57 protein-coding genes and 3 tRNA genes (1 of these 60 cut by a window edge) are annotated in these 55,660 nt (G+C 72.5%); 43 read left to right on the top strand and 17 right to left on the bottom strand.

The annotated features are described in order from the left end of the window. Nucleotides 1-35: the 5' end (the start) of a response regulator gene (locus VNF07_07375; protein HVB06044.1), read on the bottom strand. The gene continues 331 nt to the left of window position 1, outside the view; only the first 35 of its 366 coding nucleotides appear in the window; the start codon lies at nt 33-35; its stop codon lies off the left edge, out of view. Between the two features lie 58 nt (nt 36-93). Continuing rightward, nucleotides 94-1,224 (bottom strand): amidase, encoded by a 1,131-nt coding sequence (locus VNF07_07370; GenBank protein HVB06043.1) that lies wholly within the window; start codon nt 1,222-1,224, stop codon nt 94-96. A 130-nt stretch (nt 1,225-1,354) separates the two neighbouring features. On the opposite strand from VNF07_07370, the gene VNF07_07365 reads away from it, so the two are divergent. The 5 genes from VNF07_07365 to VNF07_07345 are packed head-to-tail and all read left to right on the top strand — an operon-like array spanning nt 1,355 to nt 3,940. After that, on the top strand, nt 1,355-2,104 hold the full coding sequence (locus tag VNF07_07365; GenBank protein HVB06042.1) for an SDR family oxidoreductase: 750 nt from the start codon (nt 1,355-1,357) through the stop codon (nt 2,102-2,104). 54 nt (nt 2,105-2,158) lie between these two features. Then, nucleotides 2,159-2,401: a hypothetical protein gene (locus tag VNF07_07360; protein ID HVB06041.1), complete on the top strand. Its 243-nt coding sequence runs from the start codon at nt 2,159-2,161 to the stop codon at nt 2,399-2,401. 13 nt (nt 2,402-2,414) lie between these two features. Next, nucleotides 2,415-2,711, top strand: a complete 297-nt coding sequence (locus tag VNF07_07355) for a DUF1330 domain-containing protein (protein ID HVB06040.1) — start codon at nt 2,415-2,417, stop codon at nt 2,709-2,711. Between the two features lie 19 nt (nt 2,712-2,730). Continuing rightward, on the top strand, nt 2,731-3,114 hold the full coding sequence (locus VNF07_07350; GenBank protein ID HVB06039.1) for a VOC family protein: 384 nt from the start codon (nt 2,731-2,733) through the stop codon (nt 3,112-3,114). 7 nt (nt 3,115-3,121) lie between these two features. Beyond that, complete coding sequence (locus VNF07_07345) at nt 3,122-3,940, top strand: PhzF family phenazine biosynthesis protein (GenBank protein ID HVB06038.1); 819 nt, start codon at nt 3,122-3,124, stop codon at nt 3,938-3,940. On the opposite strand, the gene VNF07_07340 is transcribed toward VNF07_07345, so the two are convergent. From VNF07_07340 to VNF07_07330, 3 genes are read right to left on the bottom strand one after another with little or no spacing between them, the layout of a single operon-like run. Next, nucleotides 3,912-7,517 (bottom strand): IPT/TIG domain-containing protein, encoded by a 3,606-nt coding sequence (locus tag VNF07_07340; GenBank protein HVB06037.1) that lies wholly within the window; start codon nt 7,515-7,517, stop codon nt 3,912-3,914. The genes VNF07_07345 and VNF07_07340 overlap by 29 nt on opposite strands. A gap of 46 nt (nt 7,518-7,563) precedes the next feature. Continuing rightward, nucleotides 7,564-9,039, bottom strand: a complete 1,476-nt coding sequence (locus tag VNF07_07335; GenBank protein ID HVB06036.1) for an MFS transporter — start codon at nt 9,037-9,039, stop codon at nt 7,564-7,566. 11 nt (nt 9,040-9,050) lie between these two features. Continuing rightward, nucleotides 9,051-9,716, bottom strand: coding sequence for a class I SAM-dependent methyltransferase (locus VNF07_07330; GenBank protein ID HVB06035.1), 666 nt, complete (start codon nt 9,714-9,716; stop codon nt 9,051-9,053). A gap of 61 nt (nt 9,717-9,777) precedes the next feature. Here VNF07_07330 and VNF07_07325 point away from each other — a divergent pair, with 61 nt between their 5' ends. Continuing rightward, nucleotides 9,778-10,146, top strand: a complete 369-nt coding sequence (locus VNF07_07325; protein HVB06034.1) for a hypothetical protein — start codon at nt 9,778-9,780, stop codon at nt 10,144-10,146. A gap of 19 nt (nt 10,147-10,165) precedes the next feature. Here VNF07_07325 and VNF07_07320 read toward each other — a convergent pair whose 3' ends face one another. Further along, nucleotides 10,166-10,540, bottom strand: a complete 375-nt coding sequence (locus VNF07_07320) for a hypothetical protein (GenBank protein ID HVB06033.1) — start codon at nt 10,538-10,540, stop codon at nt 10,166-10,168. Nucleotides 10,541-10,598: 58 nt separating this feature from the next. Here VNF07_07320 and VNF07_07315 point away from each other — a divergent pair, with 58 nt between their 5' ends. After that, nucleotides 10,599-11,087 carry a transcriptional repressor gene (locus VNF07_07315; GenBank protein HVB06032.1) on the top strand — a complete coding sequence of 163 codons (489 nt, stop codon included), beginning with the start codon at nt 10,599-10,601 and terminating at the stop codon, nt 11,085-11,087. Between the two features lie 4 nt (nt 11,088-11,091). Here VNF07_07315 and VNF07_07310 read toward each other — a convergent pair whose 3' ends face one another. Genes VNF07_07310 through VNF07_07300 form a run of 3 tightly spaced genes read right to left on the bottom strand, consistent with a single transcriptional unit; the run spans nt 11,092 to nt 13,918 of the window. Next, complete coding sequence (locus VNF07_07310; GenBank protein HVB06031.1) at nt 11,092-12,474, bottom strand: NAD(P)(+) transhydrogenase (Re/Si-specific) subunit beta; 1,383 nt, start codon at nt 12,472-12,474, stop codon at nt 11,092-11,094. Beyond that, the gene (locus tag VNF07_07305; GenBank protein ID HVB06030.1) at nt 12,471-12,797 is read right to left on the bottom strand and encodes an NAD(P) transhydrogenase subunit alpha; all 327 of its coding nucleotides are present in this window, start codon (nt 12,795-12,797) and stop codon (nt 12,471-12,473) included. The genes VNF07_07310 and VNF07_07305 overlap by 4 nt, the downstream gene beginning before the upstream one ends. Continuing rightward, nucleotides 12,794-13,918: a Re/Si-specific NAD(P)(+) transhydrogenase subunit alpha gene (locus tag VNF07_07300; protein HVB06029.1), complete on the bottom strand. Its 1,125-nt coding sequence runs from the start codon at nt 13,916-13,918 to the stop codon at nt 12,794-12,796. The genes VNF07_07305 and VNF07_07300 overlap by 4 nt, the downstream gene beginning before the upstream one ends. A 77-nt stretch (nt 13,919-13,995) precedes the next feature. Here VNF07_07300 and VNF07_07295 point away from each other — a divergent pair, with 77 nt between their 5' ends. After that, nucleotides 13,996-14,280 (top strand): TraR/DksA C4-type zinc finger protein, encoded by a 285-nt coding sequence (locus VNF07_07295; protein ID HVB06028.1) that lies wholly within the window; start codon nt 13,996-13,998, stop codon nt 14,278-14,280. A gap of 81 nt (nt 14,281-14,361) precedes the next feature. Here VNF07_07295 and sodN read toward each other — a convergent pair whose 3' ends face one another. Beyond that, nucleotides 14,362-14,781, bottom strand: a complete 420-nt coding sequence (gene sodN / locus VNF07_07290) for a superoxide dismutase, Ni (protein ID HVB06027.1) — start codon at nt 14,779-14,781, stop codon at nt 14,362-14,364. Between sodN and sodX the strand changes: the two genes are divergently transcribed. From sodX to cobA, 7 genes are all read left to right on the top strand, one after another. Then, complete coding sequence (sodX, locus tag VNF07_07285; GenBank protein ID HVB06026.1) at nt 14,693-15,277, top strand: nickel-type superoxide dismutase maturation protease; 585 nt, start codon at nt 14,693-14,695, stop codon at nt 15,275-15,277. The two genes, sodN and sodX, sit on opposite strands and share 89 nt — an antisense overlap. 40 nt (nt 15,278-15,317) lie before the next feature. Beyond that, on the top strand, nt 15,318-16,565 hold the full coding sequence (locus VNF07_07280; GenBank protein ID HVB06025.1) for a glycosyltransferase: 1,248 nt from the start codon (nt 15,318-15,320) through the stop codon (nt 16,563-16,565). Nucleotides 16,566-16,587: 22 nt separating this feature from the next. Continuing rightward, complete coding sequence (proC, locus tag VNF07_07275; protein HVB06024.1) at nt 16,588-17,382, top strand: pyrroline-5-carboxylate reductase; 795 nt, start codon at nt 16,588-16,590, stop codon at nt 17,380-17,382. A gap of 125 nt (nt 17,383-17,507) precedes the next feature. Then, a complete protein-coding gene (locus tag VNF07_07270) occupies nt 17,508-17,711 on the top strand; it encodes a helix-turn-helix domain-containing protein (protein HVB06023.1) in 204 nt (67 codons plus the stop codon). 224 nt (nt 17,712-17,935) lie between these two features. Then, a complete protein-coding gene (gene hemA / locus VNF07_07265; GenBank protein ID HVB06022.1) occupies nt 17,936-19,198 on the top strand; it encodes a glutamyl-tRNA reductase in 1,263 nt (420 codons plus the stop codon). 5 nt (nt 19,199-19,203) lie between these two features. Continuing rightward, complete coding sequence (hemC, locus tag VNF07_07260; GenBank protein ID HVB06021.1) at nt 19,204-20,109, top strand: hydroxymethylbilane synthase; 906 nt, start codon at nt 19,204-19,206, stop codon at nt 20,107-20,109. After that, the gene (gene cobA / locus VNF07_07255) at nt 20,106-21,599 is read left to right on the top strand and encodes a uroporphyrinogen-III C-methyltransferase (protein ID HVB06020.1); all 1,494 of its coding nucleotides are present in this window, start codon (nt 20,106-20,108) and stop codon (nt 21,597-21,599) included. The genes hemC and cobA overlap by 4 nt, the downstream gene beginning before the upstream one ends. On the opposite strand, the gene VNF07_07250 is transcribed toward cobA, so the two are convergent. Together VNF07_07250 and VNF07_07245 are read right to left on the bottom strand one after the other, a co-directional pair. After that, a complete protein-coding gene (locus tag VNF07_07250; protein HVB06019.1) occupies nt 21,562-22,887 on the bottom strand; it encodes a bifunctional diguanylate cyclase/phosphodiesterase in 1,326 nt (441 codons plus the stop codon). The two genes, cobA and VNF07_07250, sit on opposite strands and share 38 nt — an antisense overlap. 169 nt (nt 22,888-23,056) lie before the next feature. Next, on the bottom strand, nt 23,057-23,641 hold the full coding sequence (locus tag VNF07_07245; protein ID HVB06018.1) for a DUF5317 family protein: 585 nt from the start codon (nt 23,639-23,641) through the stop codon (nt 23,057-23,059). Between the two features lie 364 nt (nt 23,642-24,005). Here VNF07_07245 and VNF07_07240 point away from each other — a divergent pair, with 364 nt between their 5' ends. The 5 genes from VNF07_07240 (at nt 24,006) to VNF07_07220 (ending at nt 30,179) form a co-directional block, all read left to right on the top strand. Beyond that, nucleotides 24,006-24,602, top strand: coding sequence for a sigma-70 family RNA polymerase sigma factor (locus VNF07_07240; protein ID HVB06017.1), 597 nt, complete (start codon nt 24,006-24,008; stop codon nt 24,600-24,602). Between the two features lie 2 nt (nt 24,603-24,604). After that, on the top strand, nt 24,605-25,072 hold the full coding sequence (locus VNF07_07235; protein ID HVB06016.1) for a hypothetical protein: 468 nt from the start codon (nt 24,605-24,607) through the stop codon (nt 25,070-25,072). Further along, nucleotides 25,057-27,681 carry a CHAT domain-containing tetratricopeptide repeat protein gene (locus tag VNF07_07230; protein HVB06015.1) on the top strand — a complete coding sequence of 875 codons (2,625 nt, stop codon included), beginning with the start codon at nt 25,057-25,059 and terminating at the stop codon, nt 27,679-27,681. The genes VNF07_07235 and VNF07_07230 overlap by 16 nt, the downstream gene beginning before the upstream one ends. Nucleotides 27,682-27,874: 193 nt before the next feature. Beyond that, complete coding sequence (gene hemB, locus VNF07_07225) at nt 27,875-28,894, top strand: porphobilinogen synthase (protein HVB06014.1); 1,020 nt, start codon at nt 27,875-27,877, stop codon at nt 28,892-28,894. Between the two features lie 7 nt (nt 28,895-28,901). Beyond that, complete coding sequence (locus VNF07_07220; GenBank protein ID HVB06013.1) at nt 28,902-30,179, top strand: glutamate-1-semialdehyde 2,1-aminomutase; 1,278 nt, start codon at nt 28,902-28,904, stop codon at nt 30,177-30,179. Here VNF07_07220 and VNF07_07215 read toward each other — a convergent pair. Next, nucleotides 30,176-31,504 carry an NAD(P)/FAD-dependent oxidoreductase gene (locus tag VNF07_07215; protein ID HVB06012.1) on the bottom strand — a complete coding sequence of 443 codons (1,329 nt, stop codon included), beginning with the start codon at nt 31,502-31,504 and terminating at the stop codon, nt 30,176-30,178. The two genes, VNF07_07220 and VNF07_07215, sit on opposite strands and share 4 nt — an antisense overlap. A gap of 154 nt (nt 31,505-31,658) precedes the next feature. Between VNF07_07215 and VNF07_07210 the strand changes: the two genes are divergently transcribed. Genes VNF07_07210 through VNF07_07145 form a run of 14 tightly spaced genes read left to right on the top strand, consistent with a single transcriptional unit; the run spans nt 31,659 to nt 47,018 of the window. Continuing rightward, nucleotides 31,659-32,105: an NADH-quinone oxidoreductase subunit A gene (locus VNF07_07210; GenBank protein HVB06011.1), complete on the top strand. Its 447-nt coding sequence runs from the start codon at nt 31,659-31,661 to the stop codon at nt 32,103-32,105. Beyond that, complete coding sequence (locus VNF07_07205; protein HVB06010.1) at nt 32,105-32,704, top strand: NADH-quinone oxidoreductase subunit B family protein; 600 nt, start codon at nt 32,105-32,107, stop codon at nt 32,702-32,704. Before VNF07_07210 ends, VNF07_07205 begins: the two co-directional genes overlap by 1 nt. Then, nucleotides 32,704-33,243, top strand: a complete 540-nt coding sequence (locus VNF07_07200) for an NADH-quinone oxidoreductase subunit C (GenBank protein HVB06009.1) — start codon at nt 32,704-32,706, stop codon at nt 33,241-33,243. The genes VNF07_07205 and VNF07_07200 overlap by 1 nt, the downstream gene beginning before the upstream one ends. Continuing rightward, the gene (locus VNF07_07195) at nt 33,240-34,628 is read left to right on the top strand and encodes an NADH-quinone oxidoreductase subunit D (GenBank protein ID HVB06008.1); all 1,389 of its coding nucleotides are present in this window, start codon (nt 33,240-33,242) and stop codon (nt 34,626-34,628) included. The genes VNF07_07200 and VNF07_07195 overlap by 4 nt, the downstream gene beginning before the upstream one ends. Continuing rightward, nucleotides 34,628-35,191: an NAD(P)H-dependent oxidoreductase subunit E gene (locus VNF07_07190; protein ID HVB06007.1), complete on the top strand. Its 564-nt coding sequence runs from the start codon at nt 34,628-34,630 to the stop codon at nt 35,189-35,191. Before VNF07_07195 ends, VNF07_07190 begins: the two co-directional genes overlap by 1 nt. Continuing rightward, nucleotides 35,188-36,498, top strand: coding sequence for an NADH-quinone oxidoreductase subunit NuoF (nuoF, locus tag VNF07_07185; protein HVB06006.1), 1,311 nt, complete (start codon nt 35,188-35,190; stop codon nt 36,496-36,498). The genes VNF07_07190 and nuoF overlap by 4 nt, the downstream gene beginning before the upstream one ends. After that, nucleotides 36,495-39,146 carry an NADH-quinone oxidoreductase subunit NuoG gene (gene nuoG / locus VNF07_07180; protein ID HVB06005.1) on the top strand — a complete coding sequence of 884 codons (2,652 nt, stop codon included), beginning with the start codon at nt 36,495-36,497 and terminating at the stop codon, nt 39,144-39,146. Before nuoF ends, nuoG begins: the two co-directional genes overlap by 4 nt. Continuing rightward, nucleotides 39,146-40,333: an NADH-quinone oxidoreductase subunit NuoH gene (nuoH, locus tag VNF07_07175; protein ID HVB06004.1), complete on the top strand. Its 1,188-nt coding sequence runs from the start codon at nt 39,146-39,148 to the stop codon at nt 40,331-40,333. The genes nuoG and nuoH overlap by 1 nt, the downstream gene beginning before the upstream one ends. 1 nt (nt 40,334) lies before the next feature. Continuing rightward, nucleotides 40,335-41,036, top strand: a complete 702-nt coding sequence (gene nuoI, locus VNF07_07170; protein HVB06003.1) for an NADH-quinone oxidoreductase subunit NuoI — start codon at nt 40,335-40,337, stop codon at nt 41,034-41,036. Then, nucleotides 41,036-41,698, top strand: coding sequence for an NADH-quinone oxidoreductase subunit J (locus VNF07_07165; GenBank protein HVB06002.1), 663 nt, complete (start codon nt 41,036-41,038; stop codon nt 41,696-41,698). Before nuoI ends, VNF07_07165 begins: the two co-directional genes overlap by 1 nt. Continuing rightward, nucleotides 41,695-42,000, top strand: coding sequence for an NADH-quinone oxidoreductase subunit NuoK (gene nuoK, locus VNF07_07160; GenBank protein HVB06001.1), 306 nt, complete (start codon nt 41,695-41,697; stop codon nt 41,998-42,000). The genes VNF07_07165 and nuoK overlap by 4 nt, the downstream gene beginning before the upstream one ends. Before the next feature lie 4 nt (nt 42,001-42,004). Then, nucleotides 42,005-43,891, top strand: a complete 1,887-nt coding sequence (nuoL, locus tag VNF07_07155) for an NADH-quinone oxidoreductase subunit L (protein HVB06000.1) — start codon at nt 42,005-42,007, stop codon at nt 43,889-43,891. Then, nucleotides 43,891-45,456 (top strand): NADH-quinone oxidoreductase subunit M, encoded by a 1,566-nt coding sequence (locus VNF07_07150; protein ID HVB05999.1) that lies wholly within the window; start codon nt 43,891-43,893, stop codon nt 45,454-45,456. Before nuoL ends, VNF07_07150 begins: the two co-directional genes overlap by 1 nt. Next, a complete protein-coding gene (locus VNF07_07145; protein HVB05998.1) occupies nt 45,453-47,018 on the top strand; it encodes an NADH-quinone oxidoreductase subunit N in 1,566 nt (521 codons plus the stop codon). The genes VNF07_07150 and VNF07_07145 overlap by 4 nt, the downstream gene beginning before the upstream one ends. A gap of 59 nt (nt 47,019-47,077) precedes the next feature. Here the strand turns inward: VNF07_07145 and VNF07_07140 are convergent, their stop codons facing one another. Beyond that, on the bottom strand, nt 47,078-47,566 hold the full coding sequence (locus VNF07_07140; protein HVB05997.1) for a YajQ family cyclic di-GMP-binding protein: 489 nt from the start codon (nt 47,564-47,566) through the stop codon (nt 47,078-47,080). Between the two features lie 131 nt (nt 47,567-47,697). Between VNF07_07140 and VNF07_07135 the strand changes: the two genes are divergently transcribed. Next, nucleotides 47,698-47,779 (top strand) — tRNA-Tyr (locus tag VNF07_07135). Between the two features lie 109 nt (nt 47,780-47,888). Here VNF07_07135 and VNF07_07130 read toward each other — a convergent pair. Then, nucleotides 47,889-49,364, bottom strand: a complete 1,476-nt coding sequence (locus VNF07_07130) for a CYTH and CHAD domain-containing protein (protein HVB05996.1) — start codon at nt 49,362-49,364, stop codon at nt 47,889-47,891. Between the two features lie 125 nt (nt 49,365-49,489). On the opposite strand from VNF07_07130, the gene ppk2 reads away from it, so the two are divergent. Both ppk2 and mptB read left to right on the top strand, forming a co-directional pair. Then, a complete protein-coding gene (gene ppk2, locus VNF07_07125; GenBank protein ID HVB05995.1) occupies nt 49,490-50,437 on the top strand; it encodes a polyphosphate kinase 2 in 948 nt (315 codons plus the stop codon). Between the two features lie 146 nt (nt 50,438-50,583). Continuing rightward, nucleotides 50,584-52,314 carry a polyprenol phosphomannose-dependent alpha 1,6 mannosyltransferase MptB gene (mptB, locus tag VNF07_07120; protein ID HVB05994.1) on the top strand — a complete coding sequence of 577 codons (1,731 nt, stop codon included), beginning with the start codon at nt 50,584-50,586 and terminating at the stop codon, nt 52,312-52,314. Here mptB and VNF07_07115 read toward each other — a convergent pair. After that, nucleotides 52,294-52,788, bottom strand: coding sequence for a GNAT family N-acetyltransferase (locus VNF07_07115; GenBank protein HVB05993.1), 495 nt, complete (start codon nt 52,786-52,788; stop codon nt 52,294-52,296). The two genes, mptB and VNF07_07115, sit on opposite strands and share 21 nt — an antisense overlap. Before the next feature lie 62 nt (nt 52,789-52,850). On the opposite strand from VNF07_07115, the gene VNF07_07110 reads away from it, so the two are divergent. The 5 genes from VNF07_07110 to VNF07_07090 all read left to right on the top strand — a co-directional run bounded on the left by VNF07_07110 (nt 52,851) and on the right by VNF07_07090 (nt 54,263). After that, nucleotides 52,851-52,925, top strand: a tRNA-Thr gene (locus tag VNF07_07110). A 4-nt stretch (nt 52,926-52,929) separates the two neighbouring features. Continuing rightward, a tRNA-Met gene (locus VNF07_07105) sits at nt 52,930-53,003 on the top strand. A gap of 77 nt (nt 53,004-53,080) precedes the next feature. Then, nucleotides 53,081-53,245, top strand: coding sequence for a 50S ribosomal protein L33 (rpmG, locus tag VNF07_07100; protein HVB05992.1), 165 nt, complete (start codon nt 53,081-53,083; stop codon nt 53,243-53,245). Next, the gene (locus VNF07_07095; GenBank protein ID HVB05991.1) at nt 53,200-53,889 is read left to right on the top strand and encodes a sigma-70 family RNA polymerase sigma factor; all 690 of its coding nucleotides are present in this window, start codon (nt 53,200-53,202) and stop codon (nt 53,887-53,889) included. The genes rpmG and VNF07_07095 overlap by 46 nt, the downstream gene beginning before the upstream one ends. Continuing rightward, nucleotides 53,886-54,263 carry a hypothetical protein gene (locus tag VNF07_07090; GenBank protein HVB05990.1) on the top strand — a complete coding sequence of 126 codons (378 nt, stop codon included), beginning with the start codon at nt 53,886-53,888 and terminating at the stop codon, nt 54,261-54,263. Before VNF07_07095 ends, VNF07_07090 begins: the two co-directional genes overlap by 4 nt. Here VNF07_07090 and VNF07_07085 read toward each other — a convergent pair. Further along, a complete protein-coding gene (locus VNF07_07085) occupies nt 54,260-55,087 on the bottom strand; it encodes a class I SAM-dependent methyltransferase (GenBank protein HVB05989.1) in 828 nt (275 codons plus the stop codon). The two genes, VNF07_07090 and VNF07_07085, sit on opposite strands and share 4 nt — an antisense overlap. A 390-nt stretch (nt 55,088-55,477) precedes the next feature. On the opposite strand from VNF07_07085, the gene VNF07_07080 reads away from it, so the two are divergent. Further along, on the top strand, nt 55,478-55,660 hold a 183-nt coding region (locus VNF07_07080), incomplete at its 3' end, for a L,D-transpeptidase (protein HVB05988.1).

Here is a 55,660-nt window from a genome sequence, read left to right as displayed (position 1 = left end):
TCGCCGTCGTCCTCGACGACGAGTGCGGTGGCCACCCGCGCAGCATAGGTGAGCGGCCCTTTTGCCCTTGCGCACCGTCCGCGCGCCCGCCGGTCAGCGCGCTGCGGCCGCTTCGATCTGGAGGCCGGTGGCGACGAGCAGCTCCTCGCCGCCCGCCGGGCCGACGAGCTGCAGGCTCGCCGGGAAGGGCCCCGGCGTCGCGACGGGGAGCGAGAGCGCCGGGAGGCCGGCCAGGTTCACCGGCATCGTGAGCAACGTGTAGTTGTGCTGGTAGGCCTCGTCGAGGGGCGGGGGGAAGAATCCCACCGAGGGGAGGGCGAGCAGCTCCACCTCCGCGAAGAGGGGCGCGAGCTCGGCGAGGAAGCGCTCGCGGCCGACCCTCGCCGCTTGTCGGCGGCCCTCGTCGACGCGCGCCGCCGAAGCGAGGCGGTCGCGCACGGCGGCCGAGAGCTTGGCGGCCCGCTCGGGGTCCTCGAGGAGGGCGGCATTGGCCACCACCGCCTCGGTCACGAGCAGGTCCACCCCCGCGCGGTAGGCGTCGGACCAGGTCGGGATGGCGATCTCCACCACCTCGAGGCCGCAGCGGGCGAGGAGCTCGTCGAGCGCGCCGTCGATCAGCGGGTCGACGGGTACGCCGTCGGGGCGGACCCTGCCGAGGCGGCGCGCCGGGTGGGGCGCGGGGCGGAAGGAGGGCTCGAGGAGGGTCATCCCCTCGCTCACCGCGCCCACGTCGGCTGCCATCGGGCCGACGGTGTCGAGGCTCGGCGCGAGCGGCCAGACGCCCGTCAGCGGCACCCTCCCCCAGGTCGTCTTCAGCCCGGCGATCCCACAAAAGGCGGCGGGGACGCGGATCGAGCCGCCGGTGTCCGAACCGAGGGCGATCCTCGCCTCGCCGCTCGTCACGGCGACCGCCGAACCGGAGGAGGAGCCGCCCGGGACGCGTGTCGCGTCGAAGGGGTTCACCGGCGTCCCGTAGTGCTCATTCACCCCGGCGGCGCCGAAGGCGAGCTCGTGGAGGTTGGCCTTGCCGACGATGCGGGCCCCCGCGGCGCGCGCCCCGGCCAACAGGGGCGCGTCGCTCTCGGCGGGACGCGCCCGCTCGGCCACGGCGTACGAGCCCGCCGTCGTGGGCACGCCGGCCACGTCGATCAGGTCCTTCACGGCGAGCGTCGGGCCGGTCCCTTCGCTCTCGAGGCGGGTGATGAAGGTCGCATCGCTCGTCACCGCCGGAGGGTACCGCGCCGCGCCGTGCCGTCCGCGGCGCGGGCCCGGCCCCCGCGCGCGCCACCGTTAGTGTGTCCCGGCGCTCGCAGCGCCCGGACAAGCTCGCAGCGCCCGGACAAGGAGGATGTACGTGGAGGTCCCAACGCGGCTCGTGGGGCGGAAGGCGATCGTGACGGGGGCGGCCGGAGGCCTCGGTGAGGCGATCGCAGAGCGCCTCGCTGCGGAGGGCGCCACCGTCGCGCTCCTCGACGTGAAGGACGCCGCTCCCGCGGCCGAGAAGATCGGCGGCGGGGCGCGTGCCTGGCACTGCGACGTCACCGACCGCGCCGGCGTCGGCAGCGTGGTGGACGAGGTGGCGTCGTCCTTCGGTGGCGTGGACATCCTCGTGAACAACGCCGGCCTGCTCTCGGGGCGGCGCCCCTTCCTCGAGGTCGACAAGGAGGAGATGCTCCGCTACTACGAGACCAACGTGGTCGGCTACCTCCACCTCGCGCAGGCCTGCTTCCCCTATCTGAAAGAGAGCGAGCACCGCGGCCGCATCGTGAACGTCGCCTCGCGCACCTTCTTCACCGGAAGCCCCGGCCAGCTCGCCTACGTGGCGAGCAAGGGCGGCGTCTTCGGCCTCACGCGGGTGCTCGCCCGCGAGCTCGGCGAGCACGGCATCACCGTGAACGCGGTGATGCCCTCACAGGTCGCCACCCCGGGCACCGAGGCCCATTCCGGGCCGGAGATGTTCGAGTCGACGATGCGCCTGCAGATCCTGAAGGAGTTCGTGCGCCCTGCGGACTTCGCCCCGATCGTCGCCTTCCTCGCCTCCGACGACGCCCGCCTGATCACCGGCCAGTCGATGGTCTGTGACGGGGGAGGCCTGCTGTACTGACGGCCCCCGCGCGTCCAACCCGGCTCGCCGGGGGGCGCGGGGTTATGGTGGGAGATGCCTCAGAACCAGTTGCGTATCGCCGCAGCAGTGCTCTTCGTGCTCGGCGCCATCGCCATCATCGTCGCGATCCTTTACTTCGCGCTCCCCGCCCACTCACTTCCCTCCTTCCTTCCGGGACGGGTGGCCCACATCAACGGCCACCGCAACCGGCGGGGCATCGCGGCCGTGGTGGTGGCGATCGTCCTGCTCGCGGTCGGCGGCTGGGCCTACTCGAACGCCAGGCGCCCCGCGGCGTGACCCGCGCCAGCTGATGGCCGCCTACGTGGTCGTCGAGTCGCGGGTGAGCGACCCCGAGCGCTACAAGGCCTACGCCGCCCTCGCCGAGCAGTCGATCGCCGAGGCCGGAGGCCGCTACCTCGCGCGCGGTGGCGCGACGGAGACCCTCGAAGGCGACTGGGCGCCCCCGCGCGTCGTCGTGCTGGAGTTCGCGGACGTCGACACCGCCCGCCGCTGGTACGAGTCCGAGAGCTACCGGGCGGCGCGCGCGGCACGTGCCGGTGCCGCCGAACTCCAGATGGTCCTCGTCGAGGGCGTGCCGCCCTCCTAGGGCGCGGAGAGGGAGGACCATGCCAAGCACGGCGCGCGTCGTCGGCTTCGACCACATCGTGATCAACGTCGCCGACCCCGAGGCCTCGCTCGCCTTCTACTGCGACCTCCTCGGCATGGAGCCTGTGCGCCTCGAGGAGTGGCGGGCGGGGGAGTGCCGCTTCCCCTCGGTGAGGGTGGGCCCCGATACGATCCTCGACCTCGCCCCCGGCGAGCGGCCGGGCGAGAACATCGACCACTTCTGCCTCATCATCGAGCCGACCGACCTAGAGGCGCTCGCCGCCTCGGGGAGCTTCGACGTCGCCGGGCCGCCCGGCAACCGTTACGGCGCGCGCGGGCGGGGCGACTCGCTCTACGTCCGGGATCCCGACGGCAACCGGGTCGAGCTCCGCTACTACGACTGAGCGCCCGTTGCGGATCTTCCAGGTCGACGCCTTCACCGACCACGCCTTCTCCGGCAACCCGGCGGGCGTCTGCCTCCTCGAGGGGGGAGAGGACGACACGCTGTTGCAGGCGATCGCCGCGGAGATGGGCTGCTCCGAGACGGCCTTCCTCCTCCCCGCCGCGGGAGTGATGGCGCTCCGCTGGTTCACTCCCGTGGTCGAGGTCGATCTCTGTGGCCACGCCACCCTCTCGGCCGCGGTCGTGCTCTGGAGGAGCGGCCTCGCGAAGGGGCCGCTCGGCTTCTCGACCCGCTCCGGCCTCCTCGGCGCCACCCCGCACGGAGGCGGCGCGGAGCTCGACTTCCCGGCCCGCCCCACGGCCCCCCTCGCCACCCCGCCCGCCCTCACCGACGCGCTCGGCGCCGAGCCCGTCGTGGTCCACGAGTCCGCCGACAACTGGCTGGTGGAGCTCGGCTCGCCGGCACAGGTCGCGGCGCTCGCGCCCGACCTCGCCGCGCTGCGCGCCCTCCCGACGCGCGGCGTCCTTGTCACTTCGGCGGGCGGACCGGATGGCTGTGACTTCGTCTCCCGCTACTTCGCGCCGGCGGTCGGGGTCGACGAGGACCCGGTGACCGGCTCGGCGCACTGCACTCTCGGCCCCTACTGGGCGGCGCGCCTCGGCCGCGAGGAGCTCGTCGGCCGTCAGCTCTCGGCGCGCGGCGGGACGGTGCGCGTCGCGGTGCGCGGCGAGCGGGTGCTGCTCCGGGGGGAGGCCGTCGTCGTCCTCGCGGGCGAGCTCTTCCCCGAAGGGGAGGCGCTCAGCAGCGGCGGGGCGCGGGGAAGCTGACTGCGAGGGCCTTCCCGAGAGCCGTGCCGTCGGCCGGGTCGCGGGCGGTGAAGCTCACCGCCCGACGGCTGCGGTCGCTCACCACGAAGGCCACGCCACCGCGGCCGTTGCTCACGCCGCTCGCCGGCTTCACGGTCGCCTTCGAGCCGGCGCTCGCCGAGAGCACGACGAGGCGCCCGGGGAGGTTCTGCCCCGCGGCGCTGCGCACCGTCACCGTGAGCCGGCCGCTGCCGGCCCCGGTCGGACAGCTCGTCTTCACCGCCGCGGAGAGCGCCACGCCGGAACGGCTCGCCGAGGGCATCGCGCCGAAGGTGACGGTCACCCGGGCGGTGAGGGTGAGGTGCTTCTTGGTGTCGGTGGCGCGGTAGGTGACGCTCTCGGCGTGGCGGTCGCTCACCGAGAAGGTCGCGACGCCCGAGCGGCTCGTGGTCGAGGCGGCCGGAGCGATGACTGACTTTCCTCCGAGCGCGGTGAGCACCACCCGCTTCCCGCTCACCTCGTTGCCAGCGGCGTCAAAAAGGGTGACCTTGACGGCAGCGTGCGCGTGGCCGTTGGCGGCCACGGACCGAGCGTTGACCGCGAGCGTTGACCGCCGCGCGGAGACCGGGCCGATGCGAACGACCCTTGGGAGGGTCACCGGCGCTGTCACGGGTGGGGTGGCAATGACGACACTCGAGGGGGTCGTGACGACACTCGAGGGGGTCGTCACGACTGGCGCCTGGAAGGTGAACTGCGCCCCGCCACCGTCCGCCGAGTTCCCCGCCGCATTCGCGACGGTGACGGTCACGGTCCCCGCGGCTGCGCTCGGCGCGACTGCCGAGATCGTCGTGTCGGAGAGAATCATGTAGCTCGTCGCGGCCGTGCCACCGAAGGAGATTGCTCCGGTCGCGGGGACGCTCGAGAAGCCCGAGCCAGAGATGATGACGGTGGTCCCGCCGCTCGTCGGCCCGTTCTGTGTCGAAAGGCTGGAGATCACCGCCGGATAGGTGAACTGGTCGAGGCTGCTCGTCGCGGACGTCCCAAGAGGGTTGGAGACCGTGACATCGACTGTTCCTGCCGGACCCGTTGGAGCAGAGGCAGAGATCTGCGTGTCCGAAAGCCTCGTGAAGCTCGTGGATGCTGAGCCGAACGCGACGCTCGAAGCTCCAGCAAAGCCGCTGCCGGTAATCGTCACCCCTGTCCCGTTGGCGCCTGACCCGGGAGAGACTGAGCTGACCGTCGGCGCATAGGTGAAGTTGGCTCCTCCCGAAGCTACCGACGTCCCGTAGACATTGGTGGCCGTGATTGCCACCGTGCTTCCGGGCGTCCCCACCGGCACCGTGGCAGTGATCGTGCTGTCAGAGGCCACCGAAAGAGCGGCGGACGCGGCACCGAAATGAATGGCCGTCACGGTGTAGAGACCCGACCCGCTCAGTGTCACCGACGTACCGGAAGATCCACCCTCGGGCGCCACCGCCGTGAGGGTGGGGACGCCATAGGCGAAGCGGTCGCCGGTGACCACGGCCGAGGTGCCGCGGGCCGTGGTGGCGGTGATATCGACCGTCTGGCCAGGACTTGCTGGGGGCACCTGGAGGGTCATCGAGGTCCCGGAGCTGTTGACGACCACGGAGGCCATGTTCACGGGCGCACTGCCGAACGACATCGAAGTAACGCCAGTGAGATGCTCGCCGGTCACGGTCACCGTGCTCCCAGCAATCGCCGCATCGGGGCTCACCGAGGCGATGCAGGGGCTGCCGAGGAGGGGGACGAGCGCCGCGGCCTCGGGGGTCCCGAGGCCGGTGACCATGTCGTACTTGCTGCCCGCGGGGTAGAGGCCGACGTTCTGACTCGTGGCGTCGTTGTTGCCGGTCGTCACGTCATTGAACGCAGAGGAGTAGCTGCTCGTCGCGGCGATCGCGTAGAGGTCGGGATTGGCAAAGCCGACCGCTGCCGGCGAACAAGTCGTGTGCGCGTCGGCGAGAGCGACGATCGCGGCCCACAGCGGCGCCGCGCCGCTCGTCCCCCCGACGCTCTCCCAGCCGAAGTCTGCCGACTCGTAGACGACGTAGCCCGTGCTCGGGTCGGCGTCGGCCGAGACGTCGGGGACCTCCCTGCAGTACCCGCTCGAGGCACCGCAAGGTGACCCGGAGGAATGGCTGTTCTCGACGTTCAGTCCGGCGGGGGCCGAGGACTGGTACGAGGGCATCGCCCAGAAAGTGGAGATCCCGCCGCCACCGTCGTTCCACGCGCTCTCCGTCGGCGGACTGGTGGCGACGTTGGTGAGCGTCGTGCCACCCACGCCGGTGACGTTCGGCTGGGCGGCGGGGTCGAGGACCTGCAGGTCGGTCGTCGGGTTGGGGTCGTTCGTCCCGGAGTAGTCGCAGCCCTCCGAGCCCTGGTCTCCAGCCGCGGCGAGGATCGTCTGCCCCTGGGTCGCAGCCTGCGCGAAGAGGGTGTTCTCGGCTTGGGCGCCGGTGCTCCCGGAGTAGCCCATGTCGTACTCGCAGGCGCCCCAGGAGGTCGAGATCACCTGGGCGGTGTTGTCGTCGATGATCTGCTTGTAGGTGTCGAAGGGGCCGTTGGCGGTGGCGTCGGTGAAGTTGTTCGGCCCCTGGTAGACGACGACGTTCGCGTCGGGGGCGAGCTCGACCACGTTGTCGATGTCGAGCTGGGTCTCGAGGCCCCCCTGGCTGCCGATCGGGCCGCCGTCCACCTGCTCGTAGTTGACGCTCGTGGAGACGCCGTAGCAGCTCTTGAAGGTCGCGGTGTCCGACGCCGAGGAGGAGTAGGGCTCGAGCTCGTAGAGGGCGATCGTCACGCCCTGGCCGAGGTCACCGGTGCCGTACACGCTGTTCAGGCCGTAGGCCTGGGAGAGCTTGGTCGAGGTCATCATGTTCGAGAAGCCGCTCGAGGCGCTCGAGCAGGGGACCGGGCCGCCGGTCTGCGGCTGGACCGCGGCGCTCGACGCCGAGGAGACCGGCACGCTCAGGTTGTCGAGGCCGACGATCCCGCGCACCGCCGAGGCGATCGCCCTCGGCACCGCCGGCGCAGCGGTGTTGGCGAAGAAGGTGCGCCCCTTCGGCCCTCGGTACCGGTCGAACGAGAGGCTCAGCGCCCGTTCGAAGGTCGACACCTGTCCCGAGACGGGGACGAAGAGTCCGTCAGGGGCGGGGGTCCCGGCGGTGAGGCCGACCGCGTCGAGGGCCTGCTGGACGGCAGCGGCCGCGCCCGCGGGAGCGCCGAAGCGAGCGGCGAACTGCGCGGTCGTGAGGTACTGGTGGTAGTCAGGCGAGCCGGGCGTCGCGACCGCGCTGGCGTAGGCCTGCAGCGCGGCGGGGTCCTGCGGGGTGAGGGCGACCTCGGCCTGCAGGGTGCTCGCCGGGTCGAGCGCACCGAGGGCGGAGAAGGCCGGGTCGACCGAGGGGGCCCGCCCGACCCGCACCGTCCCGGCCTGTGCGACCGAGGCGGGGACGACGGCGAGGGCGGTGCCGAGGAGGGCGATCGCCGCGGGGACGAGGCCGCGTCGAAACAGTGCAGGGGTGTGCCCCGGGGCGCCGCCGCCCCCCGTTGTTCGCTCCCGCGATTCCTTGTACACCATCACAGTTTCCTACGGCTCGGGAGGTGCCGTGTGACGAATCCCCATTTCAGTCCGCACGGGCCCGTCGGTGGGGAGTGATCAGCAGCCCCGCGACGGCCGTCGAGAAGGCCGCGACGGCGGCGGCGACGAGCCAGGCGACTCGGCTCGCCTCGTCGAAGGCGTGTCCCGTCGCGGCGAGGGTGCTCGGCGACAGCGCGGGCGAGAAGGCCCCGAGACTGATCGAGCGGTGCGCGAGCGCGGCGGGCAGCGCGCCGTGGAAGACGGTGGTGAGCACCGAGCCGAGGACCGCCACGCCGAGAAGGTTGCCGAGCTGGCGGGCGACCGAGATCGCCGCCGCAGCCACCCCCGCCTGAGCGCGGGGCATCCCCGAGACGGCGGTGTTGGTGATCGCCGGGGTCGCGAGGCCGGTCCCGAAGCCGAGCACGGCGTAGCAGCAGGCGAAGACGAGGTAGCCGGTGTCGCGATGGGTCGCCGCGAGGCCGAGGCACGCCGCGAGGAGACAGGCGCTGCCGCCGACGAGCGCGAGGCGGGGGCCGCGCCGCGCCACGAGGTGGCCGCCGACGAGGGCCATCCCGGCGATCACCGCCGTCGCCGGCAGCGTGCGCAGCCCCGCACCGAGCGGCGAGTCGCCGCGCACCTCCTGCAGCAGGAGCGTGTTCACGAAGAGGAAGCCGGTGAAGACGAAGAAGATCGCGGTCGCGATCACAAAGGCCGCGGAGAAGGAGGCGCGGGAGAAGAAGTGCAGGTCGAGGAGGGGCTCGGGTTGCCGCTGCTCGACGACCACGAAGGTCGCGAGGCAGACCGCCGCGAGCGCGAAGACACCGAGGGTGACCGGCGAGGTCCACCCCTCGCTCGGCCCCTCGATGATCCCGAAGGTCGCGGCGGCGATCGTCACGACGGTGAGGAGCTGGCCGGCGCCGTCGACGCGCCGGGGGTGCTCAGCGCGGGACTCGGGGACGTGCGCCCGCGCGAGCAGGTAGGCGGCGGCCCCGACGGGGATGTTGGCGAGGAAGACCGCCCGCCAGCCGAAGGCATCGACGAGAAGACCGCCGAGGATCGGCCCGGAGGCGAGCGCGACCCCGAAGGTCGCGCTCCAGACGCCGATCGCCTTGGCCCGCTCCTTCGGGTCGAGGAAGGTGTTGGTGATGATCCCGAGCGTGCTCGGCACGAGCAGCGAGCCGCCGACCGCCTGCAGCGCGCGGAAGACGATGAGGAGGCCGAGGTCGGGAGCGAGGCTGCAGGCGAGGGAGGCGGCGAGGAACAGCCGCAGGCCGATGAGAAAGGCGCGCCGTCGGCCAATGCGGTCGCTCACCGCCCCCGCCGCGAGCAGCAGGCTCCCGAGGGCGACGAGGTAGGCGTCGACCGTCCACTGCAGTCCCGCCACCGAAGCGTGCAGGCTCGTGCCGATTGCCGGCAGCGCGACGTTCACGATCGCGTTGTCGAGCCAGGTCATGAACAGGCTCAGGCAGCAGATGACGAGGACCACCCGCTTGCGAGTGGTCGGCGCCACGTCGAGGCGCACGGCGGCGGCTGTTAGCGGCGCTGCGCCACGGTGACCCCGTCGCCGATCGGGAGCAGCACCGTCGTGACGCGCGGGTCGGCGGCGACCTTGTCGTTGAAGGCGCGCATCGCGAAGGTCGCCGGACGGTCGCTCGTCGGGTCGATCACCCGCCCGCTCTGCAGGGTGTTGTCGGCGAGGAGGAGGCCGCCCGGGCGCAGGCGCTCGATGAGTAGGTCGAAGTACTCGCCGTAGGCCTCCTTGTCGGCGTCGACGAAGGCGAGGTCGAAGGGCTCCTCGTCGGCCATCGCGGCGAGCGACTCGAGGGCCGGGCCGATGCGCAGGTCGACCTGCTCGGCGACGCCGGCGCGCGCCCAGAACTCCCGCGCGATCGCCGTCCACTCCTCGCTCACGTCGAGGCAGATGAGGCGCCCCGCGGGCCCCATGCCGCGCACCACCGCGAGCGCCGAGTAGCCGGTGAAGGTGCCGATCTCGATCGCCCGCCGGGCGCCCATGGCGCGGGCGAGGATCTCCATCAGCACCGCCTGGTCGTGGCCGATCTGCATCCCCGCGTGACCCGCCACGCGCTCGCGGGTGGCGGTCCGCAGCGCCTCCTGGACAGGATCGGGAGGAGTGAGGCGACCCTCGGCGTAGGTGACGATCGCTGGGTCGACGAAGTCGTTGCGGGTGAGCTCGGCCATGGAGCCAGAGTCAACCACAGCGGATCGCTTGGCCTCCCGACGGCTCTGCGATGCTTTAGCGATGGACCGCGTCTACCGCTTCCGCTACGGACGCCTCAGCTTCCCGCTGAAGGTGCTCGGCCTCGGGCCCGCCTTCACCGGCATGGTCGTCGGCGAGGAGTACCTGAAGGTCCGCTTCTCCTGGGCCTTCGCGACGCGCATCCCCCGCAGCGCGATCCACCGGGTGGACTACGACTACGACTTCGTCGGGGGCATCGGCGTGCACGGGGTGCGCGGTACCTGGCTCGTGAACGGCGCGGCGAACGGCCTCGTGATGATCGAGATCGACCCTGCGGCGCGCGCCTTTGTGATGGGCTTCCCGGTGCGCCTGAAGAAGCTGCGGGTGAGCGCCGCGGACCCGGCGGCGCTGATCGCCGCGCTGACCGGCTGAGCCGAGCGGCGCCGAGCCGCTACGGAAGGGGCCCTCGCTCGCCGGGGCCCTCGCCGGGCGGCTCGTCGGGGGGACGCCCGTCGCCGCGGCCGTCGGCCTCGTGCAGCGAGGCGAGGTAAGCGTTGTAGGCGGCGAGCTCGCCCTCGTTCGCGCCCTTCGCTGCGCGGCGCCCCGGCCGCGCCCGCGGCGGCAGGTCGTCGTGGAGCAGGCGCCACCACAAGAAGACGGCGTAGCCCGCGAACAGCGGCCACTCGACGGTGTAGGCCCAGCTGAGGCCGTTGCCGGCGAGCGCGCGGTGGAGCTGCCACCAGAAGAGGGTGCCAAAGGCGGGGAGGAGGACGGCGAGGGTGAGGTGGAGACGGAGCGCCCGCGCGGAGAGGTACTTCACGGTCACGGTCGGGGACCGTAGCCAGCCTGGAGACCCCGAGAGGGCGCGGCCGTAGGCTGGGGAGATGGCCAGAGGGCAGGCGGGGTCGGGCGGGGTCGGGCCACGGCGCGCCCCCGCCGAGACCGTCGAAGGGGTGCTCGCCGCCTTTCGCGCCGACGGCGGACGGGTGACGACGCCGCGGCGCCTACTCATCTCGAGCCTCATCGAGGCCGGCGGCCACCGCACGGCGGAGGAGCTCGCCGAGACGGTGCACGCGCTGGCGCCCGACGTCCATCTCTCCACCATCTACCGCAACCTCGACGAGCTCGAGCGCCTCGGCGTCGTCGAGCACGCGCACCTCGGCCACGGCCCCGCCACCTACCACCTCGCGAGCGAGCTCCACGGCCACTTCGTCTGCGAGGACTGCGGCACCCACTTCGAGGCACCCGACGAGGTCTTCGCCGGGCTCGCCGCGGTGGTCCTCGCCGAGCACGACTTCCACATCGACCCCCACCACTTCGCCGTGCTCGGGCGCTGCGCCGCCTGCCACGCGCGGGCGGCGCGGGGTCACTGAGGGTTCAGGAGCGCTTCACGGCGCCGACGAGGGCGGTGAGGGAGTCCTTGGCGTCGCCGAAGAGCAGGGTCGTCTTCGGGTTGTAGAGCAACTCGTTGTCGATCCCCGCGAAGCCGGGGCGCATCGAGCGCTTCATGAAGATCACGTGCGTCGCCTCGTCGACGTCGAGGATCGGCATCCCGTAGATCGGGCTGCCGGGGGAGTTCTTGGCCGCCGGGTTCACGACGTCGTTCGCCCCGATCACGAGCACCACGTCGGTCGTCGAGAACTCCGGGTTCGCCTCGTCCATCTCCTTCAGCTGCTCGTAGGGAACGTTGGCCTCGGCGAGGAGGACGTTCATGTGACCGGGCATGCGCCCCGCGACGGGGTGGATCGCGTAGAGGACCTCGACGCCGCGCGACTCGAGGAGGTCGACGAGCTCGCGGGCGACGTGCTGGGCCTGCGCGACGGCGAGGCCGTAGCCGGGGACGATCGCCACCTTGCGGGAGTAGGCGAGGAGCACCCCGATGTCCTCCGCGCTCGCCGAGCGCACGCTGCGGGCCTCCCCGCCCCCGCCACCGGTGGCCTCGACGACGGAGCCGAACGCGCTGAACAGGATGTTCGGCAGCGAGCGCCCCATCGCCTGGCTCATCATCCGCGTGAGGATCGTGCCCGAGGCGCCGACGAGGGTGCCGGCGACGACGAGTAGCACCGAGTGCAGGACGAAGCCGCTCGCCGCGACGGCGAGGCCGGTGAAGGAGTTGAGGAGCGAGATGAGGACCGGGACGTCGGCGCCGCCGATCGGGAGCACGATCGCCACCCCGAGGAGCAGGGCGACGGCGCCGACGATCGCGAGCAGGGCGGTGTGCGGGGTGACACAGGTCGCCACCGAGAGGCCGAGGATCGCCAGTGCGACGATGCCGTTCGCCGCCTGCTGGCCGGGGTAGGTGATTGGTCGCCCGGTCATCAGCTCCTGCAGCTTGGCGAAGGCGACGACGCTGCCAGCGAAGGAGACCGCGCCGACGATCACGCCGAGGAGCGCCTCGATCACCTGATAGGTGGCGAAGCTGCCGGCGGGGGCGTGCAGGAACTCGCTCAGCGCGACGAGGGCGGCGGCTCCGCCGCCGACACCGTTGAAGGCTGCCACCATCTGCGGCATCGCGGTCATCTTCACGAGGCGCGCCGCGGGCACGCCGATGACGACGCCGACCGCCATCGCGCCGATCATCAGCCCGAAGCGCGAGAGGCCGGGCGTGGCGAAGGTGAACGAGACGGCGAGCACCATCCCGAGCGCGCCGACGAGGGTGCCGAGGCGCGCCCAGCGGGGGCTCGAGAGCCCCATCAGGGCGAGGATGAAGCAGATCGCCGCGACGAGGTCGACGGTGTTGATGCCCGTGCCGAGGCTCACGTCTGCTCGCCCCCGGCGGGGGGCTTCTCCCCGGGACGGGCGGCGCGCCCCTTGAACATCTCGAGCATCCGGTCCGTGACGACGAAGCCGCCGACGGCGTTCACCGTGGCGAGCACCACGGCGACGAAGCCGATCGCCACCTGGCCGGTGCCGTGCGCCTCGCCGAGCACGACCATCGCCCCGACGAGGATCACCCCGTGGATCGCGTTCGTCCCCGACATGAGCGGGGTGTGGAGGATGCTCGGGACCTTGGAGATCACCTCGAAGCCGACGAAGACCGCGAGCGCGAAGACGGTGAACAGCCCGACGATGTCGGTGCTCACCGCACGACCAGCTCTCGGGTGGGGGCGTGCACGATCTCGCCGCGGTGCGTGACGCAGGTCCCGCTCACGAGCTCGTCGGCGAAGTCGGGGGCGAAGATGGCGTCCGGCGCCAAGAGCGCGAGGAAGGCGGCGACGTTGCGCGCGTAGAGGAAGCTCGCGTGGAGGGCGACCGAGCTCGGCAGGTTCTGGACCCCGATGACGCGTACCTGGCCGTGCAGCACCTCTTCGCCGGCGCGCGACACCTCGCAGTTCCCGCCGCTCTCGGCGGCGAGGTCGACGATCACGCTGCCGGCGGTCATCGCCTCGACCATCGCGGTGGTGACGATCAAGGGAGCGGGCCGCCCGGGCACCGCCGCCGTCGTGATCACCACGTCCGAGGCGGCGACCTCGCGGGCGATGAGCTCGCGCTGGCGGTCGAGGAACTCGTCGGAGGCGACCCGCGCGTAGCCGCCCTCGCCCGCGAGGGACTCGAGCGGGAGGGCGACGAAGGTCGCGCCGAGGCTCTCGACCTCCTCGCGCGCCGCGGGGCGCACGTCGTGGCCGCGCACGAGGGCCCCGAGGCGGCGGGCGGTGGCGATCGCCTGCAGCCCGGCGACCCCCGCCCCGATCACGAGGACCTTGGCGGGCGGCACGGTGCCGGCCGCGGTCATGAACATCGGGAAGAACTTCGACAGGCGCGAGGCCCCGAGCAGCACCGCGGCGTAACCGCCGACGAGGGCCTGGGAGGAGAGGGCGTCCATCGACTGGGCTCGGGAGATGCGCGGCAGCAGGTCGAGGCTGAAGGCGCTCACCCGCTGGGCGCGAAGCTGCTCGACGAGGGCGAGGTCCGCCTGGGGCTGGAGGAAGCTCACGAGCGCGCTGTTGGGCCGCATCCTCGCGACCTCGTCGCTGCTCGGAGGCTGCACCTTGCAGAGGATCTCGGCGCCGCCGAAGAGCGCGTCGCCATCGACGAGCTCGGCCCCCCGCTCGGCGAAGGCCACGTCGGGGAGAAACGCGCCCGCACCCGCGCCCCGTTCGACGAGTACCTCGTGGCCGGCGTCGAGGAGGCGGGGGACGACCTCGGGGACGATCGCCACCCGCCGCTCGCCCGCGGCGCGTTCGGAGGGAATGCCTACCCGCATGGCGGAGGTCATAGCGGAACCAGTCACCACAGCGCAACGACGCCCGTCGGCTAAGGGTCGAGAACTAGACTGGCGCGATGGAGCACGGGGCGGCGCCGGAGCCGGAGCACGCGGTGGAACCGGCGGACGCGGCCGGGGAGGTGACGGGCAGCTTCGCCCGCGAGACCGACGCCTTCATCGCCGAGGCCGACGCCCGTCTCGCCGCGATCGAGGCGGCGATCGCCGCGGTCGACGACGGCAGCTACGGCCGCTGCGAGATCTGTGGCAACCCCGTCGAGGCGCCGCGCCTCGCGGCGCGGCTCTCCGAGCGGCGCTGCGCGGCGCACGACCGCGCCCCCCTCGCCGAGCCGCGCCTGTTCTGAAGAAGTCGCGCACGCGACGAGGGCCGGGCGGCGCGTTCAGCTGCCCGCGCCGCCCGGCCCTCGCTGGCGTCCCTCTCGAGCTCAGACCTTCTTGGTCTCCCAGAAGATGCGGTCGATCTCGGCGATCCCGTCGAGGAGGCCGCTCGCCACGGCGACGTCGTTGGTCTTCTTCGTCTCGCCGGCGGCCTTGGTGGTCTTCCAGAAGACCTCGTGCAGCTCGGGAAAACGGTCGAGGTGCTCGGGCTTGAAGTAGTCCGTCCACAGCACCCACAGGTGGTGCTTCACGAGGTCGGCGCGCTGCTCTTTGATCGTCACTGCCCGCTCCCGGAAGACCGCGTCGTCCGAGGCGTTGAACTTCTCCATGCAGGCCTTCACCGACTCGGCTTCGATACGTGCCTGGGCGGGGTCGTAGATGCCGCAGGGCAGGTCGCAGTGCGCGTGTGCCACGGTGGGCGCCGCGACCAGGTCGAGCAGGCTGCACAGACGGGAGATGAGGGGCATGCCAGGACTCCTTCGCTCGAAGTTCTCCGCCCGCTCGGGGCGCGTGGAGGTCGCCCGCGCAGGCGATAACGCTCACTCTAACCACCTCCCTTCCGATCACGTCCTCCCGCCGCCGCCCCGTCGCCGGGTCGCTTCCCTGGTAGGGGCCTTCTTCCTCGCTGGCGCCGCAGTGCGCCTATCGGGGCTCCGGCGGGTGGTCGTGAGCGGCCCGAGCATGCTCCCCACCCTCGACGAGGGTGAGCGGTTGCTCGTCCGCCGCGTCCGCTCGTTGCGGGCCGGGGACCTCGTCGTGTGTCGTGTCCCGGGCGGGCCGGGAGGGCTCGTCGTGAAGCGCGTCGCCCACCTCGACGACGAAGGCGTGCACGTGCGCGGCGACAACGCGCAGGTGAGCACCGACTCCCGTCACTTCGGGGCGCTCGCGCGGGGCGAGGTGCTGGGTGTCGCCTTCTACCGCTACGCGCCGGCCCCCGGCCGCGTGCCCCGCGGCCCCCGCTGAGGCAGCCGGACGCCTGGCCACCGTTACGATGCCGTTCGCGATGCGCCGACTGGTCGTGCTCTCCCTGCACACCTCGCCCCTTGCCCAGCCCGGGACGGGCGACGGCGGGGGGATGAACGTCTACGTGCGCGAGCTCTCCGCGGCCCTCGCCCACGCCGGGGTGGTCTGTGACGTCTTCACCCGCTCGGACGACCCTGCGCAGCCCGACGTCGTCGAGGTGGAGCCGGGCTTCCGCCTCCACCACGTGGTCGCCGGGCCGCAGGCTCCGCTCCCCAAGGGGGCGCTGCACGCCTTCGTCGGCTCGTTCACCGACGCCGTCGAGGCGCGGCTGTCGGCCTACGCCGACGACGAGCCCGACGCGCCTGAGGCGATCCACGCCAACTACTGGCTCTCCGGCGTCGCCGGTCACGCGCTGAAGCACCGACTCGGCCTGCCGCTCGTCTCGACCTTCCACACCCTCGAGCGGGTGAAGGCGGAGGCGAGCCCCGAGGAGATCGACCCCGACGACCCCGAGCTACGCGCCCGCTCGGAGTCCGAGGTGATCGGTTGTTCGGACGCCGTCCTCGCCTCGTGCGAGGCCGAGGCCTCCCAGCTCGTCGAGCTCTACGGCGCCGACCGCGCCCGCATCGAGATCATCGCCCCCGGCGTGGACCACGCCTTTTTCTCACCCGGCGACAAGGCCCAGGCGCGGCGCGCGATCGGCGCGGAGGCCGAGGGGCCGCTCCTCGTGTTCGTCGGGCGGATCCAGCCGCTGAAGGGCGTCGAGATCGCGGTGCAGGCGCTCGCGCAGGTCGCTGACCGCAGTTGCCGCCTGCTCGTGATCGGCGGTCCGAGCGGACCGCACGGCGAGGAGGAGGTGCGCGTCGTCCACCGCCTCGTCGAGCGTCTCGGCCTCGGGGGGCGGGTGCTGTTCATGCCGCCGCAGCGCCACGAGGCACTCTCCACCTTCTACCGCGCCGCCGACGTTTGCGTGGTCCCCTCGATGTCGGAGTCGTTCGGTCTCGTCGCCCTCGAGGCTGCGGCATGCGGGACCCCGGTCGTCGCCTCCGCGGTCGGGGGTCTCACGAGCCTCGTCGAGGAGGGGGTGAGCGGCTACCTGGTCGAGCCCCGCGACGTCGACGGCTTCGCGCAGCGCCTCGACCTGCTCGTCGGCGACGACCTCGCGGCCACGGCGATGGGCGGCGCCGGCGCCGAGCGCGCCCTGGCCTACACCTGGCCGGCGGCGGCCTCCTCGCTGCACCGCCTCTACGACGAGATCACCGCCAAGAGCCTCGTCGAGTGCCGGTGAGCGCCGTTAACGTCTCGTCGCCATGAGCAAGCTGCAGCTCCTCGGTGGCGGGCAGATGGGGGGCGCCCTCCTCGGCGGCCTGCTCGCGCAGGGCAAGGTCGCGGCCGGCGAGTGCACGATCTGTGAGGTGCGCGCCGAGGCCCACGAGGCGCTCCGGGAGCGCTTCCCCGGCGTCGGCGTGGTCTCGTCACCGGTCCCTAGCGAGGCCGTCGTCGTCGCGGTGAAGCCGGGCGACGTGGAGGTCGCCTGCCGGGCGCTCGCCGCCGCCCCGCCTCGACGCCTCCTCTCGATCGCTGCCGGCGTGACGACGGAGACCCTCGAGGGTTACCTCGGCTCCTCGGTCGCGGTGGTGCGGGCGATGCCGAACACTCCGGCGCGCATCGGCGCCGGGGCGACGGCGATCGCGGCCGGCGCCTCGGCGGCCGAGGCCGACCTCGACTGGGCCGAGGAGGTGCTGCAGGCGGTGGGCATCGTCGTCCGCCTCCCCGAGCACCAGCTCGACGCGGTCACCGGCCTCTCGGGGTCTGGCCCCGCCTACGTCTTCCTCGTCGCGGAGGCGCTCGTCGAGGCGGGGGTCCTCGCCGGCCTCGGCCGCGAGGCCGCCCGGCTGCTCGCCAACCAGACCCTCCTCGGGGCGGCGCGCCTGCTCTCGGAGAGCGGGCAGAGCGCCGAGCAGCTGCGCGCCGAGGTGACCTCGCCGGGAGGGACGACCGCCGCGGCACTGCAGGTCTTCGAGCGCGCCGGCCTGCGCGCCGCCTTCCTCGACGCGGTCGTCGCCGCGACAGCGCGCTCGCGGGAGCTCTCACGGCCGCACTGAGCGCGTCGAGGAAGCGCCGAGATCGCGCCGAAAGCGCCCCTCTACGCCACTGACGCCACGCTCGTCTCAGCGCTCCCACTTTGCACTTGCGCCACGCGCGCCTACAGTCGCGACCGCGGAGAGAGGTGATTCCACTGACCATCCATTACACGAAATCGCAGTTCCTCACGGTCGCCGAGGTCGCGCGCGTGCTGCGCATCTCGAACATGACGGTGTACCGACTGATCAGCTCCGGCCAGCTCCAAGCGGTGCGGGTCGGCAAGTCCTATCGCCTGCGCGAAGAGGACGTCGACCGCTACCTCGCGGAGCGCTTCACCGAAGCAGGTTGAGCCGAGCGTCGCCGAGCGACGCCACCACCGCGTGACGGCGCGGACCCGAGCAACGGCGCGTACCCGCGCGCGTCGCGCCCCGGCGGCGGCGCGAGATTGGCGGCCCTCCTCGCGGTTGAGCACACTTCCTCTTCGCCGGCCGCCCGCGCGGTCGCCCGGCGCGACTTCGTAGTCTGTTGGGGCCGGTGACGCCGGCAATCTGAGCCGAGAGGGAGGTCCTCGTCGTGTCGGTGGTGGTCGTCGGACTGCATGAGCGCGACACCCCGCTCGAGCTGCTCGACCGGCTCGCGATCGCCGATGAGGAGCTCCCGAAGGCCCTCGCCGCCCTCGGCGACAGCCCGCACCTCGCCGAGGCGGTGATCGTGTCCACCTGCCTGCGCACCGAGGTCTACGCCGTCGTCGAGCGCTTCCACGACGGCCTGGCCGATATCCACGCATTCTTCGCGGCGCGCCTCAGCGGAACGGGGACCTCGCTCGCCGAGCTCGAGGAGCGCCTCACGGTGGCCTACGACGACGCCGCGGCACGCCACCTCTTCGCGGTCGCCGCCGGGGTCGACTCCGCCGTGCTCGGGGAGGGGGAGATCCTCCGCCAGGTGCGCCACGCGGCCGCGCGCGCCCGCGAGGAGCGCAGCCTCGGCCCGGTGCTCGACCCGCTCTTCCGCCACGCCCTCGAGGCGGGAAAGCGCGCCCGCCACGAGACGGGCATCGCGCGCGGCATCACCTCGCTCGCCCACGTCGCCGTGGCCGCGGCGCAGGAGCAGCTCGGCGACGACCTGAGCGGACGACGGGTCCTCGTCGTCGGCGCCGGGGAGATGGCGCAGGGGATCGTCGCCGCCCTCGGCGAGCTCGCCGGTGCCCCCGAGCTCGTGGTCGCCAACCGCCGTCCGGCGCGCGCCGAGGCACTCGTCGCCGGGCGCGGCCGTGCCGTCGGCCTCGGGGCGCTCGCCGAGGAGGTGGGGGCGGCGGACGTGGTGATCAGCGCGACGGCCGGCGACGAGGTGCTGCTGTCGGTCACCGACGTCAACGTCGCGCTCGCCAACCGCCCCGAGCGGCCGCTCGTGCTCATCGACACCGCGGTGCCGCGCGACATCGACCCGCGTGTCGGCGAGCTCGCCGGGGTGCGGCTGCGCGACATCGACGACCTGCGGCTGCTCGCCGAGGCGGCGATGACGACGCGCCGCTCGGAGCTCGGGAAGGTCGACGAGATCCTCGACGAGGAGCTCGAGCGTCACCGAGCGGACGCCCGTGGCCGCGCCGCGGCGCCCCTCGTGACCGCGCTGCGCGAGCAAGCAGAGCGGCTACGCGCCGCGGAGGTGGAGCGGCTCGCGGGGGCCCTCGGCGAGGAGGAGCGCGCGCTCGTCGAGCGGTTGACGCGCTCCCTCGTCGCCAAGCTCCTCCACGAACCGACCGCGCAGCTGAAGGCCGCCGCGGGCTCCGCGCGCGGCGAGCGCCTCGCGGAGGCGCTGCGCTCGTTGTTCGACCTGTAGCGGCGGTGACCCTCCGGCTCGCGACCCGGTCGAGCCCGCTCGCCCTCGTGCAGGCCCGGCGGGTCCAGGCCCTCCTCGCCGCGGCCGGGGTGGAGGGTGCCGAGGTCGTTACGGTCGAGTCCGAGGGAGATCAGCGTCAGGAGGTGCCGATCGCCGAGCTCGGCACCTGGGGGGCCTTCACCAACGCGATCGAGCGCGCCGTGCTCGCCGGGCGCGCCGAAATCGCGGTGCACAGCGCGAAGGACCTGCCGGCGGCGACCGACGACGGGAGCCTCGTGCTCGCCGCCGTCCCCGAGCGTGCCGACCCGCGCGACGTGCTCGTCGGCGGCCGCCTCGAGGACCTCACCCCCGGCGCCCTCGTCCTCACCGGCTCCGTGCGGCGGCGCGCGCAGCTCGCCCACCGACGGCCCGACCTGCTCTTCGGCGAGCTGCGCGGGAACATCGGGCGCCGCCTCGAGCGGGCCGGCCCCTCCGTCGCGGTCGTCGTCGCGGCCGCCGCCCTCGAGCGGATGGCGATCGTCCCCGCCGACGCCGAGGTGCTGGACTTCTCGACGATGCTGCCGATGGTCGGCCAGGGGGCGCTCGCGCTGCGTTGCCGGGAGGACGACGCCGAGGCGCTCGCCGCGCTCGCCGCGATCGACGACGTCGCGCTGCACCGGGCGCTCGACGCTGAGCGCGCCTTTCTCGCGACGCTAGGCGGAGGCTGCCGCGCGCCCCTCGGCGCCTACGCCGAGGCGGCCGGCGCGTGCGGCCCGATCCGTCTGCAGGCGCTCCTCGCGAGCGGCGACGGCCACGTCGTGCTGCGCCGCGGCGCGACGGGGGACGAGCCGCTCGCCCTCGGCAGCGCGCTCGCGACCGCGCTCTTGGACGAGGACGGCGGCCGCAGCCTCCTCGGCGCCGCGCTCGGGTGACCGTCTACCTCGTCGGTGCCGGGCCGGGCGATCCCGGGCTGCTCACGCTGCGCGCCGCGGCGCTCGTCTCCCGCTGCGACCTGCTCGTGCACGACCGCCTCGTCGACGCCCGCGTCCTCGCGCTCGCGGGCTCCGGGGCGACCGTGCTCGACGTCGGCAAGCGCCCCGGGTCAAAGGAGATGAGCCAGCAGGAGATCAACGCCCTCCTCGTCGACAAGGGGCGCGACGGCAGCGTCGTCCGTCTGAAGGGGGGCGACCCCTACCTCTTCGGCCGCGGCGGCGAGGAGGCGCTTGCCCTCGAGGAGGCCGGGGTCCCCTACGAGGTCGTCCCCGGCCTCTCCGCGGCCCTCGCCGTCCCCGCCCTCGCGGGGGTGCCAGTGACGCTGCGCGGCGCCGCCTCGGCCGTGGTCGTCCTCACCGGGCACGACCCCGACGGCGCCGAGGGGCTGGAGGAGCTCGCCCGCTCGGGCGCGACGCTCGTCGTGCTGATGGCCGCGGCCACCGTGCGCCCCCTCGCCGAGCGCCTTCTGCGGGCGGGGATGGCGCCGGAGACCCCGGCGATCGCCGTCCGCTCGGGCAGCCTTCCGAACCAGCGGAGCGAGCGCACCACCCTCGCCGGCCTGCGGGCGGCGACGCTCGAGAGTCCGGTGACCCTCGTCATCGGCGCCGTCGCTGGCGAGCGCCTGTTCTCCTTCGAGTCCCGGCCGCTGTCCGGGCTGCGGGTGGTCGTCACCCGTCGCGCCGAGCAGTCCGAGGGGCTCGTCGCGCTCCTCGAGGAGCGGGGCGCGGCCGTCATCTGCTTCCCGACGATCGCCGTCGCGCCCCCGCCCGACGGTGGCGCCGCCCTCGCCGCCGCCCTCGGGCGCCTCGGCGCCGGGGACTGGCTCGTCGTCGCCTCAGAGAACGCCGTCGCGGCCGTGTTCTCGCTGCTGCACGACGCCCGAGAACTCGGCGGCGTGCGCGTCGCTGCGGTCGGCCCGGCGACCGCAGCGGCGCTCGCCGGCCACGGCGTGGTCGCCGACCTCATCCCGAGGACGGCGAGCGCGGCGGGCCTGCTCGCGGCCTTCCCCGCCTCGCCCGGCACGGGGCGTGTCCTCGTCGCGCGGGCGAGCGGTGGCGGTGCAGAGCTCGAGGAGGGCCTCGCCGCGCGCGGCATCGAGGTGGAGGCCGTGGCCGCCTACGAGACGACCCGCCCCGCCCGCGACCCCCAGGCGCTCGCCGGTCTCGTCGGCTGTGACGCCGTCGTCTTCGCCTCGCCCTCGGCCGTCGACGGCTACCTCGGGCTCGCCGGGGCGGAGCGCCTCGGGCGGGTCGCGGTGGCGATCGGTCCGACGACCGCGGCGCGCCTCGGGGCGCTCGGCGTTGCCTTCGTCGAGGCGGCGACGCCGTCGGCGGCGGCGATGGTCGCCGCGCTCGTCTCCTGGGTCGGGGGCGCGGCGCCCGCTGAGACCGCTACTTCCCCGGCACGGGCGCGCCGAGCCCGGCCATGACGCGTGGCAGCTGCTCGGCCGGGATCGGGCGCGAGAGGTGGAAGCCCTGCGCCCAGTCGGCGCCGAGCTCGCGCACCACGCGCAGCTGCTCCCCGTTCTCGATCCCCTCGACCACGACGTCGAGCGCGAGGTCGTGGGCGAGGGTGATGACGTTGCCGACGATGCTCCGGTCGCGAGTGTCGGTGGCGACGCCGCTCGTGAAGGAGCGGTCGACCTTCAAGGTGTCGAAGTCGAAGCGGCGAAGGTAGGCGAGGGAGGAGTAGCGCGTCCCGAAGTCGTCGATGCTCAGCTTGATGCCGAGCTCGCGCAGCCGTTGCAGCCCCTGCCAGAGCAGCGGCGTCTCCTCCATGAGCGCCGACTCGGTGATCTCGACCACGATCCGCCGCGGGTCGGCGCCGGTCCGCGAGAGCGCCGCTTCGAAGCCCCGCACGCTTTCGGGGAGGTAGAGCTGGCGCGCCGAGAGGTTCACCGAGAGCCAGCTCGGGACGAGGCCCTCCTCGCCCCAGCGCACGAGCTGCGCGCAGGCCTGCTCAAAGACCCACGAGCCGAGGAAGACGATGAAGCCCGTCTCCTCCGCGAGGGGGATGAAGTTGGCGGGCATCACCACCCGCCCGTCGGGCGAGATCCAGCGGATGAGCGCCTCGACCCCGAAGCCCGCCTCACTGCCGAGGGCGAGCGCCGGTTGGTAGTGGAGGCGGAACTCCGAGCGGTTGAGCGCCTCGCGCAGCTCCGCGCCGCCGCGCACGCGCGTGAGGGCCCGCACCTGGGTGCGGGGCTCGAAGGCGCCGACGCGGTTGCCCCCCGACTCACCGGCGGCCTGGGCCGCGGCGTCGGCCCGCTGCAGCAGCACCTCGGCCGAAGTGCAGCCGAAGGCGATGCCGATGCTGGCCGTCAGCCCGACCGTCTGGCCGGCGCAGTGGTAGGGCTCGGCGAGCTCCCAGCGCAGGTTCTCGGCGAGGGCGAAGACCTCCGCCTCGTCCCCGGCGTCGGGGAGGAGCACCGCGAGCTCGCCACCGTGGCCGGTGAGGATGGCGGGGCTGTCGAGGGCCCCGAGGACGCGCAGGACCGCCTGCTCGAGGACCTCGTCGCCCGCCGCGTGGCCGAGAGCGGCGTTCACTGAGCGGAAGCGGTCGATCTCCACGTAGAGGACGGCGACCCGCTCGCCACTCGCCTCGAGCGCGGCCGCGACGCTCGCGAGGAAGGCCCTGCGGCCGAGGCGCCGGCTCTTTGCGCTGCCGCGGGCGGCAGATTCGGAGGGCGAACTGCCGTCGGGTCCCCGTCCCTCCACCGCCATCAGGTGAGGGCGTCCCTCACCGAGGCTGCGGGCGCGGGCGCGGCTGTCGCCGTGACCTGGCCATTCATCGTCGGTACTCTCCTGCTGCGTCAACGCACACAACCTCCCGCTATAGAGAGGCGTGACGCGGCGGTTTGATACCGAGCGCGGAACATATTTTTGTCTAGGTGGTGCGCTCGCTTGCTCTCGGGAGCTCGCCGAGGGAGCGTGAGACTCGCTGCGACGCCGCCAGCAGCATTGCACCTCTCACGGCGATCGCAACCCCGACGAGCATCGCGATGTCCCCAGCGCTGATCACGTTGTGGATCAGCCGGAACGGGATCACGTCGCCCAGCGCGGAGAGGTGCGTTGCGCTCGTCATCGCGACGTGTTTATCGAGGTAGCCGTGGCTGACATCCAGGTTGCGGGGCAGCCCCGCGGCGGCGAGTGCGCCCCGCGAGACGGGCATGCCGCCGTTGAGGGCGATGGCGAGGGTGTTGGAGAAGATGCCCGCCGACAGGAGGTACATGCCCGGGCGGCTCTGGCGGGGGGCGCGCAGGAGGAGGCACCATCCCGCGAGCAACAGGCACGCGATCACCAGCAGGGGTGCGCGCGCCGCCCGCGGGGCAAGGCCCAGAAAGGCCTGATCGAGCAGAGCCGGGATGAGAAGCCACCATCCGGCGAACGGCACGCGGGCGATGTTGCGCAGGCGGCCACCAGCGACGCGTCCGGCGAGGTAGCCGAGAAGGACCGCGAGTGCGAGTGTCATCGCCACCCTCCCGTCCGGCGCGACCCGACGATTCGATCGTAGGCGAACGGGCGCGACACCGAGACTCGGACCCGGTCGAAGCGGCGGTGAGCAAAAAAAAGTTCGCAGCGCATGTATCAACGCCGACGAGATGTGCTCTTTATCTATGTCGGACCACTACGGGCCGGAGGAAGTGAGGAATTGTGCGCCGGATTCTCAGCACGACACCTGCGAAGGTTGCCGCCGTCGTGGCGGGGCTTGCGACGATTTGGATGGTCGGGGGCGCTCCGCTCTGGTTCCCGTCGTGATCTGGTTTCCGGCCTGAGGAGCCACTGGGGCACCTTCAACCCGGCGATGCGGGGGAAGCGCCTAGCATGAGCTTCCTGTGCACAACCGGGATGAGGGCGAGCTCGAGGACGACGTCCTGGCCGCGCGCGGCGGGGACGCGGATAGCTGGGCGCGCCTCGTCGAGCGTTTCGCGGGTCTCATTTGGTCCGTTGCGCGCAACGAGGGCCTGAGTGCTACCGATGCCGCTGAGGTCAGCCAGACAACCTGGCTGCGCCTCGCGGAGCACATCGACGACGTGCATGATCCCGAGCGCCTCGGTGCTTGGCTCGTGACGACCGCGCGCCGCGAGGCGCAGCGGCTTGGCCGCGTCGGCGCCCACTACGTCCTCACCGACCCGTGGCAGTACCTGGACATGACCTCGGCCGACGAGGCGGACCTCGCGCTGCTCTCGGCGGAGCGCGACGTCGCGATCCAGCACGCGATGACGCTCCTGCCCGGAAGGTGTCGGGGGCTGCTCGCCGCGTTGGTCGTGGAGGAGCCGCCGATGTCCTACGCGCAGGTGAGCGCCGCGACGGGCATGCCCGTCGGCAGTGTCGGCCCGACCCGCGGACGCTGCCTCGAACAGTTGCGGGTGTTGATCGAACGGGTAGAGGGCGAAACGCGCCTCGAGCCCGCCAAGGGACTGCGGAGCTGATGTTGGACGAGCCAATCGAAGAGGTAGCGCTGCTGGCCGACGTGGCCACCGCGCTTCGTCGCCTGGAGACGGTGCCCGCCGACGTCGTGGAGCAGGCGAAGGCGGCGTTCGCCTGGCGCGAGGTCGCCAACGCCGTCGCCGCGCTCGACTACGACTCGGCGGTCGAAGACGACGCCCTCGTCAGCGTGCGCGGGTCGAGCCTCGGCTCGGACCGGGTGCTCACCTTCGCGACCGACGGCGGCCGCGTGGAGCTGTACATCTCGGACTCCGGTCGGAGGCTGCTCGGGAAGGTGGCACCGAACGTCTTCCGCTCGGCGGTATTGCGCCACCCTTCCCGTTCTCTCACCCTCGATGTCGACGCCTCCGGCACCTTCTTCGTCGACCGCCTGCCGCGCGGTCCCCTCAGCGTGAAGTGCGTGCCGCTGACCGACTCAATCTCGCCCCTCGAGACCGAGTGGGTCGCGATCTGAGGGCTCCGGCAGGGGTCGTCAGTAAGGCAAGAGAAGAGGCGGAGGCGGCCTTCGCAGTTGCGGAGGCCGACCCGGCGGCAGCACTCTCCCAGGCCGCACTCGCAGCAGAGCTGCTCACCGATGACGAACCCGCGGTCGCCGCACTCGTTGAATGGTGTCGCGGGCTGGCGCTGCGCGGCCTCGGTCGCTCACTCGAGGCGGCGGCCGCGTTGCGGCGAGCGCTCGAGGCGCACCTCGCGATCGGTGACGCGGCCGCCACCGGTCGGATCCGGGTGACGCTCGCCTTCGAGGAGCTCTCGGCGGGCCGCGGTGACCTCGCGCTCGAGCTGCTCGACGAGGCGCAGGAGACGCTCACCGGCCCCGACGCCGCCGAGGCGGCGATGCAGCGCGCGATCGTGCTGCAGCGGCTCGGGCGCGTCGCCGATTCGCTCGCCGCCTTCAGCCACGTCGTCGAGCGCTTTCACGAGCTCGGGATGAAGGGTCTCGAGGCCAAGGCACGAGGCAACCGGGGGGTGGTGCTCGCCTACCGCGGTGAGTACGAGGCGGCCGAAACGGACCTCGCGCTCGCGCGCCGGCTCTTCAGCGAGACCGGCGACGCCGTCTGGGCGGGTTTCGCGACCCACAATCTCGGCTTCGTCGCCTCCCGCCGGGGCAACCTGCCGCTCGCCCTCCGTCTCTTCGACGAGGCGCAGCGTCAGCTGAGCGCCGCAGGCGGTCTCCGCCCGGCGACGCTCACCGACCGGGTTGAGACGATGCTCGACGCCGGCCTCGCGGAGGAGGCGAGGGCGGTCCTCGAAGCGGCGATCGTGGACCTCGAGGGCCAGGGCCTGGAGGCCGACCTCGCGGAAGCCTGCTACCTCGCGATCCGCGCTTGCGAGCAGGACGGCGATCTCGCCGCGGCGCGTCGCTGGGCCGAGAGGGCATGCGCGCTGTTTGCCGCGCAGGGGCGGCCGAGCTGGGAGCTGCTCGCCCGCTACCGGCTCGCGCGCGCCGCGCACTTCGACGGCGGGGAGCATCCCGACGGCGCACGGATGCTCGCCTTCGCCCGCCAGCTGCACGAGGTGGGCTGGTGGACGGCGGCCGCCGAGGCGGAGTGGCTCGCCGCCGAGCTCGACGCCGGCGCCGGGGCGCTCGAGGCGGCGCTCGCGGTCCTCCGCGGCGCCGCCCACCGCCGCCGGGGCGCGCTCGCGGCGGTGCGCTTCGACGGCTGGATCGCGGAGGCCAATGTGCAGCGCCTCGCAGGCGAGCACCACAAGGCCGCGAGGGCGGTGACGGCGGCCTTCGCTGCGCTCGACGACTTCCGGGCGGGCCTCGGCTCGACCGAGCTGCGCTCGAGCGCCGCGCAGCGCGCCCAGCGCGCCGAGGAGCTCGGCGTGGCGCTCTCGATCGAGGCCGGGCGCCCCGAGCGTGCGCTGCACTGGATGGAGCGCGCCCGCGGCGGCCTGCAGCTCGGCGCGGTCGGCCAGGCGGCGTCGCCCGAGGTACGCCAGGCGCTGCTCTCGTTGCGCGAGATCGGCGCCCAGCTCGCACACGATCCGCCACCGCCTCGCGAACAGCAGCGCCTCCGCCGCCAGGAGCTCGCGCTCGAGGAGATCGTCCGCCGCAGCGTCCGCCACAACGAGGTCGCCGCAGTGGCGACGTCGCGTCCGCTGCCCGCGGGCGAGCTCTCGGCGGCCCTCGGGGAGCGGGTTCTCTTCGAGTACGGCGTTCTCGCGGGTCGCGTCGTCGCGATCGTCCGCTGGGCGCGCCACTCGCGCCTCGTCGACCTCGCCGCGCTGCCAGCCGCCGAGCGGGCGGTGGTCGCGCTGCACGGAGCGATGGGGGCCGCGGCGCGCGGCCGCGCCGGGAGGGCCACGACGTCGGTCGAGGGGGCGGCCCGCGCCGTCGACGAGCTCCTCGTCGCGCCACTGCTGAGCGAGCTCCCCGGCGCCGCCCTGCCGGCGGCGGGGGTGGTGGTCGTCCCCGCCGGCCCCCTGGCCTCGCTGGCGTGGAGCGTCCTCGAATCGCTCGGGGAGCTCCCCGTCGTCGTCGCGAACTCGGTGAGCGAGTGGGCCCGTCGCCGGAGCTCGCCGCCGCCGAGTGGGCCGACGGCGATCGTCGCAGGCCCGGAGCTCGCCTTTGCCGACGCCGAGGTGTCGGCCCTCGCCGGGCTGTGGGGGCGGCAGGCGCGGATCGTGGCGAGCGGCGAGGCGACCGTCGACGCGGTGCGCGCCGCGATCGCTGGCGCGGGGGTCGCCCACCTCGCCGCGCACGGCCTGTTCCGCTCGGACAACCCGCTCCTCTCTGCGATCCGCTTCACCGACGGGGCGCTCACCGGCTATGACCTCACCGAGATGCGCGAGCTCCCCAGCATCGTCGTCCTCTCCGCCTGCGACCTCGGCATGAGCGGCACCGGCGCGGCGGCCTTCGGCCTCCCGAGCCTGCTCATCGCGAGCGGCACCCGCGCGGTCGTGGCGAGCGTCACGCCGGTGCCGGACGAATCGAGCGGGCGGCTGATGCTCGAGCTTCACCGCTTCTTGCGGGAGGGCCTCGAGCCGAGCGCCGCGCTCGTTGCTGCCCGCCGGACGCTCGGGTCGCCCGCCGACGGCTTCGTGAGCTTCGGTGCATGAAGCCCGCGTCACGCGGCGGCGGCCGCGTCGCCGGCTCGTAGGAGACCTCGTAGGAGGCCTCACCGACCGACAGGGGCACGATCTACGAATAGGGTTCACGGCCCTGGATCTCACGGTGCTCGCCTGTGGGCGGCCCGGTCGACCAACCTCACTTCCTCAAGAAGTGAAATCGTCGATCCCCTAGGCTCGCGGCGTGACCGGTGACCCCTCGGCGGGGAGCTTCCCCGAGCGGCGCCTGCGGCGCCTGCGCCGCACCCCCGCGCTGCGGGCGATGGTCGCCGAGCACCGCCTCGCCCCGAGCGACCTCGTGGCGCCGCTGTTCGTGCGCGAGGGCATCGACGCGCCGCAGCCGATCCACTCGCTCCCCGGCGTCGTGCAGCACACCGTGGCGTCGCTCGTCGACGAGGCGAAGCAGCTGGTCGCACTCGGGGTGCCGGGGGTGGTCCTCTTCGGCGTGCCGGAGCGTAAGGACGCCGTCGGCTCGGGCGCCTCGGACCCCGAGGGGATCTGCCAGGTGGCGCTGCGCGCGCTGCGCGACAGCCTCGGTGACGAGCTCGTGCTGATGCCCGACCTCTGCCTCGACGAGTACACCGACCACGGCCACTGCGGCCTGCTCGACGCGCGCGGCGAGGTCGACAACGACGCCACCCTCGAGCGCTACGCCGAGGTCGCCCTCGCGCAGGCCGACGCGGGCGCCGACCTCGTCGCCCCGAGCGGGATGATGGACGGCCAGGTGGCGGCGATCCGCCGGGCGCTCGACGACGGCGGCCACGGCGACGTCGGCATCCTCGCCTACGCCGCGAAGTACGCCTCGGCCTTCTACGGCCCCTTCCGCGACGCGGTCGACGTGCAGATCGCCGGCGGCGGGAACCGCCGCGCCTACCAGCAGGACCCGGCGAACCGTCGCGAGGCGCTCACCGAGGTCGCTCTCGACCTCGCCGAGGGCGCCGACGTGGTGATGGTGAAGCCGGCGCTGCCCTACCTCGACGTGCTGGCCGCGGTCGCCGCCGCCTCGCCGGTCCCCGTCGCCGCCTACCACGTCTCGGGGGAGTACGCGATGCTCGCCGCGGCGGCGGCCAACGGCTGGATCGACCGCGAGGCCGCCGCCCTCGAGACGCTGCTCGCCATCAAGCGGGCGGGCGCCGACCTGATCCTCACCTACCTCGCACGCGAGGCGGCCGAGCTCCTCCACTCCCCGCGCGCCGCGCGCTGAGCCGGAGGTGACCGCCGAGGAGCAGGGCGCGCTCTTCGCGCGCGCCTGCAAGGTCACGCCGGGGGGCGTGAACTCGCCCGTCCGGGCCTTTCGCGCCGTCGGCGGCGAGCCGCGCTTCGTCGCCTCGGGGGAGGGCGCCTATCTCGTCGACGTCGAGGGGCGCCGCTACCTCGACTTCGTGCAGAGCTGGGGGGCGTCGATCCTCGGCCACGCGCACCCCGCCCCCGTCGCCGCGGTGCAGCGCGCCGCGGCGCTCGGCACCACCTTCGGCGCGCCGACCCGCGACGAGGTGCTGCTCGCCGAGGCGATCGTCGCCGCCGTGCCCGGCGCGGGGATGGTCCGCCTCGTCTCGTCGGGCACCGAGGCGGCGATGACCGCGGTCCGTCTCGCGCGCGGCGCCACCGGGCGCGCGCGGATCGTGAAGTTCGCCGGCTGCTACCACGGCCACTCCGACGCCCTGCTCGCCGCGGGGGGGAGCGGGGTCGCGACGCTCGGCCTCGCCGGCTCGGCGGGCGTTCCCCCGGGCGCTGTCGCCGACACGATCGTCGCCCCCTACAACGTCGTCCCCGAGCTCGACGGCGAGGTGGCGGCCGTGATCGTCGAGCCGGTGGCGGCGAACATGGGCCTCGTCGCGCCGCTCCCCGGCTTCCTCGAGGGGCTGCGGGCGGCCTGTGACCGCGTCGGCGCAGTGCTCATCTTCGACGAGGTGATCACGGGCTTCCGCCTCGGGCGGGCGGGAGCGGCCGGGCGCCTCGGGGTGGAGGCGGACCTCACCTGCCTCGGCAAGGTGATCGGCGGCGGCCTCCCCCTCGCCGCGCTCGCCGGCCGCAGCGAGCTGATGGCCGAGCTCGCCCCCCTCGGCGCCGTCTACCAGGCGGGGACGCTGTCGGGGAACCCGCTCGCCACAGCGGCCGGCCTCGCCGTCCTCTCCGAGCTCGACGACGACGCCTACCGTGTGCTCGAGGACCGGGTCGCCCGCCTCGGCGCCGGCCTCGCCGACGCGTTCGTCGCGGCGGGGCTGAGCGTGCAGGTGCCCGTCTTCGGCACCCTCCTCGGGCTGTTCTTCTCTGCGGCGCCGGTCGCGGACTACGACGGCGCGCGACGCGCCGACGGCGTCGCCTACGCCGCCTTCTTCCACGAGATGCTCGACCGCGGCGTCGGCCTCGCGCCGAGCCCGTACGAGGTCGCCTTCACCTCGCTCGCGCACGGCGAGGCCGAGATCGACGAGACCCTCGCGGCCGCGGCCGCGGCCGCGGTCGCGGTCGCGGCGCGCATCGGGGGTTAGCGGGGGAGCGTGCTCCCGTTCGCCGGCAGGCGGGCGGTGCCGCCGCGGTCGAGCAGGCGGGCGGCGACGCGGTAGGCGAGCTCGGGGGCGGCGACGGTGCCCTCGCGCAGCATGTTCGACATGATCCGCAGCACGGAGGCCATGAAGGTCTTGGAGTGCATCCCCCAGGAGATGAAGCGCCGCAGCAGCGCCGGGCGCATCATGAGCGCCATGAAGGCGGCGGCGACGCGGTAGTAGCGGCCGTAGCGGGCCTCGAGGCGCTCCTCGTAGCTGGCGAGCACGCCGAGGTCCCCCGCCGCGAGCGCGCCGGTGATCACCTCGGCGGCGAGGCGACCGGTCTCGTACCCGTAGGCGATCCCCTCGCCGTTGAAGGGGTTGATCGAGCCCCCGGCATCGCCGATCAGCAGGTAGTCGGGGCCGACGCGGGGGCCGACGGCGAAGCCCATCGGCAGCCGCCCCCCCGTCGGCGCGCACAGCGCGCTCTCCGCGGAGAGGCACCACGAGCTCGGCGCGAAGTCGATGAAGGTCTCGAGCAGCTTGGTGGTGTTGATCCCCTTCAGGCGGTCGTCGCTCGCGAGGATGCCGAGGCCGACGTTCACCCTCCCGTCGCCGAGGGGGAAGATCCAGCCGTAGCCGGGCACCGCGTTGCCCTCGCGGTCGCGGATGTCGAGGTGCGACTCGATGAAGGGCTCATCGGCGCGCGGCGACGAGTGGTAGGAGCGGATCGCCATCCCGAGGGGGACGTCACGGTCGCGCGCCGCCCCGAGCGCCCGGCCGATCCGCGAGTTCGCGCCGTCCGCGACGACGACCACCTTGGCGTGGATCTCCTCGATGAGGTCGCGGTCGTGGTCCTGCACGACGACGCCGCGCGCCGGGCCGGGGCGCTCGCCGACGACGGCGATCGCCTCGGTCCCCTGGCGCAGCTCGGCGCCCGCCTTCTCGGCGCGCCCGGCGACGAGGGCGTCGAGCTCGGCGCGGGTGATCACGTAGCCGGCGTCGGGGAAGTCGTCGTGGCGGGGCCATTCGAGGTCGAGCTCGCGGCCGAAGGCGATGGCGCGCAGCCCGATGAAGCGGTGGTGGCTCGCGATCTCGTCGGCGAGGCCCATCGCCTCAAGCTGGCGCACGGCGCGCGGCGTGACGCCGTCGCCGCAGGTCTTCTCGCGGGGGAAGTGCTTCTTCTCGAGCACGACGACGTCGAGCCCCGCCTCGGCGAGCCAGTAGGCGCAGCTCGCGCCGGAAGGGCCGGCGCCGACGACGACGACGTCGCAGCTCCGGGGGCGTGACGGGGCGTGCCCGCGGGGCGCCGCGGGTGAGACGTCGGGCATCTGATGACCTTACTGGCCCCCGCTCGCCAGGCCCGTCCGCGCCGCGGCCGTTTCCCCACCCCCGCGGAGGTGACGCGGGAGCTCGTGGGACGCCCCGGGCGGGCCGCTCTTGATTGGGAGCAAACCGGTGCACGTGGTAGAACCGCTGTGAGCCATGGGAAGTCTCGACAGCTACCTGCCGATCTTCATCCTCCTCCTCCTCGCGTTGGCGTTCGCGGGGCTGTCCCTCGTCGCCTCGAAACTGCTCGCCCCGCAGCGGCCGACGGCCGCCAAGGAGGCGCCGTACGAGTGTGGGATCGTCCCGACGCACGAGCCACCGGAGCGCTTCCCCGTCGGCTTCTACCTCGTGGCGATGATCTTCGTCGTCTTCGACATCGAGGTGATCTTCCTCTTCCCCTGGGCGGTGATGTACAACGAGCTCGGGCGCTTCGGCCTCGTCGAGATCATCGTCTTCGTCGGCGCCGTCTTCTTCTCCTTCCTCTACCTCGTCGCCCGCGGGGCCCTCGACTGGGGGCCGGTGAAGCGGATCCAGCCGGTGCGCTCGACGCGCACGACGGCGAGCACGGTCCGGCGCGTGCCGAACGACGGCGAGGCCGCCTGATGGTCGAGAAGAGCAGCTTCGAGTGGAAGGGCCTCGAGTCCCTCAGCCACAACTTCCTCACCGGCAGGCTCGAGGACTTCGTGAAGTGGAGCCGGCGCAACTCGATGTGGCCGACGACCTTTGGCCTCGCCTGCTGCGCGATCGAGATGATGGCCGCGGGCGCCGCCGACTACGACCTCGCCCGCTTCGGGATGGAGGTCTTCCGCCCCTCGCCCCGCCAGTCGGACCTGCTGATCGTCGCCGGCCGTCTCTCGCAGAAGATGGCGCCGGTGCTCCGCCAGGTCTACGACCAGATGGTCGAGCCGAAGTGGGTGATCTCGATGGGCGTCTGCGCCTCGACGGGCGGGATGTTCAACAACTACGCGATCGTGCAGGGGGTCGACGAGATCGTCCCGGTCGACGTCTACGCGCCGGGCTGCCCCCCCTCCCCGCAGACGCTCATCCACTCGATCCTCACGTTGCACGAGAAGGTCCGCACCGGGGAGATCACCCAACGGCGCCGTGCGCGCGCCGGCGGTGCGGCCGTCGACCTCTCGAGCGAGGTGGCCGGCTGGACCCAGCCCCTCCCGCAGCCGGTGCGGATCGGCACCCCCCGCTGATGACCGAGACCGCACCGCCCGCGACCGGGGTTGTCGCGCCCGCCTCGGTCGCGCACGGCATCGCCGGCCTCGGCGACGTGCCGGTGAGCTTCTCGCGCGGCCAGGAGGTCCTCCACCCTGCGCGCGACCGCTACGTCGCCGTCGCGCAGGCGCTGAAGGAGGCGGCCTTCGTGACCTGCTCGGACCTCACCGCGACCGACTACCTGACGGCCCAGGAGGCGCGCGCGCTCCCCGAGGGCGTCACCGCCGAGCGCTTCGAGGTCGTGACGACGCTGCTCTCCCACGAGCGCCGCCTGCGCCTCCGCCTGCGCGTCCAGGTCCCCGAGACCGACGCGACCTGCCCGACGCTGTTCTTCCTCTACCCGGGGACCGAGAACCTCGAGCGCGAGGTCTTCGACCTCTTCGGCATCGACTTCGTCGGCCACCCCGACATGACCCGCATCCTCATGCCCGAGGAGTGGGAGGGCCACCCGCTGCGCAAGGACTACGGGATGGGGCGCGTGCCGGTGCAGTTCAAGGACGCACCCGGGCCCCGATGACGCGAGAGGTCACCACCGAGAAGGGCGCCACCGAGACCGAGCCGAATCCGGCCGACGAGGCGCGCGCCCGCCTCGGCAGCGAGACGAGCGAGGCGAGCCAGGAGCTCGCCCCCCGCGAGTTCACCGACGCGACCCGGCTGCTGATCGAGGAGGGGGGCGTCCTCCGCCTCCCCGAGAGCGCGGCCCTCGACGTCGACCCCGACGAGTTCGACTTCGCCGAGGGCGACACGATGATCATCAACCTCGGGCCGCAGCACCCCTCGACGCACGGGGTGCTGCGGGTGATGCTCGAGCTGCGCGGGGAGACGGTGCTGCGCGCGAAGCCCGTGATCGGCTACCTGCACACCGGCATGGAGAAGACCGGCGAGCAGCTCACCTACCTGCAGGGGACGACGAACGTCACCCGCATGGACTACCTCTCCCCGCTCTCCAACGAGCTCGTCTTCTCGCTCGCCGTCGAGGAGCTACTCGGGGTGCAGCTGCCGCCGCGAGCGACGTGGATCCGCATGCTGATGACCGAGCTGAACCGCATCAACAGCCACGTCACCTGGGCCGCCACCAACGGCATGGACCTCGCCTCGACGACGATGATGATCTTCGGCTTCCGCGAGCGGGAGCTGCTCCTCTCGTTCTTCGAGAAGACCACCGGGCTGCGGATGAACACCAACTACATCCGCCCCGGCGGCGTCGCGGCGGACCTCCCCGACGGCTGGGAGGACGACGTGGACGCGATCGCGGAGACGATCGCGCTACGCCTCGACGACTACGACGAGCTGCTCACCGGCCAGCCCATCTTCCGCGAGCGCACCGAGGGGGTGGGGGTGATCTCTCCGGAGATGTGCCTCGCGATGGGGGCCACCGGGCCGATCCTGCGCGCCTCGGGGGTGCCCTGGGACCTCCGCAGGTCGATGCCCTACCTCGCCTACGACGAGGTCGACTTCGACGTCATCGTCGGCACCGTCGGCGACACCTTCGACCGCTACGCGGTGCGCCTCAACGAGATCCGCGAGTCGATCCGCATCGTCCGCCAGGTCCTCGACAAGATGCCGAGCGGCGACTACCGCGCCCAGGACGCGAAGGTGACACCGCCGCCGCGCGCCCGCATCGACGAGTCGATGGAGGCGCTCATCCATCACTTCAAGCTGTTCACGAGCGGGATGGAGCCGCCCGAGGGCGAGGTCTACGTCGCCGTCGAGTCCCCCCGCGGCGAGCTCGGCTGCTACATGGTCGCCGACGGCACGAACAAGCCCTACCGGATGCACGTGCGCGCCCCCTCCTTCGTGAACCTGCAGAGCCTGCCGCCGCTTTTGCGCAACAGCCTGATCGCCGACACCGTGGCGATCCTCTCCTCGGTCGACCCCGTCCTCGGGGAGGTGGACCGCTGATGGGCCACTTCGCAGAGCCGCTCCGCCAGCGCGCCGAGGCGCTCGTCGCGCTCTACCCCGAGCACCGCAGCGCCCTCATCCCGCTCTGCCACCTCGCCCAGGGCGAGGAGGGCTACCTCACCGAGGAGGCGATGGGCGAGATCGCCGAGCTCTGCGGCGTCTCCGCGGCCGAGGTGCGCGGCACCGCGAGCTTCTACGACATGCTGCATATCGAGCCGGTCGGCAGGTACGTCTTCGCCCTCTGCACGAACATCGCCTGCATGCTGGCGGGGGCCTACGAGCTGCTCGACCACGCCGAGGAGCGCCTCGGGGTGCGCGTCGGCCAGACCACCGCCGACGGGCTGTTCACCCTCGAGGAGGCGGAGTGCCTCGCGGGCTGCGACACCGCGCCCTGCGTACAGGTGAACCACCGCTTCTTCGGCCCCCTCGACGGCGCCTCCTTCGACAGCCTCGTCGACGACCTCGCCGCCGGCCGGCTCGAGGGGACGGTCCCGAACCACGGCGTGCTCTGCCGCGTCGAGCGCAGCGTCGGCCTCGTCGCCGGCGACGGGGGAGCGGCGTGATCACCCACCCGGAGCCGATCGTCACCCGCCGCCTCGGCTACGAGGACTCGCACACCCTCTCGCGCTACCTCGAGACGGGCGGCTACGAGGGGCTCCGTAAGGCGCTCACGATGACCCCCGAGGCCGTCGCCGCGGAGGTGAACACCGCGAGCCTGCTCGGCCGTGGCGGCGCCGGCTTCCCGGCGGGGCGGAAGTGGTCGATGCTGCGCAAGGCGCCGGTCACCTACCTCGTGGTGAACGGGGACGAGAGCGAACCGGCGACCTTCAAGGACCACCTGCTCATCGAGCGGGACCCGCACCAGATCATCGAGGGCACGATCATCTGCGCCTACGCGATCGGCGCCAAGCAGGCCTTCATCTTCTGCCGCGGCGAGTTCGCGCTCGGCCTCGAGCGCCTCACCGCGGCCTGCAACGAGGCCTACGCGCAGGGCGCGCTCGGTGGCGACATCTTCGGCTCGGGCTTCTCGATCGACCTCGTGATCCACCCCGGCGCCGGCGCCTACATCTGCGGCGAGGAGACGGCGCTGCTCGAGAGCCTCGAGGGAAAGCGCGGCTTCCCGCGCATCAAGCCCCCCTACTTCCCCGCCGCGATCGGCCTCTACGGCGAGCCGACGGTGGTGAACAACGTCGAGACGATGGCCAACCTCCCCTGGATCGTCGAGCACGGCGGCGAGGCCTTCGCCGCCCTCGGTGCGGGGAGCTCGACGGGGACGCGGCTGTTCGCCCTCTCCGGGCGGGTCGAGCGCCCCGGCTGGTACGAGCTCGAGATGTCGAAGACGACCTTCCGTGACCTCATCTACGACCCGAGCCTCGGCGGCGGCGTGAAGGGCGGGCGGGAGCTGAAGGCGATCATCCCGGGCGGCGTCTCCGCGCCGTGGTTCGGCCCGCAGCACCTCGACATGGGCCTCGACCAGGACGAGGTGGGCAAGGCCGGCTCGATGCTCGGCTCCGGCTCGGTCGTCGTGATGGACGAGACGACCTGCGCGGTGCGCGCCGCCTGGCGGATCACGCGCTTTTTCCACCGCGAGTCCTGCGGGCAGTGCACCCCGTGCCGCGAGGGGAGCAGCTGGCTCGAGAAGATCCTCTGGCGCCTCGAGTCGGGGGAGGGGCGCGAGGCCGACCTCGACCTGTTGATGGACGCCTGCGACAACATCGCCCCCGGGGTCAGCTGGCCCCCGCAGCAGACGACGATCTGCGTGCTCGGCCCCTCCATCCCCTCCTCGATCGCGTCCGGGCTGCGGATGTTCCGCGACGAGTTCCTGCTGCACGTGAAAGAGAGCGGCTGCCCGCTCGGAGGCACCCCGTGACCGAGGTGCGCGCCGAGACCGATCAGGTCGTGCACGTGACGATCGACGGGGCCGCCGTCGAGGCGCGCCCTGGCGAGCTGATCATCGAGGCCGCGGAGCGCGCCGGCGTCTACGTGCCGCGCTTCTGCTACCACCCGCGCATGGAGCCGGTCGGCATGTGCCGGATGTGCCTCGTCGAGGTCTCCTCGCCACGCGGCTTCTCGCTGCAGCCCGCCTGCTACCTGCGCGTCACCGAGGGCCAGGAGGTCCTCACCGAGTCGCCCAAGGCGCGCAAGGCCCAGGAGGGGGTGATCGAGTTCCTCCTCGTCAACCACCCCCTCGACTGCCCGGTCTGTGACAAGGGCGGTGAGTGCCCGCTGCAGGACCAGTCGCTCTCGCACGGCCCGGGGGAGAGCCGCTTCATCGAGGAGAAGCGCCACTGGGCCAAGCCGATCGAGATCGGTGCCTTCGTCGCGCTCGACCGCGAGCGCTGCATCCAGTGCGCCCGCTGCACCCGCTTCGCCGCCGAGATCGCCGGCGACGCCGAGATCGACTTCGTCGGCCGCAGCACCGAGATCGAGGTCGCCCCCTTCCCGACCGAGCCCTTCGACTCGTACTTCTCGGGCAACACCGTCCAGATCTGCCCGGTCGGCGCGTTGACGGCCCGCCCCTACCGCTTCAAGGCCCGCCCGTGGGACCTCGAACAGGTCGAGACGACCTGCACGACCTGCTCCGTCGGCTGCCGCGTCGCCGCCCAGTCCTCGGCCGGGGCGCTCGTCCGCTTCCTCGGCGTCGACTCCGAGCCGGTGAACCAGAGCTGGCTCTGCGACAAAGGGCGCTTCTCCTACGAAGCCCTCGCCGCCCCCGAGCGGCTGACCTCCCCCGCGCTGCGCCGCGGCGAGAGCCTCGTCCCGGTCCGCTGGTCCGAGGCGCTGAACGCCGCCGCCGACGCCCTCGCCACCGCCGAGGGCGCGGTCGGCGTGATCGGCGGGGCGCACCTCTCCAACGAGGACGCCTACGCCTGGAGCCGCTTCGCGCGCTCCGTCCTTCGCACCGACTCCCTCGACGCGCAGCTCGGGGACGGGCTCCCCGCGACCGCGCTCCTCAGTCTCCCCCGCGCGACGATCGACGAGGCCGCCGCGGCGCGCGTCGTGGTGCTCCTCACCGGTGACCTCCGCGAGGAGCTCCCCGTCCTCTACCTGCGCCTGCGCGCCGCGGCGAAGAAGGCCACCACCCTCGTCGAGTGCTCGCCGGTGGCGACCGCGCTCTCGCCGTCGGCGCTGCGCGTGCCGTACCTGCCGGGCGAGGCCGTCCGCCTCGCCGACGCGCTCACCTCGAGCGCCGCCCCCGACCACGAGGTGAGCGCGCACCTCGGCGCGGCCCTCGACTCGGCGCGCGCGCTGCTCGCGGCGCGCGAGGGGGAGGTGGCCGGAGCGGGCGTCGTCGTGGTGCTCGGGCGCGCGAACGTCGCCGAGTCCGGCCAGACCATCGCCGACGCCGCGGGGTTGCTCGCCGCGGCGCTCCCCGCGGCCCGCTTCCTCCCGGCGCTGCGCCGATCCAACGTCCTCGGGGCGCTCGACATGGGCCTCGCGCCGGGCCTGCTGCCCGGGCGCCGCAGCCTCTCGGCCGCCCGCGCCTACTACGAGGACGCGTGGGGAGCGCTCCCCGCGAGCCCCGGTGACGACACCGCGGGGATGCTGCGGCGCGCCGCCGCCGGCGAGCTGCGCGCCCTCGTGCTCCTCGGCGCGGACCCGCTGCGCGACTTCCCCGACCGCGAGCTCGCCCGCCGGGCGCTCGAGCGGGTCGGCTCGGTGATCGCGCTCGGCACCCACCGCGACGCCTCGAACGCGCTCGCGAGCGTCGTCCTCCCCGTGCCCGCCGACGGCGAGCGCTCGGGCACGACGACCAACGTCGAGGGCCGGGTGACGCGCCTCGCCGCCAAGGCCCCGCCGCCCGGGGTGGCCTGGGCGCCGTGGGTGGTGGCGAACGAGCTCGCCACCCGTCTCGGCGCGGACCTCGGCTTCTCGAGTCTCGAGGAGATCACCGACGAGATCGCCGCGCTCGTCCCCTCCCACGCCGGCCTCACCGCCGCGCGCCTGGCGGCGGCCGGTGCCCAGGACGGCCTCCTCGCCCCGCTCGCCGCGGGCACGCCGGCGACGGCCGCGCCGATCGACCCGATGGCGACGCCGGGCATCACCTCGGTGAACGCCCTCGGCGCGCCGATCGCGGTCGGCGCGACCGAGCCCGTCGGGGCCGTCGGCGAGGTCCCGCAAACACCGTCGGGGGCGGTCCCGCCCGCGCTCGCCGCCGCGCCGCCCGCGGCACCGGCGGTCGCCGGGCGCCTCGATTCGTACTCCTACCGCCTCGTCGTCACCCGCCGCCTCTACGACCTCGGCACCACGACGACGGCGAGCCCCGCACTCGCGGCGATGGTCCTGCCCGCGCGGCTGTCGGTCCACCCCTTCGAGCTCGCCCGCCTCGGTCTCGGCTCGGGCGACAAGCTGCGGCTGCGCGGCGGCAAGGGAGAGGTCGTCATCGAGGCGGTGGCCGACGAGCGGCTGCCCCGCAGCGTGGTCGCGGCGGCGGGCAACGTCGTCGCGAGCGGCGACGTCCTCGACCTCGTCGGGGACGGCGAGCTCGCCACCGACGTCCGCCTGGAGAACCTCTGATGGCCGACCCGCTCTTCGCGCACGGCCTCAACGCCGCGGTCTGGCTGATCGTGGTGATCAAGGTCCTCGTCGCCTTCGGGGCGCTGCTCACCTCGGTGCTGCTCATGATCTGGTTCGAGCGCAAGGTGATCTCGGACATGCAGGACCGCATCGGCCCGAACCGCGCCGGCCCCTTCGGCCTGCTGCAGACGCTCGCCGACGGCACCAAGCTGTTCTTCAAGGAGGACCTCCTCCCCGAGCGCGCCGACCGCTTCGTCTTCCGCCTCGCCCCCTTCCTCACGGTCGTCCCGGCGTTCTTGATCTTCACCGTCGTGCCCGTCGGGGGGATCGTCACGGTCGCGCACCACACCTTCGAGCTGCAGGTCGCCGACCCGCCGATCGGCATCCTCTTCTTGCTCGCGCTCTCCTCGGTCGCCGTCTACGGCACGATGCTCGCCGGCTGGTCGTCGGGGTCGAAGTACCCGCTGCTCGGCTCGGTGCGGGCCTCCGCGCAGATGATCTCCTACGAGGCGGTGCTCGGCCTCACCGTGGTGATGGTGATCCTCGAGTCGCACGGTCTGTCGACGCGCTCGATCGTCACCTCGCAGGCGGCGCACGCCTGGCAGTGGAACGTGATCCGCCTCGGCGTGATCCCCTTCGTGCTGTTCTTCATCGCCTCGACCGCGGAGCTCAACCGCCCGCCCTTCGACCTCGCCGAGGGCGAGTCCGAGCTCGGCGGCGGCTACCACACCGAGTACTCCTCGATCCGCTTCGCGCTCTTCTTCCTCGCCGAGTTCATGAACACCGTGACGATGTCGGCGATCGTCGTGACGCTCTTCTTCGGCGGCCCCGACGGGCCCGGCTTCCACTTCCTGCGCTGGCTCTGGCCGATCCTGTGGTTCACCGGCAAGACAGTCGCCTTCTTGTACCTCCAGGTGTGGATCCGCGCCGCGCTGCCACGGCTGCGCTACGACCAGCTGATGGACCTCGGCTGGAAGGCGATGATCCCGATCTCGCTCGGCTGGCTCCTCGTGATCGCCGGCGCGATCCAGTCGGCGGCGTGGGCGCTCGCGCTGTTCGCCCTCGGTTGTGTGGGGGCGCTCGCCCTCACCCAGGCGATCCGCGTCGCGCAGCGCCGGCGCGCGAGCACCCTCGGCCTCGGCGCGGACTTGCGGCCGCTCGGCGGCCCCGGCAAGGTCGGGAGCTGAGATGGCGGGCGGCGCGGGTCCTTCGATTCTGAGCTTCTTCGGTGGCTTCCGCATCTCCTTGAAGCAGGTCTTCGAGCCGCGGGTGACGACCGAGTACCCGAAGGTGAAGAAGCCGAAGCCGCCGCGCGCGCACGGCCGCCACGTCCTCAACCGTTACGAGGACGGGATGGAGAAGTGCATCGGCTGCGAGCTGTGCGCCGCGGTGTGCCCAGCGGACTGCATCTACGTGCGCGGCGCCGACAACAACCCCGACGAACCGGTCTCGCCGGGAGAGCGCTACGGCTTCGTCTACGAGATCAACTACCTGCGCTGCATCCACTGCGACCTGTGCGTCGAGGCCTGCCCGACCGAGGCGATCACCGAGTCGAAGATGTTCGAGTTCTCCTTCACGAGCCGCGCCGACGCGATCTACACAAGGGACGAGCTCGTCGTCGACGACGAGGGGCGGCCGAAGAAGCTCCCCTGGGAGGACTGGCGGGAGGGCGACGACCGCTACACCTCGGCGTGGATGCGCGCCACCTCCCCCTCGGGGGCGGCCTCCTACGAGGGCGAGGTGCAGTGGTCGGGCGAGCTCGGCTACGGCGTGCGCGCTCCCGAGGGCGGCCAGTCGCCGCGGCGGGACGACGCCGCGACCGGCAACTTCGCGATCCGCACCGTGTCCCGCGACAAGATCCCCTTCCGCCTCGGCGGACGGGTCCGCTGATGCCGCTGTTGCTCGGCGCGACCGTCGCGGACGCGCTGACCTTCGTCATCGCCGCCGCGGTGGTGCTGGTCGGCGCACTCGGCGTCGTCCTCGCGAAGAACCCCGTGCACTCGGCGCTGATGCTCGTGATGACGCTCTTCGGCGTCGCCGTGCTGTTCGTCGAGGAGGACGCGCAGTTCCTCGCCGCGGTGCAGGTGATCGTCTACGCGGGGGCGATCGTCGTCCTCTTCCTCTTCGTGATCATGCTCATCGGCGTCGACCGCGAGGAGCGGGTCCTCGCCGACACCTTCCGCGGCCAGCGGGTGGTCGCCCTCGTCCTCGGCCTGCTCGTCCTCGCGGAGGTCGTCCTCCTCGGGACCGGCCACTGGGTGACCGGCGCGCACACCGTCACGGCACCGGCGACGGGGGGAGCGGGCAACACCAAGGCGATCGGCGAGGCCCTCTTCACGACCTACCTGCTGCCCTTCGAGGTGACCTCGGCACTGCTCGTCGTCGCCGTCGTCGGGGCGGTCGTCCTCGCCCGCCGCCACCTGCAGGGCGAGGCCGGGCCCGAGCTCGGCGCCCGCGAGGCGAGCGAGCTCGCTGCGGCGCGCACCGACGGGGCCGGTGTCGAGCTAGCCTCCGGGGCCGAGGTCGAACAGAGCGAGGCGGGGCCGCGATGAGCGTCAACGCCGGCTGGTACCTCACGCTCGCGGCGATCGTCTTCACGATCGGCGCCGTCGGCCTGCTCGTCCGCCGCAACGTCCTCGTGATGTTCATGTGCATCGAGCTGATGCTGAACGCCGCCAACCTCACCTTCGTCTCGTTCGCCCGCGCCCTCGGCGACATCGCCGGCCAGGTCGCGGTCTTCTTCGTCCTCGTCGTGGCGGCGGCCGAGGTCGTCGTCGGCCTCGGGATCATCGTCGCCATCTTCCGCCGCCACCCCGGTGCGACGGCCGACGACGCCCACGTGCTGAAGGGCTGACCCGGTGCTCTCGCTCGCGTTCCTGATCCCCCTCCTCCCCCTCGCGGGCTACCTCCTCCTCACGCTCTACGGCCGCCGCCTCGGCAACCCCCGCGCCGGATGGCTGGCGACGGCGATGATCGCCGGCTCGTTCGTCTTCACGGTGCTCGTCTTCGCCGCGCTCTTCTCGCGCGACCCCGCCTCGCGCAGCTACACCCTCCACCTCTTCAACTGGTTCGGCGCCGACCGCCTGCAGGTCAACGTGGCGCTCCTCGTCGACCCGCTCTCGATGACGATGGCCGCCTTCGTCACCGGCGTCTCGGCCCTCATCCACCTCTACTCCATCGGCTACATGAGCCACGACCGGGACTTCCCGAAGTTCTTCCTCTACCTCAACCTCTTCGTCTTCTCGATGCTGATGCTCGTCCTCTCGGACAACTTCCTCGTCACCTTCTTCGGCTGGGAGGGCGTCGGCGTCTGCTCCTACTTCCTCATCGCCTTCTGGTTCGAGCGCGACACGGCGGCATCCGCGGGCAAGAAGGCGATGATCTACAACCGCATCGGCGACGCCGGCTTGCTCGTTGCGCTCTTCCTCATCTTCGAGCGGACGGGGAGCCTCAACTACCTCACCGTCTTCTCCCGCCTCGACCGCATCTCACCGACCGACATGGTCGCCATCGCGCTGCTCCTCTTCCTCGGCGCGGTCGGCAAGTCGGCGCAGTTCCCGCTCTTCCCCTGGCTCGCCGACGCGATGGAGGGTCCGACCCCGGTCTCCGCCCTGATCCACGCGGCGACGATGGTCACCGCCGGCGTCTACCTGATGTGCCGGGTCAGCCCGATCCTGCACGCCGCCCCGGACGCCGCGCACGTGATCGCCTGGATCGGCGTGGCGACCGCCTTCATCGGCGCCACCGCCGGCTGCGCGCAGACCGACATCAAGAAGGTCCTCGCCTACTCGACGGTCTCCCAGCTCGGCTACATGTTCCTCGCCGTCGGCTGCGGCGCCTACGACGCGGCGCTCTTCTTGATGCTCACGCACGCCTTCTACAAGGCGCTCCTGTTCCTCTCGGCCGGCTCGGTGATCCACGCCATGGACGACGAGCAGAACATCAAGGTGATGGGGGCGCTGCGCGCGGTGATGCCGCTCACCGCGGTCTCGTTCCTCATCGGCTGGCTCTCGATCGCCGGCGTGCCGCCGTTGTCCGGCTTCTGGTCCAAGAGCGACATCTTGGAGAACGCCTACGCCGTCACGCCCGCCCTGTGGGTGATCGCCGCGGTCACCGCCTTCCTCACCGCCTACTACATGGGACGCGAGTACCTCCTCGTCTTCGGCGGCGTCCGCCGCTGGCAGGAGGCGCACGCCGAGGCGGCGCTGCACCCGCACGACCCGGTGCCGGTGATGACGATCCCGCTCGTCGTGCTCTCGCTCTGCTCGGTCGCCGGCGGCCTCATCAACCTCCCCTTCCATCCGCACTTCGACTTCCTCGAGCGCTGGCTCGACCCCGTCCTCGGCGCGACGCTCTTCTCCCACCCCTTCGGCCTCGGGGCGAAGTGGTCCTTCGCCCTCATCGACGGCGCCCTCGCGATCGCGGGCGCGCTCGCGGCGGTCCAGCTCTGGCGGACGCGGGTCGACCGGCCGGCGCTCGAGCCGCGCCTGCTCTACATGGCCTGGGGGATCGACGCCGCCTACGACCGCCTGATCGCCGTGCCCGCGGCAGCGGCCGCCGCCCGCCTCGCGGAGGGTGACCGCTCGGTGATCGACGGCGCCGTCGTCGGCCTCGCGAGGGCCGTGCGCGACAGCGGCACGCGCCTGCGCAGGGTGCAAAACGGCTACGTCCGCAACTACGCGCTCGGCCTCGTCGGCGGCGTCGTCCTGCTCGTCGCCTACGTCGTCGTGCGGGCGGGACGCTGATGGGAGCGACCAGCTCGGTGCCCTACCTCTCGCTGCTCATCTTCGTGCCGGCCGGCGCGGCGATCCTCGTCGCCTGCCTGCCGAAGGGGAGCCGCCGCGCCATCCAGGGCGTCGCCCTGCTCTCCTCCCTCGGCGTGCTCGGCCTCGCCGCCGCGGTCCTCGCCGTCTTCAAGAGCGGCCAGGGCGGCTTCCAGCTCGTCGTCCACCACAGCTGGATCGCGCCGCTCGGCATCTCCTGGGACCTCGGCATCGACGGGATCTCGCTCTTCCTCCTGCTGATGACGGCGCTGCTCTTCCCGATCACGCTCGCGGGGGCGGGGGAGCGCGAGAACCAGAAGGCCTTCGTCGCCTGGACGCTCCTCCTCGAGGCGGGCTGCATCGGCAGCTTCCTCTCCCTTGACGTGCTCGTCTTCTTCTTGTTCTTCGAGCTGACCCTCGTGCCCGTCTACTTCCTGATCAGCGGGTGGGGCCACGAGGGGCGCGGCCCGGCGGCGACGAAGTTCTTCATCTACACCTTCCTCGCCTCGGCCTTCATGCTCGTCGGCATCATCGCCCTCGTCTTCTTGCACCAGGGCCAGACCGGTGTGACCACCTTCGACGTCCTCGCCCTCTCGCACACCGCGCTCTCGGGGACGGCCGGGATGCTCCTCTTCCTCTCCTTCACGATCGCCTTCGTGGTGAAGGCCCCGGTCTTCCCCTTCCACACCTGGTCCCCGGACGCCTACGCCGAGGGGCCGCCGTCGGCCTCGATCCTCCTCGCCGGGGTGATGGCCAAGCTCGGCACCTACGGCATCGTCCGCTTCGACCTCGAGCTCTTCCCGCACGCGGTGGTCGTGCTCGCGCCGTTGCTCCTCACCCTCGGCGTGGTGGGGATCATCTACGGCGGCGTGGTCGCCGCTGCGCAGCGCGACCTGAAGCGCCTCGTCGCCTACTCCTCGCTCGCGCACATGGGCTTCATCGTGATCGGCGCCTTCGCCCTCACCGGCGAGTCGGTCTCGGGGGCGGTGCTGCAGATGGTGAACCACGGCCTGTACACCGCGGCGCTCTTCCTGCTCATCGCGATGGTCACCAAGCGCACCGGCACCTTCGCGATCGGCCCGATGCGGGGGCTGCAGCGCCGCGCCCCCGTCCTCGCCGGCGTCTTCACCTTCACCGTCCTCGCCTCGATCGGCGTCCCGGGGCTGAACGGCTTCGTCGGGGAGTTCCTGATCCTCGCCGGCACCTTCCTCACCCACCGCTGGTGGGCGGTCGTCGCCACCGCCGGGGTGATCGTCGCCGCCGTCTACCTGCTCTGGGGCTACCAGCAGGTCTTCCACGGCCCGGCGACCTCGGAGTCCCAGGGCTTCGCGGAGATGACCCGCCACGAGCGCCTCGTCGTCGCCCCGCTCGTGCTCGCGATCGTCTTCCTCGGCGTCTACCCGAAGCCCGTACTCGAGCGCATCACGCCGTCGGTGAACGCGCTCATCACCCACGTCGAGCAGGTCGCCCACCCCGTCCTCCCGGCCATCGGAGGGCCGTCGGGGGCACAGCTCACGGCGCACCTCACCGAGGGAGCGGGCAAGTGATCCACCTCCTCGCGACGGCGCTCGTGCTGCCGGCGATCGACTACACGACGATCCTCCCCGAGCTCATCCTCCTCGGCTGGATGCTCGTGCTGCTCGCCGTCTCGGCCCTCGTCAGCCGCACGATCCCGACCGAGGCCTACGCCGCGGCGACGAGCGGGGCGGGGATCGCCTCGCTCATCGCCTCGCTCATCCTCTGGCACGACGTCCAGGACCACGGCGCCTCGAGCGCGATCGCGCACGCCGTCGCCGTCGACGGCTTCACCTGCTTCGTGTACGTCCTCATCTCCTGTGTCGTGATCCTCGCCCCCTTCTTCGGGGCGAGCTTCCTGCGCCGCGAGCAGATGGCCGGCCCGGAGTACTACGTCCTCGCGCTCATCGCGGCGGCGGGGGCGATGCTGATGGGCAGCGCGGACGACCTGATCCTCATCTTCTTGGGCCTCGAGGTCCTCTCGCTCCCGCTCTACGTGATGGCCGGCTTCGACCACCGCAGCGAGGGCTCGACCGAGGCGGCGATGAAGTACTTCGTCCTCGGCGCCTTCTCCTCGGCGGTCTTCGTCTACGGGATCGCCCTCACCTACGGGGCGACCGGCTCGATCAACCTCGCCGAGATCGGCGCCTTCCTGGCGCGCAACACCGTCCTCAGCAACGGGGTGCTCCTCGCCGGGCTGGTGCTGCTCATCGCCGGCTTCGGCTTCAAGATCGCGGCGGTGCCCTTCCACATGTGGACGCCCGACGTCTACGAGGGCTCGCCCACGCCCGCGGTCGGCTTCATGGCGGCGGTCGCCAAGGTCGGCGGCTTCGCGGCGCTGCTGCGGGTGCTGTTCTCGAGCTACCCGACGCTCGCGAGCGACTGGCAGCCGATCCTCTGGATCCTCGCCACCGCCACGCTGCTCACCGGAGCGGTGGTCGCACTCGTGCAGCGCGACGTGAAGCGGATGCTCGCCTACTCCTCGATCAACCACGCAGGCTTCGTGCTGCTCGGCGTGCAGGCGGCGACCGAGCGCGGCCGCTCCGGCGCGCTCTACTACCTCTTTGCCTACGCGCTGCTCGTCCTCGGGAGCTTCGCGGTCGTCGCCATCGTCGGCGGCCGCGGCGACGAGGCCCACGATCTCGAGTCCTACCGCGGCCTCGGCCGACGCGCGCCGACGCTCGCCATCGCCTTCGCGGTGCTCCTCCTGGCCCAGGCGGGAGCGCCCTTCACGACCGGCTTCTTCGCCAAGTTCTACGTGGTCGCGGCGGCCGTCGACGCCCACTCTTACGCGCTCGCGGTGATCGCGATGGTCTCGGCGTCGATCGCCGTCTTCTTCTACCTGCGCGTCGTGCTGTTGATGTTCGGCGAGGCGCCGGCGGTCGACGAGGAGGTGGCGGAGCAGGCCGCAGCCGGGGCGAGCGGCGGCGGCACGGCGCTCGCGCTCCGCCAGCTGGACGCCACCCGCGCGCTCGCCCTCGACAACTGGGCGCTCTCGGGGCTCGGCATCGTCGTCCTCGCGACGCTCTTCTTCGGCATCTGGCCGCAGCCGCTCGTCTCGTTCGCGCACGACGCGACGCTGCTCTTCCGCTGACGTGAGGATCCACCCCGCAGCGCCGGCGTAGCGGCCGGCGGTGGGACCGTGCGGGTGGCTCAGTCCCGGAAGTTGCCGAACTGCAGCGGGATGCCGAGGTCCAGCTCCTTCAGCGCCGCGATCACCGCCTGCAGGTCGTCGCGCTTCTTCCCGTTGACGCGCACCTGCTCACCCTGGGCCTGGGAGCTCACGCCCTTCAGGTTGAGGTCCTTCACCGCCTTGTTGATCTGCTTCGCGCGGTCAGAGGAGATGCCGGCCTGCAGCTTCACGAGCTGGCGGAGGGTGCCCTTCGAGGCCTCCTCGGCCTTTTGGTAGTCGAGGGCCTTCAGCGAGACGTTGCGGCGGACGAGCTTCTCCTCGAGCACCTGCTGCAGCGCCCGCAGGCGGTCGTCGGTCGGCGCGTGCAGCTCGATCTCCTCGGGGCGCAGCTCGATCGTCGCCCCGGTGTTCTTGAAGTCGAAGCGGGTCGAGACTTCGCGCTCGGCCTGGTCGACGGCGTTGCGGACTTCTTGCATGTCCACTTCGGAGGTGATGTCGAAAGTCGGCATGCCGGAAACGATAGCCAGGGCGCCCCCGGATCTCGGCTTGCGGGCCGTCGGCTCTGGCCTCGGGCCCTCGGATTCGGCGTGCGGGCCTTCGGATTCGGCGTGCGGGCCTTCGGATAGGGTGTCGCCCCGACGGGTCGGTACCCAAGTGGCCAACGGGAGCAGACTGTAAATCTGCCGGCAGCGCCTTCGTAGGTTCGAATCCTACCCGGCCCACGTCGCATTAGGCAGTAGACGCCCAGCTCGAGGCGGCTTTTCGAGCTTCGATCGGCCGCCGGTTCCTGGCGTCGGCGGGCTGCCCGTTCGCGCGGAGCCGGAGCACCGATCAGCCGCCGAGCGCCGCCGCCCGCGCCTTTGGGAGGTGGCCGTCGACCTCGGCGACCCGCCGCTCCTCGTCGCGGGCGAGCGCGCCGAGCGCGAAGGTCACTGCGCGCGAGGCGTCGTCGCCGTCGTGCGCCAACTCCTCGAGAAAGGCGCGGGAGACCACGGCGTCCTGGCGCTCGCCGAGCCGCTCCTGCACCTCCTCGAAGTGGCGCGCGAGCGCAGCGGCGCGGCGCGGACGCAGCGGAGCGATCGTCTCGGCGGCGTAGCGGGCGCGCTTCGCGGCCTTGCGGGCCTCGTGGAGGAGGACGTCGCGTGCGGGCCCCTCCGCGCGCCGTCCCCGCCGCAGGCGCCGCCGCACGCGTCGAGCGTCGTGGTCGACGCGTGCGAGGAGCTGCTGGCGGCGGGGTCGGCGGCCGGCGCGATAGGCGGGTCGGTCGGCGAAGGCGAGCACGTCGTCGAGGAGCGCCGCGTAGCGGGGGCTGCGCAGGCCCTCGTCGAGGTCTGCGACCGCGGCGCGCTGCTCGCGCTCGATCTGGGCCTTCACCGCCCGCCGAACCTCGGCGCGGCCGCGGAGGGCGAGTGCCTCGCCGATCTCGCCGTCGATGCGGCGCGCCAGCACTTCGAGGTCGCGCGCCGCGCGGAGCAGCCCGGAGAGCCAGCGGAGCTCGACGCCGAGGCGCGCGGACGATCCCTCGTCGAACAGCGGGGCGAAGCTCTGCAGACAGCTGCGCAGCCGACGCGCCGCGACGCGCAGGTCGTGGACGGCATCGGGCCTCCCGCGACGGACGTCGAGGTCACGGGCGACCAGCTCCTCGCTCTGCTCGACGAGGCGCGCCCGCAGCACCTCCCGCCGGTGGTGGACGCGCGCGTCGCGCGAGTCGTCCGGCAACAGCAGCGTCGCGAGCTTGGAGCGTTCGGTCGAGGGGCGGATGCCGACGGCACGGAGCGACGCCGCGACACGCTTCGCGAGCTTGTGACCCCTCGGCTGCACCTCCACCTCGATCTCGCGCCAGCTCCTCGCCCCCGCCTCGCCGACGACCTCGGCGCGCACGGTGTCGTCGGCGATCTCGACGACCGGCCCCGCACTGTCGAGCACCTCGTGCACGACCCGCCGCGTCCGGATCCGCGCCACCGGGCGGAGCGGCTCGCCCCGCAGCCGGGCGAGCACGAGGTCGGCGAGCTCGGCCGGCACCTCGGGGAGCAGCGCGGCCGAGAGCGGGCGACGGATCTCCTCCCGTGTCGCCGCCCCCTCCCCGGGGACCTTCAGGTGCCACCCCGCGTCGCCGCCCCCGCTGCGGCGTCGCAGCGTGAGGCCGCAGCGCAGCAGCCGACGGTCGGTGGTGTCGAAGTAGGTCGCGTCGAGCTCGATCGGTGCGCGATGCGCGATGCGCGCGCCGCTCGGAAGGACCCGTTCGATGTCGGGGAGCTCGGTCGAGCGCTCCGCCTCGTACTTGTGCTCCTCCTCGACGACGTCCATCGCCCCTCCCCACCTCGGCCGTCCTTGTCTCTACCCGATTCGCCGCTGCCGCTCGCAAAGCGCCGGCGCGCCGACAAGGATGCGGAGGTGAGCACGGCCGCGCACCGTCCGGGCCGGGGACCTCGATGACCGTCGAGACCGACGGAGAGCTCCTCGACCTCGACCTCGACCTCTCCAAGTACCTCGACCAGCTCGAGCTCGACGAGACCGAGGACGAGGACGAGCCGGTGCTGCGCTGGAAAGACGGGCGCCTCGTCGACACCTGGCGGGAGGGCTACCCCTACGACGAGCGCCTCGCGCGCCCCGAGTACGACGTCGTGAAGCGCGCGCTGCAGATCGAGCTCCTGCAGCTGCAGAACTGGCTGAAGGACACCGGCGGCCGCCTCCTCGTCCTGTTCGAGGGGCGCGACGCGGCCGGCAAGGGCGGCACGATCAAGCGCTTCACCGAGCACCTCAACCCCCGTGGCACGAGCGCCGTCGCCCTCGAGAAGCCGAACGAGCGCGAGCAGGGGGAGTGGTACTTCCAGCGCTATGTGGAGCACCTCCCCTCCGCCGGCGAGATCGTCCTGTTCGACCGCTCCTGGTACAACCGGGCGGGCGTCGAGCGGGTGATGGGCTACTGCACCGACGCGGAGTACGAGCGCTTCCTCCGCCAGGCACCGGTCTTCGAGCAGCTGCTCGTCGACGACGGCATCCATCTCGTGAAGCTGTGGTTCTCGGTCTCGCGCGCCGAGCAGCGGACGCGCTTTCTGATCCGCAGCATCGACCCGGTCCGCCAGTGGAAGCTCTCGCCGACCGACCTCGCCTCGCTCGACCGCTGGAACGACTACACCGCCGCCAAGGAGGCGATGTTCAAGGCCACCGACACGCCCTTCGCTCCGTGGACGGTGGTGAAGAGCAACGACAAAAAGCGCGCCCGCCTCGGCGCGATGCGCCAGGTGCTCAGCCAGTTCGACTACCCCGGCAAGGACCACGAGCTGGTCGGGGTGCTCGACCCGCTCGTGGTCGGGCCCGCCGCGGAGGTCTACGAGCACGGGGAGAGCGCCGGGGCCTCACTGAGGTTGGGCCTGTAGGCCTCGGGCGGCGCCGAGGGCGAGCACCACCCGAGCCCGAGGCAGCGCGGCGAGGGCCTCGCGGATAGTGGCGGCGACGCGAGAGGTTCTTGTTCACGAGCGATTTTGCCGGTTGCCTGCGGGGGACGGTCGGTACACTCGCGACGATGTCGATGACCGACCTCGACCGGCCGGCCACCGCGGTCGAGGGACGCTCCCGACTTCTCGGTGCGCTCACCCTCGCCGGCGAGCGCCTCTCGGCCGCCCTCGAGCCGCTGCGCGTCCGCGGCCGCACCCTCGCCTCGCTCTTCGCCCGCGGCTCGGGTGCGGCTGCACCCTACGAGCAGGTGCAGCAACTGGTGCACCGCCGCCTCCTCCAGTCGGGCTTCGTCGGCTTCCTCGGGACGCTGCTCATCACCCTCGGCGCCAGCCAGCCGAACTCACCGTTCACCGAGAAGATCCCCGGCGCCTGGTTCTTCGGGATCCCCGGCGCCTGCGACATCTCGGCCGCGGCACCACCCTGCAACGCGCCGGTCCCGCCGCCCGGCTCGGGACTGTTCTTCGGGGTCGTCGCCGTCTACGGCGGGATGATCCTGTTGATGCGCGCCTGGTACGACATCGTGCGCGTCGTCTCGCGCCACCGCGGCGTGCCGCTCCGGCGGCTGGCGCTCGTCTTCTGCGCCTGGGCGCTGCCGCTGCTCGTCGTCGCGCCGCTGTTCTCGCGGGACCTCTACAGCTACGCGGCGCAGGGCGAGATGATGTCGCACCACCTCAACCCCTACCTCTACGGCCCCGCCGACCTCGGCAGCTCGCCGATCCTCACCTACCTTCCGGACGGCCTCTGGGGCCACGTCACCTCGCCTTATGGTCCGGTCTTCCTCGCCCTCGCCGGCTGGATCGTCGAGATCGCCCGCCACGACCCGCTCGCCTCGGTGGTCGGCATGCGTCTCCTCGCCCTCGTGGGCACGCTCCTGTTCGCGGTCGCGATCCCTTCGATCGCCCGCTCCTTCGGCCGCGACGGGGCGACCGCCTTCACCCTCGCGGCGCTCAACCCGCTGATCCTGCTGCACCTCATCGGCGGTGGCCACAACGACGCACTGATGATCGGCCTGCTGGCGGTCGGGTACGCGTTGGCGCGGCGCGGCCAATTCTTCCTCGGCATCGTGTGCTGCGCGCTCGGCGCGGTGGTGAAGGTGCCGGCGATCGTCGGTGTGATCTACATCGGCTGGGAGTGGATCGGCCCCGGCCACAGCCCCCGCGAGCGGGTGCGGCCGACGGCCAGCGCGCTGCTGATCGCCGGCGGGGTGATGGCCGCCGTCTCGGTGCTCGCCGGCCTCGGATGGGGCTGGATCTCCGGGCTCTCCAACCCCGACCAGATCCGCTCCTGGCTCGACCCGGCGACCGCCCTCGGCCTCGCCGGTGGCAAGATCGCCGGCCTCGTCGGCCTCGGTGGCCTCGCGCACCCGTTCCTCACGCTGACCCGCGGCGGGGCGATGCTCCTCGCGGTGGGGGTCGCGCTCCGCCTGCTGCTCGGCTCGGAGGCGATCGGCCCGCTGCGGGCGATCGGCTGGACCCTCGTCGCCTTCGCCGCGCTCGGGCCCGTCGTCCAGCCCTGGTACCTCACGTGGGGTTTCGTCTTCCTCGCCCCGGTCGTCGTGGGGGCCGCCCGCCACGTGCTCTGCGTCTTTTCGGCCGCCGCCTGCTTCCTCGGCCTGCCGGGGGGCTTCGTGCTCGTCGACGAGCTCGGGGTCGCCAATCCGCTCCTCGTGAGCATCGCCTCGCTTGCCCTCGTCGGGCTGGTCGCGGTGCTCGTGGTGCCACGGCTGCGCCGGCTGCGCCGGCTCGCGGCGGCGCCCGCCGAGCTCGAGCTCGCGGCCTCAGTCCCCCTGCACGAGTAGCTGCATCAGGGCGACGTCGAGCCAGTGGCCGAACTTTCGGCCGATCTCGCGCTCGACGCCGACGAGCTCGAAGCCGCAGGCGCGGTGCAGAGCGATCGAGGCCTCGTGGTCGCCGACGACGCGCGCCATCACCGAGTGGAAGCCGTGCGTGCCGGCGAGCTCGACGATGCGGGCGAGGAGGGCCTTGCCGACGCCGGCGCCGCGGTGGGGGGCGGCGACGTAGACCGAGTCCTCGGCGCTCGTCGAGTAGGCGGGCCGCGGGCGGTAGGGGGAGAGGCAGGCGAAACCGGCGATCTCGCCGTCGACCTCGGCGACGACCACGGGGTAGACGCCGGAGTGCGCGGCCATCCAGGCCCGCTGCTCCTTCTCGTCGCGCGCCACCAGGTCGAAGGTGACGGTCGAGGTGAGGACCTCGACGTTGTAGATCTGGCGGATCGCCTCGGCGTCGCGCTCTTCGGCGAGTCGTAGCTGCATACCGCGAAGATAGAAGGCCCCGGGGAGCACCCCGGGAGAGCACTAACATGACGGCGCCACGGGCCCCCTTAGCTCAGTGGCAGAGCACTTCCATGGTAAGGAAGGGGTCGTCGGTTCAAATCCGACAGGGGGCTCCACCGCGGCGGCGTAGCTCAGTCGGTCAGAGCACACGGCTCATAATCGTGGGGTCGCGGGTTCGAGTCCCGCCGCCGCTACTACTGCTACTAGAGTGGCTTTCCAGTGCAGCCCGCCCTTCGGGGCCGCGGCCGCGTTGTCAGGACAAGGAGTCCCGGTGGCGAAGAACGAACGGCGCGTGCAGGTCACCTTGGAGTGCGAGGTCTGCAAGCGGCGCAACTACATCACGACGAAGAACCGGCAGAACGACCGCGAGCGCATCGAGATGCGCAAGTACTGCCGCTTCGACCGCCAGCACACCCTCCACAAGGAAACCCGCTGATTCCGCCGGGCGACGCGCCGAACGGCGCGCTCACCCGGCAACGCCCCGCGCCCGCCGCCCGTAGCGGGCTGCCCGGGGCCGCTCCCACCGCTCCTGAGCCCTCCGCCGCGCTCGTCGCGCGCGCTCGCGAGGGGGACACCGAGGCCTTCGCGGAGCTCGTCGCGGCCACCTCGCCTGCGGTCTACGCGCTGGCGCTGCGCCTCGTGGGCAACGAGCACGACGCGAGCGACGTCCTTCAGGAGACCTACCTGCGGGCCTTCAACGCCATCGGCCGCTTCCGCGGCGATGCCTCGGTCGCGACCTGGCTCTACCGGATCTGCGCGAACTGCGCCTCCTCGCAGCGCACGAGGAGCGGCCGCCGCCGGACCGAGCCCTTCGACGACGAGCTCGCGCTCATCGAGGTGCGGGGCGAGGCGAACCCCGAGGTCGCGGCGACCCGTAGCGACGAGCGCGCCGAGCTTGTTCGTGCGCTCGGCGCCCTCCCCTGGGGGCTGCGGGCGGTCGTCGTGCTGCGCGACATCTACGACCTGCCGCACGGGGCGATCGCCGCAGAGCTCGGCATCTCGCGCACCGCCGCCAAGGTGCGCCTGCACCGCGCCCGCCGGCTGCTGCGCGAGCGGCTCTACCCGGTGGCGGCCAAGTGACGAGCTGCGCGGAGGTCGCCCGTCGCCTGCCGGCGATCCTCGACGGCGCTGCCGCCGGCGACGAGGTGGTGACCCACGTCGAGAGCTGCCTCGCCTGCAGGAGCGAGCTCGCCCGCTACAAGAAGATGATGCGCCTCCTCGGCCAGTTGCGCGAGGAGCGCCCGGCGGTCCCCGACGGCCTGATCGAAGGGGTCCTCACCTCGCTCGGCGTCGCCGCCGAGCGGCAGATGATCCGCTCCGCGCTCTCGCACCGCCGCCTCGCCTACAGCGGGGGGCTCGCGCTCTCGATCGCCGTCGCCTCGGGCGTCGTCGTCCTCGCCCGCGCCCGCCTCCAGGTGAAGTCCGCCGGAGCGGAGGAGGCCGCGCTCCGCTAGCTGCCGCTTCGCGTCGCGAGCAGCGTGAAGCTGAGCGGGAGGCGGGGCGAGCCCTCAGGCAGGACATAGCGCTGGTCCGCGATGCGCACCATCGATTCCAAGCGGGCGAAGCTCGTCCAGTCGTGCTCGATCAATCGGTCGAGCACCATGCCCTCGCCGATGAGGGCGTTCACGATCTCGCCGAGGGAATGGTTCCACTCGTAGCTGACGGTCGCGGTGAGTGGCCGGATGGCGTCGGTGTAGGTCTCCTCCTCGTCCCAGGCGCGCGGTGCGACCTCCTCGAAGTAGGAGGAGTCCGGGACGAGCTCCTCTCCCATGCAGGCCTGCGCGAAAGGGTGGGCGTCGTGCAGGAAGAGGCGGCCACCCGGGCGCAGGAGCGCGGCGACCTCGTGCGCCCAACGGGCGACCGAGGGGAGCCAGCACAGGGCGCCGAGGCTCACGTACACGAGGTCGAAGGCGGCTCGGCCGAGAAGAGCGCTCGCCTCGTCGACGGTGCCGAGAACGAAGCGGGCGCGCGCCGCGAGGCCCGACTCGTCGGCGAGGGCCTGGGCGCGTGCGATCGCGGCGGGGGAGAAGTCGAGGCCGGTGATGCGCGCCCCGACGCGAGCGAGGGAGAGGGTGTCCATCCCGAAGTGGCACTGCAGGTGACAGATATCGAGTCCCTCGACGGGGCCGATGAGGGCGAGCTCGTCCGGACGCGGGCCGCGGCCGTCTGTGAGCCACCCGGCGACGTCGTAGAAGCGGGAGGCGGCGTGGATCTCGACCGAGTCGTCCCACATCGCGCGGTTCGCCTGGAGGAAGTCGGCCGTCGGCTCGTCGGTCATCAGCTGCGCAGCCTATGAGCTTTCCGATCGCGCGCCGGGCGACCTCGGTGCGCTGAACTGAAGACCAGTAGGTGCAGGTGGGCTGCCCTTTCCGCAACCCCGGATAGCCGACCCGTCGGTTCGGGCCGTCGCGTTTATCGGCGCCACAAAGGGGCAGAGCGGCGACATGAGGTGGCGCACAATCCAATAAAGACGCACGAGAGGCAATGTCCTCCATTCGCGCCGCAACAGCGCCGTCGGCCTGCTCTCCGACGACTATCTCGTGCACGCCGATCTCACTTCACGTCGCCTCGTGGTCCTCCGCGGGAGTCGGTCCCTTGTCTCCGCTCCCGTCGGGGTGGGTCGATCGCTGCTGCCCATGCCCTCGGGACCTATGACCTGGTGGACTTGATGAAGCAGCCCGACCCAGCGGGCACCTATGACCCCTATGCGTTCGGGCTGTCGGCTTTCTCGGACGTCCTCTCGAGCTTCGGTGGTGGTCCGGGCGAGATCGGGCTGCACGGAACCGATCAGCCGACGAGCGTCGGCGCCGACGTCAGCCACGGCTGCCTGCGGGTCTCGAACGCGACGATC

This window comes from Acidimicrobiales bacterium, from assembly GCA_035533595.1.
Taxonomy (GTDB): domain Bacteria; phylum Actinomycetota; class Acidimicrobiia; order Acidimicrobiales; family Bog-793; genus DATLTN01.
The sequence above is the reverse complement of the archived record's forward strand: the minus strand, read 5'-3'. Positions and strand labels throughout refer to the sequence as shown.

Coding starts and splice junctions, on each gene's coding strand:
- VNF07_07360 (HVB06041.1), top strand. CDS start 2,159: ATGCCTCAGAACCAGTTGCGTATCGCCGCAGCAGTGCTCTTCGTGCTC.
- VNF07_07355 (HVB06040.1), top strand. CDS start 2,415: ATGGCCGCCTACGTGGTCGTCGAGTCGCGGGTGAGCGACCCCGAGCGC.
- VNF07_07350 (HVB06039.1), top strand. CDS start 2,731: ATGCCAAGCACGGCGCGCGTCGTCGGCTTCGACCACATCGTGATCAAC.
- VNF07_07340 (HVB06037.1), bottom strand. CDS start 7,517: ATGGTGTACAAGGAATCGCGGGAGCGAACAACGGGGGGCGGCGGCGCC.
- VNF07_07330 (HVB06035.1), bottom strand. CDS start 9,716: ATGGCCGAGCTCACCCGCAACGACTTCGTCGACCCAGCGATCGTCACC.
- VNF07_07325 (HVB06034.1), top strand. CDS start 9,778: ATGGACCGCGTCTACCGCTTCCGCTACGGACGCCTCAGCTTCCCGCTG.
- VNF07_07315 (HVB06032.1), top strand. CDS start 10,599: ATGGCCAGAGGGCAGGCGGGGTCGGGCGGGGTCGGGCCACGGCGCGCC.
- VNF07_07300 (HVB06029.1), bottom strand. CDS start 13,918: ATGCGGGTAGGCATTCCCTCCGAACGCGCCGCGGGCGAGCGGCGGGTG.
- VNF07_07295 (HVB06028.1), top strand. CDS start 13,996: ATGGAGCACGGGGCGGCGCCGGAGCCGGAGCACGCGGTGGAACCGGCG.
- sodX (HVB06026.1), top strand. CDS start 14,693: ATGCCGCAGGGCAGGTCGCAGTGCGCGTGTGCCACGGTGGGCGCCGCG.
- sodN (HVB06027.1), bottom strand. CDS start 14,781: ATGCCCCTCATCTCCCGTCTGTGCAGCCTGCTCGACCTGGTCGCGGCG.
- VNF07_07280 (HVB06025.1), top strand. CDS start 15,318: ATGCGCCGACTGGTCGTGCTCTCCCTGCACACCTCGCCCCTTGCCCAG.
- proC (HVB06024.1), top strand. CDS start 16,588: ATGAGCAAGCTGCAGCTCCTCGGTGGCGGGCAGATGGGGGGCGCCCTC.
- VNF07_07245 (HVB06018.1), bottom strand. CDS start 23,641: ATGACACTCGCACTCGCGGTCCTTCTCGGCTACCTCGCCGGACGCGTC.
- VNF07_07215 (HVB06012.1), bottom strand. CDS start 31,504: ATGCCCGACGTCTCACCCGCGGCGCCCCGCGGGCACGCCCCGTCACGC.
- VNF07_07210 (HVB06011.1), top strand. CDS start 31,659: ATGGGAAGTCTCGACAGCTACCTGCCGATCTTCATCCTCCTCCTCCTC.
- VNF07_07205 (HVB06010.1), top strand. CDS start 32,105: ATGGTCGAGAAGAGCAGCTTCGAGTGGAAGGGCCTCGAGTCCCTCAGC.
- VNF07_07200 (HVB06009.1), top strand. CDS start 32,704: ATGACCGAGACCGCACCGCCCGCGACCGGGGTTGTCGCGCCCGCCTCG.
- VNF07_07195 (HVB06008.1), top strand. CDS start 33,240: ATGACGCGAGAGGTCACCACCGAGAAGGGCGCCACCGAGACCGAGCCG.
- VNF07_07190 (HVB06007.1), top strand. CDS start 34,628: ATGGGCCACTTCGCAGAGCCGCTCCGCCAGCGCGCCGAGGCGCTCGTC.
- nuoH (HVB06004.1), top strand. CDS start 39,146: ATGGCCGACCCGCTCTTCGCGCACGGCCTCAACGCCGCGGTCTGGCTG.
- nuoI (HVB06003.1), top strand. CDS start 40,335: ATGGCGGGCGGCGCGGGTCCTTCGATTCTGAGCTTCTTCGGTGGCTTC.
- VNF07_07165 (HVB06002.1), top strand. CDS start 41,036: ATGCCGCTGTTGCTCGGCGCGACCGTCGCGGACGCGCTGACCTTCGTC.
- nuoK (HVB06001.1), top strand. CDS start 41,695: ATGAGCGTCAACGCCGGCTGGTACCTCACGCTCGCGGCGATCGTCTTC.
- VNF07_07150 (HVB05999.1), top strand. CDS start 43,891: ATGGGAGCGACCAGCTCGGTGCCCTACCTCTCGCTGCTCATCTTCGTG.
- VNF07_07140 (HVB05997.1), bottom strand. CDS start 47,566: ATGCCGACTTTCGACATCACCTCCGAAGTGGACATGCAAGAAGTCCGC.
- VNF07_07130 (HVB05996.1), bottom strand. CDS start 49,364: ATGGACGTCGTCGAGGAGGAGCACAAGTACGAGGCGGAGCGCTCGACC.
- ppk2 (HVB05995.1), top strand. CDS start 49,490: ATGACCGTCGAGACCGACGGAGAGCTCCTCGACCTCGACCTCGACCTC.
- mptB (HVB05994.1), top strand. CDS start 50,584: ATGTCGATGACCGACCTCGACCGGCCGGCCACCGCGGTCGAGGGACGC.
- VNF07_07115 (HVB05993.1), bottom strand. CDS start 52,788: ATGCAGCTACGACTCGCCGAAGAGCGCGACGCCGAGGCGATCCGCCAG.
- VNF07_07085 (HVB05989.1), bottom strand. CDS start 55,087: ATGACCGACGAGCCGACGGCCGACTTCCTCCAGGCGAACCGCGCGATG.